Raw genomic sequence first — 42150 nt, forward strand, 5'->3', positions numbered from 1 at the left:
GGTGGCCGCGCGCGGGACCGCCCTGGGCTCGGTGCGCGCGCTCAGCGGCCCGGAGGAGGCGCCGATGCCGTGCGCCCGGCCGGTGGCGGGAGCGGTGGTGATCAGATCCTGCGGCACGATGAGAACGGCACGCACACCGCCGTACGCCGAAGTACGCAGCGACACCTGGAAGTTGTACGCCTGGGCCAGCCGGCCGACGACCGCGAGGCCGAGCCGCGGGGTCTCCCCCAGGTCGTTGACGTCGATGCCCTCCTGGGCCTGCTGGAGCATCCGCTCGGCCCGCTTGCGGGCCTCCTCGCTCATGCTGACGCCGCCGTCCTCGATCTCGACGGCGATGCCGGACTGCACCTCGACCGCGGTGAGGTGGACGCGGGTCTGCGGCGGGGAGTAGCGGGTGGCGTTGTCCAGCAGCTCGGCGAGCGCGTGGATGAGCGGCTCGACGGCCGTGCCGACGACCGCGACCTCCGAGACGGAGTGCAGCTCGACGCGCTGGTAGTCGATGATCCGGGACATCGCGCCGCGCAGCACGCTGAACAGCGGGACGGCGCGGCTCCACTGGCGGCCGGGGCGGGCGCCGCCCAGTACGGCGATGGAGTCGGCGAGGCGGCCGATCAGCGCGGTGCCGTGGTCCAGCCGGAGCAGGTCGCCGAAGACCTCGTGGTTCTGGCCGTGCCGGTCCTCCATGCCGCGCAGTTCCTGCGCCTGCTGGTGGACGATGGCCTGGACGCGGCGGGCGATGTTCACGAACGCGCGCTGGGCGGACTCGCGCAGGTCCTCCTCGGCGACGACCGCCTCCAGGACGGAGCGCAGCACTGCCTGGTGGGCCGCGGCGAACTCGGGGGTCAGGCCGGACTCGCGGGCCTCCTGGGCCAGCCGCTCCGTCATCGAGGCGAGCACGTCCTCGGGGAACTCGTCCTGGCCGAGCCGGGTGACGACCTCGGGCAGCAGCCCTTCGGCGAGCCGTACGGTCGCGGCCTCCTGGCGGGCCAGCACCGCGGCCTGCGCGTCGGAGCTCCGGCGCAGGGCCGTCAGCGCGCGGCCGCGGCGGGCGACCTCGGCGGAGAGGAGCGCCACCGCGACGGTGGCGACGCCGCCCGTCCACAGGACCGGCGTCAGCGCGGCGGAGGGGACCAGTACGGCGGCGACGACGGCGGCGATCACGGTGAGCGCCGCCGGAAGTATCCACGCCAACGCCGAAGCGGGTCGCAGGCCCCCGGGCGACGATCCATCTCGAACCATCAGCACCCTCAACCAATCAAAAAGATACGGGGAAGTCCTCGGGCGCAGCTGCGAGGGCAGCGTCGACACGGAGGTCACCCGTGGTAACTGCCAGTACGCTGAGCCGTCTTCAGCATAACCGGACTTGATCACTCCTTGACGGCGGGTCATGTCGCCGCAGGTGAACGGCTGTCGGCCCGCTGAACGGACATCGCTGTCCGCCTGGCGCACATCTCGCGGGGGCCGCGATGTCACCTTCCGGACGGCGGCCGCGCACGCCAGATCACCGCATGGCCAAGGGAGTTGGCCATGCGGTGCCTCGGTGGAACGTCGGCTCACAGGCGTACGGTCCGCCGCGGCTGCGTCCTGGCGTCCGCCAACAGGCCGTGCATGGTGGCGAATTCCTCGACGCACTTGCCGGTGCCCGCCACGACGCAGTGCAGCGGGTCGTCGGCGACCACGACGGGCACGCCGGTCTCGTCGCGCAGCAGCCGGTCCAGGCCGCGCAGCAGCGCCCCGCCTCCGGTGAGCGCGATGCCGTGCTCAATGACGTCGCCGGACAGCTCGGGCGGGCACGCGTCCAGGGTGCGCCGGACGGCCTGGACGATCGCGTCGACGGGCTCGGCGAGCGCCTGCCGGATCTCCTCGGCGGTGATCTCCTGGGTCCGCGGCAGGCCGTTGACCTGGTCGCGGCCGCGGACGGTGTACGCGTCGATGCGCAGCGGCACGGTGTCCTCCGCGTCCGCGCCGTCGGCGGGCGGCTCCGGCAGATGGACCTCCTCCGGCGTCCACAGCGCCGAGCCGATCGCGATCTTGATGTCCTCGGCGGTGCGCTCCCCGATGGCCAGCGCGTGCTTCTTCTTGACGTACGCCGTGATCGCCGCGTCCATCGCGTCGCCCCCGACCCGCACGGACTGCGCGGTGACGAGGCCGCCCATCGAGACCACGGCGACCTCGGTCGTGCCGCCGCCGATGTCCACCACCATGCAGCCCACCGGCTCGGCGACCGGCAGCCCGGCCCCGATCGCGGCCGCCATCGGCTCCTCGATCAGCTGCACCTCGCGGGCGCCCGCGCGCTTGGCGGAGTCGATGACCGCGCGCCGCTCGACGCCGGTGATGCCCGACGGTACGCAGACCACCACCCGCGGCCGGGACAGCCGGCGGCCCGGCAGCGCCTTCTTCATCAGCCCCCGCAGCATCCGCTCGGCGGCGTCGAAGTCGGCGATCACGCCTTCCTGGAGCGGCCGCATCGCGGTGATGCCGGACGGGGTGCGGCCGATCGTGCGCTTGGCCTCCGTGCCGACCGCGATGACGTCGCCCGCCGCGTTCACCGCGACCACGGACGGCTCGTTGAGCACCACGCCCTTGCCGCGGGCGTAGACCAGGGTGTTGGCCGTCCCGAGGTCGATGCCTATGTCGTACGTACCGCCGGAGGAAGTGCTGGACGCCATGAGGAGTTCGCTCGCTCGCTTTCGGCTCGGACTGCGGACACACCCGCGGCGCGGCGCACGGACCCCCCGACATCGCGCCCCAGACGACAGCAATGACGTCAATAACGGGCAATTACCTACCCTACCGGCATCGCATAGTTGCACGCCGTCCGGCCCGGGCCCGAACGGACCGGCGCTCAGCGCCCGGTGCGGTTCAGCGCCTGCGCGAGGTCGTCCAGCGCGTCCACCAGCAGGCCCGCCGCGCGCAGCGCCACGCCCTGGCCCTCCGTCTCCGCGTCCCAGACGGCCAGCCACCTGTGCAGCCCCGACCAGTCCAGGTCCCCGCCCTCCCTGATGGCCCGGGCCGCGCGCTCGACCGAGGGCTTCAGCTCGGCGGCGAACGCGTCGGCGCCCGGGGACGGTTCCGCGTCCGGGCCCGGCAGGTGAGCCTCCATCAGCATCGTGACGCGGCCCATCGCGTTGAGGGCCGCCTCCGCCGCCTGCGTGGCGCCCTGCGAGAGCCCGCGGTGCCGCACCGGTTCCTGCCCGGCGCGCTCCCCGCTCTTCACCCACGCGACGCGCGCGGCGCGCAGGTCGAGCAGGGCCTCGCGGACCCGGCGCGGCCGGCGCTCGGCGGGTCGCGCGTAGATCTCCAGGACGGCGACGGCGTACCGGCCGCCCGCCTCCAGCCACTCCGCCAGCCGCTCGCGCAGCCGGGACGTCTCCCAGGCCGGGAAGAGCGCGTACGAGAGTGTCGCCAGCACGCCGCCGAGGAGGGTGAGCACCACCCGCTCCTGCACGGTCTGTTCCCAGCCGGCGCCCGCGATGCCGAGCAGGAAGACGACGTACGCGGCGACGCAGGCCGAGGTGACCGCGACGCCGGTGCGCAGCAGCAGGTACATCAGGAAGGCGCACACGATGGCCAGGCCCGCGTCGACGTACTGCCCGGGGTGGAACAGGGCGATCACCCCGCCGCCGACCGCGACGCCGAAGAGGGTGCCGGTGAAGCGGGCGATGCCGCGCTGGTACGTCTGCGCGAAGTCGGGACGCATGATCATCACGGAGGCGAGCGGCGCCCAGTAACCGTGCCCGAAGGGCAGCGCGGTGCCCATGAGGTAGCCGACCGCGGCCACCGCGGCGACCCGCAGCGCGTGCCGCAGGACGAACGAGGACCAGCGCAGCTCCCGACGGACGGCCCGCAGCACGACCGGGACCTGGCGGTGGACGGCGGGCCGCAGCAGGTGCGGCCGGTCGCCGTCGGAGACGGGGCCGGTGGGCTCGACGGGCTCGTCGGCGACCTCCACGGCGTCGGCGAGCAGGCTCAGCAGCCGGGCCGCCGAGCGGCGCGCCGGACCGGTCAGCATGTCGCCGGACTCCGGTACCTCCAGGGTGTCCATGGCGTCGGCGGGCAGCCGGACCGGCCGGGCGTGACGGATAGCGGAGGCCACCGCGTCCAGTACGGTCGCGGCGGCGCCGAGCAGTTCGCGGGCGCGGTCCCGCTCGGGGCCCTCCAGCGGGGCGCCGACGACGGGGTCGGCGAGCGAGGCGAGGGCGGGGCGCACCTGTTCGGCGAGGGTGCGGGGGCCGTGCAGCTGGGCGGGGCGGCGCCGGGCCTGGCGGGGCGTCACCCGGGAGGCGAGCCGCGCGTCCATCAGGGGCTGCGGGTCGAAGGGCGCCACCGGGTCGTGGCGCAGCCGGCGCGCGTAGTCGGCCTCGGCGGCGAGCGCGTCGGCCAGCGCGTCCCGCTGCCGCCCCCACCGGCGGATGGGGAAGAGCACGATGAGCGCGGCCTGTACGCAGCCGCCGACCGCGATCAGCGCGGCGTGCTCCAGCGCGCCCAGTACGGAGGTCGGCAGGGTGACCGTCACCAGCATCACCGCGACCGTCTGCGTGCCGATCAGCCCGGAGACCGGCCCGACGGCCCAGCACAGCCCCGCGAGCAGGGTCCAGGCGCCGAGCAGCAGCACGAACAGCACGGTGTGGGACGCGGCCAGATAGCCGAGGAAGGTGGAGACCGACAGGCCGCCCGCGACGGCCAGCGCCAGCAGCGGGCGCGGCCGCCAGCTGCGCTGGAAGGTGGCGATGGCGGCGGAGAAGGCACCGAAGGCGGCGGAGACGGCGAGCACCGGGGAGCCCAGCCACAGACAGCCCCCGACGACGAGCGCGACGCCCGCGGCGCCGCGTACCGCGATGAGCGGCGTCAGCTTGGCCCGTTCGACGCTCAGCCCGGAGCGGGCGGTCTGCTTCAGCGCGCTCGTCCAGGTCATACCGAGAGAATACGTGCCGGATGCCGTGAAATCGGGCGGCTGCGCACGCGCGGCACCCCCGTACCGGCCGCCCCTCGGATGGCGGCCGGTACGGGAACCGCGGGCGTCAGGGGCGCTCTGGGCTGCAGTCGATCTGGGTGAGCTTGATCGGCTTCTTCGCGTCGAGGTCGACGTACGCGGTGAAGTGCTGGTTCGGGCCGTGCGCCCACTTGGTGGTCACCGTCGCCCAGCCGACGCCCGCGGACTGCGCGGTGGTCACCCACCCGATGGCGATGTCCCGCGGGTTGTTCTGCGCGCACAGCAGGACGTCGTACTTCTTGTTCTTCTCGGCGCGCTTCTTCAGCGCGTCGCCGACCATGTTGTCCCGCTCCCACTGACGGGGGCCGTGATTGCCGTAGAAACCCTGCAGGAAGTGGTGGACCTGCTCGGCGTTGTAGCGGGCCGGGGCCTTCTCGGGGGACGCGGTCACGGCGGGCGCCGATGCGGCGAGGGTCAGTCCACCACCGAGCAGCGCGGCACAGAGGGCGGAGACGGTGACAGCGCGCGAAGCCTTACGGATCATCGGATGTCCTCTTCTTCCGGAATTCATCCGCATTATGCGGACCTCTTACGAGCAGACACGCCGCGCCGCGCGAGGGTTGCACGACCCGCGGCGCATGCACCCGCCCGGCCCAACAGCGAGCCGCCCCGACAGCCGTGGCGCGCGGGCTCCATTAATAGAGTGCGTGCTCTACTATTACGCCGATGCGTACCGTCGACCCCGAACAGCACGCCCGCAAGCGGGCCCGGATCCTCGTCGCCGCCGCCGAGGAGTTCGCCGCCCATGGCGTGGACGGCACCTCGACCGCGGCCATCTGCCGCCGCGCCGGCATCGGCTCGGGCACGCTCTTCCACTACTTCCCGGCCAAGCGCGACATCTTCCACGCGGTGTTCGCCGACGACCTGCCGCGCAACGCCGCGGCCTGCGACCGGGCGCTCGCCGCCGAGCGGCCCGACGACGGCCTCGACGGGCTCATGGACCACCTGCTCGCCGACCTCGCCGACCCGCTCGTCCCGGGCCTCGCCGCCGCGGCCGTCTTCCAGGCCAACCGGGACGAGGAGTTCGCCGGGATGGTCGCCGCCGACGAGGCCCGCATCCGCGCCACCCTCGTCGCCCTGCTGGAACGGCTGGCGGACGCGGGCCGGCCGCTCGCCTTCGCCGCCGAGCGCACCGCCGGATGGATCCAGCGGCTGATCGACTCCGGCTACCTGAGCGCCGGCGAGGACGACTTCGACCCGCGGGCACACGCCGCGGAGCTGCGCCGCATCATCGACTGGCTGGTAGGCCGCGACCCGGCCCCGGCCCGAGAGAAGGGCACGACCGATGCCTGCTGAGAACGCGCTCGCAAAGGACGAGACGAAGGACGAGACGCGGGTGGCGCCGACCACCGGCGCCCGCGCCCTCGTATGGGCCGGCTTCCCGCTCCTCGGCGCGGGCCTCGGATGGCTGCTCGACGCGGTGGCCGACTGGGTCGCGTCACTGCCCTGGGCGCCCCTGCAGGGCCCGTTCGAGCTGGTCGCCTCGCTCCCCGAGCCGCAGGCCACGATCGGCGCGGTCCTCCTCGGCGCCGTCGCCGGACTGGCGCTCGCGCTGCTCGCCGAACACGACTACGTGTACGCCACCGTCGGCCCCGACCGGGCCACCGTCACCCGCGGCGGCCGGCACCGCCCCCTGCGCCGCGCCGACCTCGACGCGCTCTTCGTGGACGGCAAGCAGCTCGTCGCCCTCGGCCACCGCACCGAAGAACTCCTGCGCCTCAAGGGCGACTTCGACGCCGAGCGCTTCGCCGCCGCCTTCCGGGACCACGGGTACCCCTGGCACGCGACCGGCGACCCGCACGCCAAGGCGTACCGCCGCTGGGTGGACGGCCTCCCCGACCTCGAAGCAGGCGCGCACGCCCTCCTCAAGGCCCGCGCACACGCCCTCCAGAAGAGCCGCGCGGCCGACGCGGCCCAACTCCGCGAGGAACTGGCAGCCCTCGGCATCGTCGTCCGGGAGGAGAAGAAACAGCAGTACTGGCGCCGCGCCCCGGACCTCCCGGCCCGCGAGACCTGATCCCGTCCCGCGCCTACGACACCACGTCCTTCGTCCGGAAACCGCGGAAGGCAAGGGCGAAGAGGATCAGCGCGTAGGAGACCGAGACCGCGGCGCCCTGGGCCATTCCGGTCCAGTCCAGCCGTGGCTGGAGGGCGTCGACCCAGGCGAACTGCCAGTGGGCCGGCAGCACGTCGCGCCAGTTGCCGAGCGCGGTGACCTGGTCCAGGACATTGCCGACGATGGTGAGGCCGACCGCGCCGCCGACCGCGCCCAGCGGCGCGTCCGTCACCGTCGACAGCCAGAACGCCAGCGCCGCGGTCACCAGCTGCGAGACGAAGAGGTACGCGACGACCAGCGCCAGCCGCGGCACCGCGTCCCCGGCCGGCAGCACCCCGCCACCGGGCAGCCGCAGCGCGTCCCAGCCGTACGCGTACGTGCCCACGGCCAGCGCCACCAGCGGCAGCAGCACCATCGCCGCCGCGCTGAACACCAGCGCCACGGTCAGCTTGCTCAGCAGCAGCCGGGTGCGCGGCACCGGCGCGGCCAGCAGATACCGCAGCGAGGACCAGCTCGCCTCCGAGGCGACCGTGTCGCCGCAGAACAGCGCGACCGGCACCACCAACAGGAAGCCGGCCGAGACGAACAGCGCGGTGGCCGCGAAGTTCGCGCCGGAGGCGGTCGCGGTGTCCATCAGGGTGATCCGGTTGTTCCGTCCGGCCGGGTCGCCGCCCAGGGCGAAGGCTGCGACCAGTACGAACGGCAGCGCGGCCAGCACCACGCCGACCACCAGCGTGCGGCGCCGCTTCAGCTGGCGCAGCGCCTCGACGCGCAGCGGCAGGGTGTGTCCCGCGCGGTAGCCGGCCGCGGGCCCGGCCGGGCGTGCTGCGGTACTCATCGGTCCCCTCCGATCAGGGTGAGGAAGGCGTCCTCCAGGCGGCGGTGCGGCCCGATGCGCTCCACCGGTACTTCGAGGCGGAGGAGTTCGGCGAGGAGCGTCGGCGTGCCGGTGCTGCCGTCGAGGCGGACCAGCAGCCCGTCGTCGGCGCGGACGGCGGAGACGACGAACGGCAGCGCGGCGACCTCCTCCACCACATCGTCCGGCACCGGCTTCGCCGTGCCGACCAGCAGCGTGTCCCCGGACCCGACGATCTCGGCGACCGGCCCCGCCTGCACCAGCAGGCCGTGGTCCATGACGACCAGATGCGTACAGGTCTGCTCGACCTCGGCCAGCAAGTGGCTGGAGACGATGACGGTCCGCCCCTCGGCCGCGTAACGGATCATCACGTCCCGCATCTCGCGGATCTGCGGCGGGTCCAGGCCGTTGGTCGGCTCGTCCAGAATGAGCAGGTCCGGCAGGCCGAGCATGGCCTGCGCGATGGCGAGGCGCTGCCGCATCCCCTGGGAGTACGTACGGACGGCGCGCTGCAGCGCCTCCCCCAGGCCCGCGATCTCCAGTGCCTCGTCGAGGTGCGCGTCCTCGGCCGGGCGGCCGGTCGCCCGCCAGTACAGGTCCAGGTTCTCCCGGCCCGTCAGGTGCGGCAGGAAGCCCGCGCCCTCGACGAACGCGCCGACCCGCGAGAGCACCGGCGCGCCCGGCCGCACCGCGTGCCCGAAGACCCGGATCTCGCCGTCGTCCGGCGTGATCAGGCCCATCAGCATCCGCAGCGAGGTGGTCTTGCCCGCGCCGTTGGGCCCGAGCAGACCGAGCACCTGTCCGCGGTCGACGCCGAAGGTCAGGTCCCGGACGGCGTACCGGTCCACGGCACCCTTGTACTTCTTCGTCAGGCCGGTGATCCGCAGCGGTACGTCGGCCAGGTCCGGGTCCGGCGCGGGCGGCGTGGTGCGGCGCCGCCCGGTGAGCAGCAGCGCGGCGGCGATCAGCAGGGCGGCGAGCGGCAGACCCCACACCCACCAGGGCAGCGGGGTGGCGGCGGTGTGCACGCCGGGCGCGGTCGGCACGCTCAGCGCGTGCTTCCCGGCGAGCGCGACCTTGTAGACGGCGGGCTGCGCGGGCGAGGCGTACGCCATGTCGGTGGCGGCCACCACCAGCCGCATCCGGTGCCCGGCGGCGAACTCGTGGTCGATGGCCGGCAGCCGGACGGAGAGCGTACGGCCGTCCTTCGCGTCCGCCACCCGCAGCGGCGTCACCAGCTGGTGCGGCAGCAACTGACTGCGCCCGTCCGGCCCGACGTCGTAGACCTTGGCGAACAGCACGGCGTCGGGGCGGTCGCTGCTCACCCGCAGCTTCGCCGTCGGCGAGCCGGTGACCTGTACGGGGCTCTTCAGCGCCGCGGACTCGAACCGGGCGTACTGGCCGGGGAAGTCCAGCGACGGGCCGTTGCCCAGCGCGCTCAGGCCGCCGAGCGCGCTGCCGATGCCGGGCACTGAGGAGATCGCGGGCGGGTCGCCGCCCGCGGGGTTGGCGAGCGTCTGCTCGCGGCCGGCGAGCGGCACGGACCGCGGGTCGCCGCGCAGGCCCGGGTAGCGGTCGCCGCTCGCGCCGCGCAGCCGCGAGGCGCCGTCGGCGGCGTCCACGCCCCCGGTCCGGCTGATCCGGAACGCCGGGCCGGTGTCGGTGCCGCGCTCGCCCTTCAGATAGCGGGCGAACCACGCCTCCGTACGGGCCAGGACGCGGGCCTCCTCGCGGTCGCCGCCGTCGTGGCCGCCCTCGATCCAGTCCACCTTGACCGGCGCGCCGTTCTTCTTCAGCGCCTTCGCCATCGCGTCGGCCTGGCCGAGCGGGAAAAGCGAGTCGGACTGGCCCTGGCTGATCAGGGTGGGGACCTTGATGCGGTCGGCGACGGCCTGGGGACTGCGGCTCTCCAGCATCTTCCGGGCTGCCTCGTCCGGCTTCCCGGAGACCGCCACCCGCTCGTACATCCGGCACAGCGCCGGCTCGAAGCGGTGGCAGGCGACGCCGCGCGCGGGGTTGGGCACGGAGGTGGTGACGGGAGCCGAGCCGGTGGTGAAGAAGTAACCGGCCCACAGTTTCTTGAACACGCCGTCGGGGAACAGCGCGTCGGCGAGGTTCCAGTACGTGATCTGCGGCGCGATGGCGTCCACCCGGCGGTCGTGGCCCGCCGTGAGCAGCGCGATGGCGCCGCCGTACGAGGCGCCCGTCATGCCGACGCGCGGGTCGCCGGGCTTGTCCAACTGCACGTCGGGACGTTTCGCCAGCCAGTCGATGAGGTGGCTGACGTCGGCGACCTCGCCCTTCGGGTCGTTCAGCCCGATCTTGCCGGTGGAGCGCCCGAAACCGCGTGCCGACCAGGTCAGTACGGCGTATCCGGCCCGCGCCAGCTGCTGGGCCTGGTCCTTGGCCGCCGCCTTGCTGGCGCCGAAGCCGTGGCCGAGCAGCACGGCGGGACGGCGGCCGTGCACCGCCGTGCTGGTGAAGTAGGAGGTGTCGATCCGGACGGTGGCCTTGCTGCCGGGCTTCTCGGGCAGCGCCAGGACCTGGTCCTGACGGTGCACGGCGGCGGACGAGCCGTCGGAAGCGGCCACCGCCGCCCACGACCCGCCGCCGAGCAGGACGGCCAGCACGGCCACGAGCGCGACCAGTAGCCGGCCACGCGGCCGGGGAACCTTTACAGCCATGCGATCACCCTACGGGGGTGCCCCGTGAACTCCCGGTCAAGCCCTGAGGCACGGACACCGTCAGGCTGCGGCTCAGCCCTGCGGCGGCGGCCCGAAGCCGCCACCGGGCGGGGTGGGCGGTACCGGGGGTGCGCCGTAGGGCATCGGCGGGGCCTGCGGGGGCATGGCGGGCGGGGCGTATCCGGGCTGGGGCTGCGGCTGTACCGGCGGCGCGTAGCCAGGCTGCGGCTGGTACCCCGGCTGCGGTCCGGCCACCGGGTGGCCCGGCGCTCCGTACGCCGGGGCACCCGGCATCCCGTACGGCTGCGTCCCGGGCATCGGCACCACGCCCAGCTGCGCCGGCGGGTACCACTCCGCCGCGACCGGCGTGCCCCGGCGGCCCATCAGGACCAGCACGGCGATCGAGCCGACGAGCTGGATCAGGAGCTGGCTGTGCGCCAGGTACACCGGGAAGGCGGGCCCCTGCTGCGCGGTGAAGAAGACCCCGTACCTGATCAGGGCGGCGAGCGTCATCAGCGAGAGCGGCAGCAGGACGAGCGCCAGCCCCAGCGCGAAGCCCCGCGCGGACACCGCACGCGCGAGGCAGAGCACCGCGCCGATCGCGGCCAGCAGGAGGCAGACGACGGATTCCCAGCCGGACGCCACGCTCATCAGCGCGGGCAGGTTGCCGTGGCCGAGGTAGATGACCTCCAGCAGGGCGGGCCGGTACTGCGTGAGCGTATAGACGTTCGAGAACGCCTGGCACAGCGCGACAACGCCCAGCACCACGGCGCCGGCCACGGCCGCCGCCTTCGCCGGACGCATCGGCGGATCGCTCGGCCGCCGGGTGGGCCAGCTCCGCATCCCCGCGAGGAGCACCAGGCCGCAGGCGAAGGCGAGCAAGATGATCAATCCGCTCGTCACGAAGACGCCCTCGAAGATGCTGCTCGAGCTGTCGACCTCTCCCAGGAACCAGCGGTTGTCGCTGGTGTGCTGGCCGGTGCTGACGAAGTTCTGCAGCCCGGTGGTGAACGTCAGCGTCGTCGCCACGGCGAGCAGGCCGCCGGCCGCCCGCGCCCCGGTGAACGCCGCCCAGACCGCGGCGATCTGCACGAGTGCGAGCGCGACCGTGAACAGGTCGGTCACCATGCCCCGGCCCCCGACGCCCGACCAGGAGTCCCACAGCGCCCCGAACCCGTGCTCCCCCACGTCGATCGCCATCCACGTGGCGCTGTTCAGCAGGAAGAGCGTGCAGAACACCCCAGCGGTGATCCGCGCCCCTTTGCTGAGGACCGTACTGTTCGGCATGTCGCCCCCGTCTTTCTCTTGTGTGCTGCTGTGCGTACCGCGTTGAACTGCGGCCTCGTGTGCGCGCGACAGCGCCCGCACCGTAACGGATCTGTACACCGCGCGCGCCCCGCAAGTACAACTGAAGGAGGGCCCGGCGCCGCACCCGGGCCGCAGGGGGGGAGGCGGCATGCGTGCCATCGCGATCGTCGGGGCAGGGCAGGCCGGACTGCAGCTGGCCCACGGGCTGCTCGCCGAGGGGTACGACGTCACCGTGGTCTCGGACCGTACGCCGGAGCAGATCCGCGCCGGGCGGGTGATGTCCACCCAGATCATGTTCGGCCCGGCGCTCGGCCTCGAACGCGCGGCGGGCCTGAACGCCTGGGACGGCAAGGCCCCCGGCATCACCGCGCTGCAGGCCACGGTCTGGGACCCGCCGGGCACGCCCACGCTGCGGTTCACCGGCCGCTTCGACGAGGAGGCGCAATCCGTCGACCAGCGGGTGAAGATGGCCGACTGGCTCGACCTGTACGAGGCGCGGGGCGGCCGGGTGGAGTACGGCGCCGCCGACGCCAGACGGCTGGCCGCGCTGGCCGCCTCGCACGACCTGACCCTGGTGGCCGCGGGCCGCGGCGACCTCGCCCGGCTCTTCCCCCGGGACCGCGCGCGCTCCCCGTACGACCGGCCGCAGCGCGCCCTGGCCTGCATCTACCTGCACGGCGTCGGGCACCGCCCGGAGTACCCGGCGCCGCACGCCCGCTCCAACCTCTCGCCCGAGGCCGGGGAGATGTTCGTGATCCCCGCGCTCACCACGGGCGGCCTGTGCGACATCGTGTTCTTCGAAGGGGTGCCGGGCGGCCCGTACGACTGCTGGCAGGACCGGCCGGGACCGGCCGCCTGCCTCGCGCGCACGCTGGAACTGCTGCGGCGGTACGCGCCGGCGGAGTACGAGCTGTGCCGGAGCGCGGAGCCGACGGACGCGCGCTGCACGCTCTACGGCGCGGTCACGCCGACCGTACGGCGCCCGGTGGCCAAGGTATCGACCGGCCGGTACGTCCTGGGCATGGCGGACACCGTCGTCGTCAACGACCCGGTCACCGGCCAGGGTTCGAACAACGCGGCCCGCTGCGCCGCGCGCTATCTCCGCGCCATCAAGGAGCGCGGCACGGCCCCCTTCGACCGGGCCTGGATGGAGCGCACCTTCGACACGTTCTGGGACCACGCGCAGTACGCGACGGAGTTCACCAACGCGATGCTGCAGCCGCCCCCGGAGCACATGCAACGACTGCTGGCAACCGCCGCCCGATGCCCGGCGGTCGCCCACCGCTTCGTCAACGGCTACGCAGACCCGGCCGACTTCCGCCACTGGCTCACCGACCCGGAGGCAGCGGCCGCGTACTTGGCGGAGATCCGCGAGGGGTGACGCCCAGCCACAGCTGAGGGGCTGGGCGTCAGCCCTCCCGGGGCCCTCAGCTGTTGCTCGGGAAGCCCAGGTTGATACCGCCGTCGGAGGGGTCCGGCCAACGGGTGGTGACGACCTTGCCGCGGGTGTAGAAGTGCACGCCGTCGTTGCCGTAGATGTGGTGGTCGCCGAAGAGCGAGTCCTTCCAGCCGCCGAAGGAGTGGTAGCCCACCGGGACCGGGATCGGGACGTTGACGCCGACCATGCCGGCCTCGACCTCCAGCTGGAAGCGGCGGGCCGCGCCGCCGTCGCGGGTGAAGATGGCCGTGCCGTTGCCCCACGGGGAGTTGTTCATCAGGGCGATGGCCTCGTCGTACGTCTCGACGCGGACGACGGAGAGCACCGGGCCGAAGATCTCGTCGCGGTAGCAGTCCATCTCGGGCGTGACGTTGTCCAGCAGCGAGACGCCGATCCAGTGGCCGTCCTCGTGGCCCTCGACCGTGAAGCCGGTGCCGTCGATCGCGACGGTCGCGCCCTGGGCGGCGGCGCCGGTCACGTACGAGGCGACCTTGTCGCGGTGCACCTTGGTGATCAGCGGGCCCATCTCGGAGGCCGGGTCGTCGCCGGGGCCGATGGTGAGCGCGGCGGCCCGCTGCTTGATCTTCTCGATCAGCGGGTCGGCGGTGTCGCCGACGGCGACCACGACGGAGATCGCCATGCAGCGCTCGCCGGCCGAGCCGTACGCCGCGTTGATCGCGGAGTCCGCGGCCAGCTCCAGGTCGGCGTCCGGCAGGACCAGCATGTGGTTCTTCGCGCCGCCGAGCGCCTGCACGCGCTTGCCGTTGGCGGTGCCGGTGGTGTGGATGTACTTGGCGATCGGGGTCGAGCCGACGAAGGAGACCGCGGCGATGTCCGGGTGGGAGAGGATCCGGTCGACGGCGGTCTTGTCGCCGTTGACGACGTTGAGGACGCCGTCGGGGAGGCCCGCCTCGGCGGCCAGCTCGGCCAGCTTGAAGGCGGCCGAGGGCACCTTCTCGCTGGGCTTGAGCACGAAGGTGTTGCCGCAGGCGATGGCGAGGGGGAACATCCACATCGGCACCATGGCCGGGAAGTTGAACGGCGTGATGCCCGCGACCACGCCGAGCGACTGGCGGATGGAGGAGACGTCCACGCGGGTGGAGACCTGGGTGGACAGCTCGCCCTTGAGCTTCTCGGAGATGCCGCAGGCCAGCTCCACGATCTCCAGGCCGCGGGCCACCTCGCCGAGCGCGTCGGAGTGCACCTTGCCGTGCTCGGCGGTGATCAGCCGCGCGATCTCCTCGCGGTGCGCGTCGACCAGCTCGCGGTACTTGAAGAGGACCGCCGTGCGCTTGGCGAGCGAGCTGGTGCCCCAGGTGCGGAACGCCTCCTTGGCGGCGGCGACCGCGGTGTCGACCTCGTCGACGGAGGCGAACGGGACCTGCTTCTCCTGGGCGCCGGTGGCGGGGTTGTAGACCGGACCGAAGTTGCCGGAGGTGCCCTCGACGGGCTTGCCGCCGATCCAGTGGCTGAGGGTCTTCATGTGCGGGGCCTTTCTGGGGACGAAAGCAGGGAGGGTCAGAGGTGGCGGCGGCGTCCGGCCGCCTGGCGGTCGTACTCCTCGCGGGCGAGCAGCGCCGCCTCACGCGTCGCGGTCTCGGCAACGGGAACATCCCACCAGGCTTGGGCCGCGGGCGCGCCCGGCACAGTGTCGGCCGTTTCGGTCTCGACATAGACACATGTGGGGCGGTCCGAGGCGCGGGCCGCGGCGAGCGCGGAGCGCAGCTCGGCGACGGTCGCGGCGCGGATCACGTCCATGCCCAGCGAGGCCGCGTTCGCCGCCAGGTCCACCGGCAGCGGCTCGCCGGTGTACGTGCCGTCCTTGGCGCGGAAGCGGTAGGCCGTGCCGAAGCGCTCGGCGCCGGTCTCCTCGGAGAGGCCGCCGATGGAGGCGTAGCCGTGGTTCTGGATGAGGACCACGTTGATGTTGATGCCTTCCTGGACCGCCGTGACGATCTCGGTGGGCATCATCAGATACGTGCCGTCGCCGACCAACGCCCACACCGGGCGGTCGGGGGCGGCCATCCGGACGCCGATCGCGGCCGGGATCTCGTACCCCATGCAGGAGTAGCCGTACTCCAGGTGGTACTGGCGGCGGGACCGGGCGCGCCACAGTTTGTGCAGGTCACCGGGGAGCGAGCCGGCCGCGTTGATGATCACGTCGTCGTCGCCGACAGTCGCGTCCAGCAGTCCGAGCAGCTGCGTCTGGCTGGGCCGCGCGTCCTCGCCGCCGGTCTCGTACGCGGCGTCGACCAGCCGCTCCCACTCGGCCTTCGCCGCGCCGTACGCCTCTTCGTACGCCGTCGTCACCCGGTGCCCGCCGAGCTCGCGGGTCAGCGCCTCCAGGCCCGCGCGGGCGTCGGCGATCAGGGAGAGCGCGCCGAGCTTGTGGGAGTCGAACGAGGCGATGTTGAGGTTGACGAAGCGCACGCCGGGGCGGGCGAAGAGGGTCGCGGAGGCGGTGGTGAAGTCGGTGTAGCGGGTGCCGACGCCGATGATCAGGTCCGCCTCGCGGGCCAGCGCGTCCGCGGTCGCGGTGCCGGTGTGGCCGATGCCGCCCACGTCGGCGGGGTGGTCGTACCGCAGCGAGCCCTTGCCGGCCTGGGTGGAGGCGACCGGGATGCCGGTGGCCTCGGCGAAGGCGCGCAGCGCCGCCTCGGCCTCGGAGTGGTGGACGCCGCCGCCCGCGACGAGCAGCGGGGTCTCGGCGGAGCGGATGGCGCGCACGGCCTCGGCGAGCGCGCCGGCGTCCGGCTGCGGCCGGGTGACGTGCCAGACCCGGTCGGCGAAGAACTCCTCGGGCCAGTCGAACGCCTCGGCCTGCACGTCCTGCGGCAGCGCGAGGGTGACGGCGCCGGTCTCGACCGGGTCGGCCAGCACCCGCATGGCCTGCAGGGCCGCCGGGATCAGCGCCTCGGGACGGGTGACCCGGTCGAAGTAGCGGGAGACCGGACGCAGCGCGTCGTTGACCGAGACATCGCCCGCGTACGGGACTTCGAGCTGCTGGAGCACCGGCTCGGCCGGGCGGGTGGCGAAGGTGTCGCCGGGCAGCAGCAGGACCGGGAGGCGGTTGACCGTGGCCAGGGCGGCGCCGGTGACGAGGTTGGTGGCGCCGGGGCCGATGGAGGTTGTGACGGCCTGCGCGGAGAGCCGGTCGGACTGGCGGGCGTATCCGACGGCGGCGTGCACCATGGCCTGCTCGTTACGGCCCTGGAGGTAGGGCATCCCCGGCGACTCGGGGGCGGCCCCCCGCTCGTATGCCGCGGGCTGCGACTCCAGCAGCGCCTGGCCGAGCCCCGCGACGTTGCCGTGGCCGAAGATGCCCCAGGTCGCGGCGATGAGACGGTGCCGTACGCCGTCCCGCTCGGTGTACTGGTGCGCGAGGAATTCGACCAGGGCCTGCGCGACCGTCAGGCGGCGCGTCGTGGGGGCGGTCATCGGGCTTCTCCTGCCGGTGCGCTGTAGAGGGGGAGGCGGGGGTCGACGGGCTGCTCCGGCCACGTACCGCGGATCCAGCCGTGGTCCGGGTGGTCGCAGATCAGCCATTCACGGGCCTCGCCGGGGCCCGCCATGACGTTGAGGTAGTACATGTCGTGGCCGGGCGCGGCGATGGACGGGCCGTGCCAGCCGTCGGGGATGAGGACGACGTCGCCGCTGCGGACCTCGGCCAGCACGTCGGTGTTCTGACCGTGGCCGGAGGGGCTCACGCGCTGGTACCCCAGGCCGGGCTTGCCGTTCGCGTCGGCGATCTCGAAGTAGTAGATCTCCTCCAGCTCGGACTCCTCGCCGGGGCGGCACTCGTCGTGCTTGTGCGGCGGATACGAGGACCAGTTGCCGCCCGGGGTGAGCACCTCGACGGCGATGAGCTTGTCGCAGTCGAAGACGCCCGCCGCGCCGAAGTTGTTGACCTGGCGCGAGCAGTTGCCCGTGCCGCGCAGCTCGACGGGGACGGACGAGGCCGGGCCGTAACGGGCGGGGAGGCGCTGCGAACAGCGGGCGCCGGTGAGCGCGAAGCGGCCGCCGGACTCGCTGGCGATGCTCACGTGCGCGTCGCGCGGGACGTACGCGAAGTCCGTGACGCCGCTGAACACGCTGTCCCGGCCGGTCAGTATGAACTCCTCGCCGGAGTCGGCCGCCACCGTGCAACCGCCGTTCAGCGGCAGCACGATCCACTCGCTCTCGCCGGTGGCGAAGGACTGGTGACCGCCGGGCGGCAGCTCCAGGACGCGGAGGGAGGAGTGGCCCCAGCCGGCGTTCTTGGGGTGGATGTCGAGGGCGTACGGGCCGTCGGCGGCGGTGCCGGCCGGGCGGTGGAAGGTGGATTCGGCGTTCATGACGTCAAGTCTCCTACTGATCACTGACAGCGACGGCTGCCTGTGGACAACTTCGGCTACAGAAGGCTGACGGCGGTATCCACAGCCCCCGCCACATCCCCGTCCACGGGGTAGAGCAGCGAGCGCCCGGCGACCAGCCCCTGCACGGTCGGCAGGTGCAGGGCCTTGCGCCACTTCTCGTACGTCGCGTCCTGGTCGGTGGCCGAGATGTCGCCGCCGAGCAGCACCGTCGGCAGCGTGGAGGTCTCGCAGACCTGCGCCATGTCGTCGGGGTCCTCGGTGACCGGCAGCTTGAGCCAGGTGTACGCGGAAGTGCCGCCGAGCCCGGAGGCGATGGCGACGGACTTGGTCACCGCCTCGGCGCTCAGGTCGTTCCGCACCTTGCCGTCGACCCGGCGGGAGATGAACGGCTCGACGAAGAGGGGAAGTTCCCGCTCGGCCATGGCGTCGATGGCGCGCGCCGTGGACTCCATGGTGTCCAGCGACCCGGCGTCGTCGTAGTCGATGCGCAGCAGCAGCTTGCCGCAGTCGAAGCGGAGCCGGGCGATGTCCTGCGGGCGGTGGCCGGTGAAGCGGTCGTCCATCTCGAAGGACGCGCCGGCGATGCCGCCGCGGTTCATCGAACCCATCACGACCTTGTTCTCCAGCGCCCCCATGAGGAGCAGGTCCTCCAGGATGTCGGCGGTGGCGAGCACGCCGTCGACGCCGGGCCGTGACAGCGCGAGCGAGAGCCGTTGCAGCAGGTCGAAGCGGTCCGCCATGGCCAGCTTGTGGTCGCCGACGGCCAGCGCGCCGCGCGCGGGGTGGTCGGCGGCGACGATCATCAGCCGGCCGCTGTCGCCGATGAGGGGGCGGCGGGTGCGGCGGGCCGCGGCTTCCGCGACGGCTTCGGGGTGCCGGGCTCGCAGCCGCACGAGGTCGGAGAGCGGTGTGGTCAAGGCGTAACTCACCTTCTTGAGCGCCCGCGATGTCCACGCGGGCGGTGTGCGGCGGTGGTCTCAGCGCTCCGCGAGGAACGCTCTCAGCGCTCCGTAAGGAACGCTCTCAGCGCTCCGCGAGGAACGCTTCGACCTCGGTGGCGGTCGGCATGGCCGAGGAGCAGGCCAGGCGGCCGGCGACGATGGCGCCGGCCGCGTTGGCGTACCGCATCATCGGCTCCAGCTCCCAGCCGGAGAGCAGGCCGTGCACGAGGGCGCCGCCGAACGAGTCACCCGCACCGAGGCCGTTGACGACCTCGACCGGGGTGGGCGGGACCTCGGCCGTGCGGCCGTCGCGGTGCACGGCGAGCACGCCCTTGGGGCCCTGCTTGATGACGGCCAGCTCGACGCCCCTGTCCAGCAGCGCCTGGGCGCACGCCTTCGGGTCGCGCAGGCCGGTGGCGACCTCGGCCTCGTCGACGTTGCCGACCGCGACGGTGGCGTGCGCCAGCGCCGCTTCGTAGTACGGACGTGCGTTGGCCATCGCCTGCGGGCCGGTCGCGCCGCCGTCCCCGGAGGCGCCGCCCTGGCCGCCCCAGAACATCGGCCGCCAGTCCAGGTCGAAGACGGTGGTGCCGGACTTGCCGCGCGCCTCCAGGGCCGCCAGCGTCGCGGAGCGGCTGGGCTCCTCGCACAGGCCGGTGCCGGTGATCCAGAAGACCTTGGCGGCCCGGATCGCGTCCTGGTCCAGCTCCTCGGGGCGGATGACCAGGTCAGGGGCCTTGGGACGGCGGTAGAAGTACAGCGGGAAGTCGTCCGGCGGGAAGATCTCGCAGAAGGTGACCGGGGTCGGGTACTGCGCGACGGGGGTCACCCAGCGGTCGTCCACGCCGAAGTCGCGGAGCGCGTTGTGGATGTACGTGCCGAAGGGGTCGGCACCGGTGCGGCTGATCACCGCGGTGCGGCGGCCCTGCCGGGCGGCGGCGACCGCCACGTTGGTGGCCGAGCCGCCCAGGAACTTGCCGAACGTCTCCACGTCGGCCAGCGAAACGCCGGTCTGCAGCGGGTAGATGTCCACCCCGATGCGGCCCATGGTGATCAGGTCAAAGCGGCCGGTGTCGATCGGCTCGGTCATGTGCGCCCCTTCGGTTCGGCCGGTGCCGGCGGTGTGGCCCCGGCCAGGTCGGCTACGACCACAGGTCTAACGGGGCGGCTCACACCCTGTCAACAGTTTGTCCTTACATTCTGACGTCGACGATGCGATGATGGCCGAGTCATGGCCGAGTCGCCGCGGGTTACAAAGTCCTTAAGTCCTTATGTCAGGACGAAGTCTTGACAGGCCCGGCAGGCCGATGAAGGCTGAGCGCACCACCACCCCACCCCGTCCCTTCCCGGTCACCGCCGACCGGTGAGAGGAGAGCCGCACCATGCCCGTACCCAGCGCAGACGTGCCCCGTCTGGACCGGCTCCGCGTCGGATCGGCACCCGATTCCTGGGGCGTCTGGTTCCCCGAGGACGACCAGCAGGTCCCTTGGGAACGCTTCCTGGACGAGGTCAGCGAGGCCGGTTACGAGTGGATCGAACTGGGACCTTACGGATACCTCCCCACCGACCCTGCCGTACTGCACGGCGAGATCGCCAAGCGTGACCTGAAGGTGTCGGCCGGCACGATCTTCACCTCGATGCACCGCGGCCCCGAGAACTGGGACGCGACCTGGCAACACGTCAGCGAGGTCGCCACGCTGACCAAGGCGATGGACGCCGGACACCTTGTCGTCATCCCGTCCTTCTGGCGCGACGACAAGACCGCCGAGCTCATCGAGCCGAGCGAGCTGACCACCGAGCAGTGGAAGCACCTCACCGGCGGCATGGAGCGGCTGGCGAAGCAGGTACGCGACGAGTTCGGCCTGGACATCGTCGTGCACCCGCACGCCGACACCCACATCGACACCGAGGAGCACGTCGAGCGCTTCCTCGACGGCACCGACTCCTCGCTGGTCAACCTCTGCCTGGACACCGGCCACTACGCCTACTGCGGCGGCGACAGCGTCAAGCTGATCAAGACCTACGGCGAGCGGATCGGCTACCTCCACCTCAAGCAGGTCGACCCCGACATCCTCGCCGACGTGCAGAGCAACGGCACCCCCTTCGGGCCCGCCGTCAAGCAGGGCGTGATGTGCGAGCCGCCGCTCGGCGTGCCGGCCCTGCCGCCGGTCCTGGAGGCCGCGCAGGCCCTGGACGTGGACCTCTTCGCCATCGTCGAGCAGGACATGTACCCCTGCCCGCCCACCCGGCCGTACCCGATCGCCGAGCGCACCCGCCGCTTCCTGCGCTCCTGCGGCGCGTAACCCCCCACTCCCCCACCCCGTACCGAAACGAGGAGCACGAACCATGACGCAGCACGGAACGCTCGGGGTCGCGGTCATCGGCACCGGCCGGATGGGCTCGGACCACGTACGCCGCCTCGAGCACATCATCAGCGGCGCGCGGGTCGCCGCCGTGGTGGACATCGACGCCGACCGCGTGAAGACCATCGCCGACGGCATCGAAGGCTGTACCCCCTACACCGACCCGGCCGCCGCGATGGACGACCCGGCGGTCGACGCCGTACTGATCGCCTCCCCCGGCCCGGCCCACGAGGCCACGCTGCTCGCCGCCTTCGAGCGGGACCTGCCGGTGCTGTGCGAGAAGCCGCTCACCCCGGACGCGGCCTCCGCGCTGCGCGTCCTGGAAGCCGAGCAGAAGCTGGGCCACCGCCGCGTACAGGTCGGCTTCATGCGCCGCTACGACGCCGACTACATGAAGCTCAAGGCCCAGCTGGACCAGGGCGCCTTCGGCCGTCCCCTGATGCTGCACAACAAGCACCGCAACCCCGCCTGCCCGCCCGGCTTCACCAACGCGATGATGATCAACGACTCGGCCGTGCACGAGATCGACGTCACCCGCTGGCTGCTGGACGAGGAGATCACCTCCGTACGCGTGCTGTTCCCGAACGCCACCGGGAAGGCCCCCGAAGGCCTGAACGACCCGCAGCTGATCCTCTTCGAGACCGCTTCCGGCCAGATCGTGGACACCGAACTGTTCGTCAACTGCGGCTTCGGCTACCAGGTCCAGTGCGAGGCGGTCTGCACCGACGGCACCGCCCGCATCGGGGACGACCGCGGCGTGTTCACCAACACCACGAACGGCTGGGGCGGCGCCATCGACCCCGGCTTCGAGGACCGCTTCGCCGACGCCTACGACCGCCAGGTGCAGCGCTGGGTGGACGCCACCCGCCGCGGCGAGGTCGAGGGCCCGAGCGTCTGGGACGGCTATGCCGCGGCCGCGGTCTGCGAGGCCGGCGTGCGCGCCCAGGAGACCGGCGAGCGGGTCGCGGTCGAGCTGGCCGAGCGCCCCGCCCTGTACCGCTGAGCGCTCCGGGCCCGGACTCTCCCCGGACTCCTCCCTGTACTTCGAAAGGCTCACCCTCCCGTGAAGATCGCCCTTGACCCGTACATGTTCCGGAACGTCCCGCTGCTCGAACTGCCCGCGCTCGTCGCCGAGCTGGGCTTCGAGTGGATCGAGCTGTCGCCGCGCGCGGACTTCAACCCGTTCTTCCTGCACCCGCGCGTGGACGACGGCACCGTGCAGAAGTTCCGCAAGGAGCTGACCGCGGCGGGCGTCGGCATCTCCTCCGTCCTCCCGCTGTACAAGTGGTCCTCGCCGGACGAGGACGAGCGGCAGGCCGCCGTACGGTACTGGAAGCGGGCCATCCAGATCACCGCCGACCTCGGGGTCTCCGCGATGAACTCGGAGTTCAACGGCCGTCCGGAGAAGGCCGACCGCAGCGAGGGACAGTTCTGGCGCTCCCTGGAGGAGCTGCTGCCGGTCTTCGAGCGGGAGGGCATCACGCTCGCGCTGGAGCCGCACCCGGACGACTTCATCGAGGACGGCCACGCCGCCGTCGACATGATCCGCGGCATCAACAACCCGCTGGTGTCCTTCTTGTACTGCGCGCCGCACACCTTCCACCAGGGCAACGACGCGCCGGGCATCCTGAAGCACGCGGGCGACCTGACCACCGCCGTCCATCTGGCCGACTCCTTCGACCACACCGGCTCCTCCGGGCTGCGCTACATCGTCAACCCGCCCGGCTCGGCCGTACGCATCCACCAGCACCTGGACATCGGCCAGGGCGAGGTCGACTTCGACGAGCTCTTCCGGGAGCTGGCCGCGAACGGCTTCGACGGCACGCTGGTCTCCTCGGTCTTCGCCTGGGAGGAGCGGGCGAAGGAGTCCTCCCGCTTCATGCGGGAGACGATCGGCGAGTACGTCACCCGGTACTGGAGCTGACCTCATGGCCACACCGACCAGACCGGGCACCGCCGTGCGCGAGGAGACCCCGCCCGCGGCCGGCAAGAAGGCCCAGCGCTTCATCGTCGGCATCGCTGCCATCGCCGCCATCGGCGGCGCCCTGTTCGGCTACGACACCGGAGTCGTCTCCGGCGCCCTCCCCTTCATGGAGGAGCACTTCGGCCTCACCTCCCTCGGGGAAGGCGTCATCACCAGCGCCCTGCTGATCGGCGCGGCGTTCGGCTCGCTGGCCGGCGGCCGCATGTCGGACCGGCTCGGCCGCCGCAACTCCCTGCTGTGGGCGGGCGCGGTGTTCATCGGGGGCGCGGTCGCCGTCGCGCTCGCGCCCTCGGTCGCCTTCATGGTGGTGGCGCGGTTCGTCCTCGGCCTCGCCGTGGGCAGCGCGTCCGTCATCACCCCGCTGTACCTCTCGGAGATCGCCCCGCCGCACATCCGCGGCCGGCTGGTGTCCTTCAACTCCCTGATGATCGTCAGCGGACAGCTGCTGGCGTACCTCATCAACGCGGTGCTCGCGCACTGGGAGGCGTGGCGCTGGATGCTCGGCCTGGCCGCGCTGCCCGCCGTCGCCCTCTTCATCGGCCTGTTCTTCCTGCCGGACACCCCCCGCTGGTACATGAGCAAGGGGCGTACGGAAGAAGCGGGCGCCGTCCTGCGGCGCACCCTGCCGGCCGGTGAAGTGGACGACGAGCTGGCCCGCATCGAGCAGGCCCGCGCCCTGGAGGCGGACGCCCGGCGCGGCGCCTGGGAGGAGCTGCGTACCCCTTGGGTGCGCCGCCTCCTCCTGATCGGCATCGGCCTGTCGATCGTCCAGCAGATCACCGGCGTCAACGCGGTCATCTACTTCGCGCCGAAGATCCTGCTGACCACGGGGCTGGGCACGAATGCCGCGATCACCGCGACCATCGCGGTCGGCGCGATCTCCGTGCTCGCCACGGCGATCGGCATGTCACTGATCGACAAGGTCGGCCGCCGCCCGATGCTGATCTGGGGCCTCACGGGGATGACCGTCTCCCTGGCCCTGCTCGGCGCGTCCTTCCACCTCCCGCGGTCCGCGGGCGTCAGCTACCTGGTGCTGGGCCTGATGGTGCTCTACATGGCCTTCATGCAGGCGACGCTGAACACCGGCGTGTGGCTGCTGCTCGCCGAGATGTTCCCCCTGAAGGTGCGGGGGCTGGCCATGGGCGCGGCGGTGTTCGTGATGTGGCTGGTCAACTTCGCGGTGGCGCTGCTCTTCCCGGTCCTGCTGGACGCGGCCGGCGCCGCCCTCACGTTCTGGCTCTTCGGCGTCATGTGCGTCCTGTCGCTGCTCTTCTGCAAGCGGTACGCGCCGGAGACCAAGGGCATGGCCCTGGAGGACCTCGAACACGAGCTGCGCAAAGCCGCGGTGCAGGCGTGACCAGGCGTACCGCGGGGTGAGCGGGGCCGGGCGAGGCGATCGCCCGGCCCCGCTGCGTACAAGGTGCGCTCCTTCTCCGTACAAGGTGCACTCCTTCTCCGTACGGAAACGGCCGTCCGGGGCACGTCACCGTCGTCACCGTTACGCGGGTCTTCGGTCACAGGCCCTCAACATCCTGACCCCGCCGCTCAAGGACGTCGTTGCACCGGGCACAGGGTGAGTGATCGCCACGCCGTACGCAGTTCCCCCGCGGGCTCTCTTCGGGCCGCCCTGCGTGCGGCCGAGGGAGGTGCGCAGAACATGACCGACCGGAGGCTCTGGTCGTACAAGGAGATCGCCGCACACATCCGGGTCCAGCCGGACACCGTGCGCTCCTATCGCAAGCACGGACTGCTGCCACCACCCGACCTCGTGGAGGGCGGCAAGCCGTACTGGTTCGCCGACACCGTGCGGGAATGGGTCACCCGCCGCCCGGGCCACCGCGGCCGTCGCGAGCGCGAGGACTGAGCCCCGCCGCCCACGGTCCACCGTCCGCCGTCCGCCCACGGCCCCGCACCGCCCCGGTGCGGGGCCGATCGGTCTTACCAGGGGGCCGCTGCCGTCCCCCGTACCTCCAATGACGGCTCCACGAGTTGGCGTTCGGCCGGGCGGTCCGGGTGGTCCATCCGGTCCAGCAGGCACCGCGCGGCCCGCCGCCCCACTTCGTGACTGGCGTTGTTCACGGTCGTCAGCCACAGGTGCCGGATCCGTGCGAGATAGGTGTTGTCGCAGCCGATGAGGGAGAGGTCGCGGGGCACGTCGAGGCCCAGCTCCTGCGCCGCCGAGAGCACGCCGACGGCCGCGATGTCGTTGAACGCGAAGACGGCGGTGGGGCGTTGCGCACCACCCGCGCGGCGTCCCGTACCGCCGAGCAGCCGCACGGCCGCCCGGTAACCGCCCTCCTCGGTCGCGTCGCTGGGCGCCATCAGCACCCTGTCGTCCAGCCCGTGCGCGCGCATCGCCGCTTCGTAACCGCGCCGGCGCAGCTCGCCGACGCTGCCCTGGCCCATGATGTGGGCGATTCGGCGGTGGCCGAGGCCGATGAGGTGCTCGGTGGCGAGCCGGGCGCCGCGCTCGTCGTCGTTGGCGACGGTGTCCACCCGGGGCAGCCGCGGGTCGTGGGTCCCGGCGACGACGGTGGGCAGCCGCCCGGCGGCCTCCGCGAGGGCGCCGGTGTCCGGCAGCGTGCCCACCGCGACCAGGCCGTCCACCCTCAGCTCGGCGAACGTACGGGTGAAGTCCTCCCCCGTGTGCCGGTTGAGCCGGCCGTCGGCCATCAGCATCCGCAGGCCGTGCGCGTGCAGCACGGAGTTCAGGCCGTCCAGCAGCTCGACGAACCAGGGGTTGCGCATGTCGTTGAGGAGCACGCCGACGGTGTGCGTGCGCCGCGCCACGAGGCTGCGCGCCGCGGCGTTGGGCCGGTAGTCCAGCTCCCGTACCGCTTCCAGCACGGCGGCCCGCTTGGCGTCGCTGACCTGCGGCGAACCCCGTAGCACGAGCGAGACCAGCGACTTGGAGACACCCGCGCGCTCGGCGACGCTGCGGATCGTCGGGGGCCTGGCGTCCGCGCCCTCCGCCCGTGCCGCCGACTCGTTGGACCGTTCCATAACGCGGAATCCTTCCATTCGCCGCACGAACCCGTCAACGCGCGACCACGCTCCTTCTCTCCCAAGGGTTGACACCACTATGTAAGGACATGCAGGGTTCCTGGACAGCGATTGGAGCGTTCCAAACGGCGGCCGCGTCCTCCCGACCGACGGCCGTGCCCACCACAAGGGAGTGGCAGCAATGAAGCTCGGCCTCATCGGCACCGGCCGCATCGGCGCGTTCCACGCCGAGACCCTGAAGAACGTCCCCGGCGTGCACGAGATCGTCGTCGCCGACGCGGACGCCGCCCGCGCCGCCGAACTGGCGGACAAGCTCGGCCTCCAGGCCGCCGCCACCCTCCAGGACATGTACGCGGGCGGCCTGGACGGCGTGGTGATCACCGCCGCCACCAGCGCCCACGCCACCCTCCTCCACCAGGCCCTGGACCACGGGGTCCCGGTCTTCTGCGAGAAGCCGGTGGCACTCGACGTCCCCGGCACCCTCGCCGTCGTCGAGCGCGCCGCGCACAGCCCCGTCCCCGTACAGATCGGCTTCCAGCGCCGCTTCGACGCGGGCTACAACGCCACCCGCGAGGCGCTGCGCTCCGGCGAGTTGGGCTGGCTGCACACCCTCCGCGCCTGCACCTCCGACCAGACGCCGCCGCCCGCCGCGTACATCCCCACCTCCGGCGGCCTCTTCCGCGACTGCTCGATCCACGACTTCGACATCCTGCGCTGGCTGACCGGCCGCGAGGTCGTCTCCGTCTACGCCCAGGGCGCCAACAAGGGCGACTCCTTCTTCGCCGACGGCGACGACGTGGACACCTGCGCCGCGCTGCTCCGCTTCGACGACGACACCCTCGCGACCGTCACCGCCACCCGCTACAACGGCGCGGGCCACGACGTCCGCCTGGAGGTCTGCGGCTCCAAGGGCGCCCGCTTCGTCGGCCTGGACGACCGCGCCCCGATGCCCACCGCCGAGGCCCGGCTCTCCTGGCAGCAGGCCACCCCGTACGCGACCTTCATGGAGCCCTTCCACCACGCGTACGTCACCGAGCTGACCGCCTTCACCGAGGTCGCGGCGGGCCGCGCGGAGAACCCCTGCCCGGCCGCCGACGCCCTCGAAGCGCTCTACGTCGCCGAGGCGTGCGAACGTTCCCGCCGCACCGGCGAGCCGGTCGCGATCGCCGACGTACGCGCCTGAGCCGCATCCCACCGTGCTCGGCCTGGGTCTCCTCCCCCTGCTCACCCTGGCGGTGGCCGCGCTGCTGGCGGGCTTCTCCAAGACCGCCCTCAGCGGCGTGGCCGCCGTCAGCGTGGCCCTGTTCGCCGCCGTACTCCCCGCCAAGGAGTCCACCGGCGCCCTGCTGCCCCTCCTCCTGATCGGCGACGTCATCGCCGTACGGACCTACCGCCGCCACGCCGACCGCCCGACCCTCCGCCGCCTCTTCCCCTCCGTCGCCGCGGGCGTCCTCGTGGGCGTCGCGTTCACCGCCCTCGCCGACGACGCCCTCATACGCCGCACCATCGGCGCCCTGCTGCTGACCATCACGGCCCACCACCTGTGGCAACGCCGCCCCCGAAAGCCCGCGCAGGCCCCCACCCGCCCCCGTACGGACGCGGCCGCCCTTCCCCCGTCCACCGGAACCGCCCGCCCCCGCGCCACCCTCCGTACCCCCTTCTACGGCCTCGTCGCCGGCTTCGCCACGATGGTCGCCAACGCGGGCGGCCCGGCGATGTCCCTCTACCTGCTCGCCTCAGGTCTCGGCATGCTCGGCTTCCTCGGCACGGCGGCGTGGTTCTTCTTCCTGGTGAACGCCTTCAAGCTGCCCTTCAGCGCGGGCCTCGGTCTGCTCACCTCGCACACCCTCCTGCTGGACGCGGCCCTCGTCCCCGCCCTCCTCCTCGGCGCCCACCTCGGCCGCCGCTGCGTCCACCGCCTCGACCAACCGCTCTTCACCCGCCTCACCCTCGCCCTCACCACAGCCGCGGCCCTCAACCTGCTCCGCTGAACGGGCGGCCAGGCGCCGCACCACCAGGTGCTGGACCAGGGCCGTCACGCCGCAGACCACCGCGGAGAGGCCGAGGCTCAGGGCGAGGGCGGGGATCAGGGAGCTGGTGGCCGTGACGCCGAGGTAGCCGATGCCGACCGAGTACGCGGCCCAGAGGGTCTCGGCGATCGCGCACCCGAGGAGGTAACGCCGCACGGGGTACCGGACCACTCCGGTGGCGAGCGCCGCGGCGACCCGCCCCGCCGGGAGGAAGCGGACGCCCGCCACGAAGGGCACGCCGTACCGGTCGATCAACAGGCTCGTACGCTCAAGGAACACCCGGCGCCGCGCGCGGCGGCCCATCCAGCGCCGCGCCGGTCCTCCGAATCTTCGTGCCGCCAAGTGCAGCGCCAGGTCACCCATGACCGCGCTCCCGGCGACGGTCAGGAGGACGAGGGCCAGGTGGAGGGTGCCGTGGGCGGCGAGGACGCCGGCCCAGGCGAGCAGGGCGGCGTTGGGCACCAGGGGTGGCGCGGTGGTCAGTGCCAGCAGTCCGTACATGGCGAGCGCGTTCACGGCGGCCCCGATCCCTCGGCACGGCGTTCCCCGTGCTCTTCCAGGCTGACCCCATACCGGCGACATGGCCAATTCCGTAGGGTTCGGGGGGATTTTTCGGCGCGGCGCGGGATACCCGCGGGATGCCCGTGCATTCATACCCCCTAGGGGTATACAGTGGAACACAGAAACACAGCACACCAACCGTCACCCCGGCACGAGGAGAATCCCATGTCCGCACCGGCCGACCAGCCCGTCACCACCACCTACAAGGTCACCGGCATGACCTGCGGTCACTGTGAGGGCGCCGTGCAGCAGGAGATCACGGAGATCGCCGGCGTCAGCTCGGTCGAGGCGACCGCCGCGACCGGGCTCGTCACCGTCGTCTCGCAGGCCCCGCTCGACGAGGAGGCCGTGCGCGCCGCCGTCGACGAGGCCGGCTACGAGCTCGCGGGTCAGGCCTGACCCCCATGCCGGACACTGACGTGCAGGCGCGGGTCGAGCTCGCCATCGGCGGCATGACCTGCGCCTCGTGCGCCGCGCGCGTGGAGAAGAAGCTCAACCGCATGGAGGGCGTCACCGCCACCGTCAATTACGCGACGGAGAAGGCGCGGGTCGCCTACGCGCCGGGGGTCGAGGTCGCCGACCTCATCGCCACGGTGGAGCGGACCGGGTACACGGCGCACGAGCCGCAGCCCGAGCCGGAGCCGGCCGCCCCCGCGCCGGGCGCGCACGAGGAGAAGGAAGCCGGGACCCAGGAGGGGCCGGACAGCGCCCTGGCGGGTCTGCGGCAGCGGCTGATCGTCTCGGCCGTGCTCGCCGCGCCCGTGATCGCGCTGTCGATGATCCCCGTACTGCAGTTCGACAACTGGCAGTGGCTGTGCCTGACGCTGGCCGCGCCGGTCGTCGTCTGGGGCGCGTACCCCTTCCACCGGGCGGCCTGGACGAACCTGCGGCACGGCGCCGCCACGATGGACACGCTGGTCTCCCTCGGCACGCTGGCCGCGTTCGGCTGGTCGCTGTGGGCGCTGTTCTTCGGGCACGCCGGGATGCCGGGGATGCGGCACGGCTTCGACCTGACGGCCCGGCACGGGGACGGCTCGTCCGCGATCTACCTGGAGGCGGCGGCCGGCGTCACCGCGTTCCTGCTGCTCGGGCGCTATCTGGAGGCCCGTTCCAAGCGGAAGGCGGGCGCGGCGCTGCGGGCGCTGATGGACCTGGGCGCCAAGGATGTGACCGTCCTGCGGGACGGCCGGGAGGTACGGGAGCCGGTGGACCGGCTGACCGTCGGCGACCGGTTCGTCGTACGGCCCGGCGAGAAGATCGCCACCGACGGGACGGTGGTGGACGGCACCTCGGCCGTGGACGCCTCGATGCTCACCGGCGAGTCCGTACCGGTCGACGTGGCACCCGGCGACGCGGTGACCGGCGCGACCGTGAACACCGCGGGGCGGCTCGTCGTGGAGGCCACCCGTATCGGGGCGGACACCCGGCTCGCGCGGATGGCGCAGCTCGTGGAGGACGCGCAGAGCGGCAAGGCCGAGGCACAGCGGCTCGCGGACCGGATCTCGGCCGTCTTCGTGCCGGTGGTGCTGGTGATCGCCCTCGCCACGCTCGTCGTCCGGCTGCTGGTGACCGGCGACGCCACCGCCGCGTTCACCGCCGCGGTCGCCGTCCTGATCATCGCCTGCCCGTGCGCGCTGGGGCTGGCCACGCCGACCGCGCTGATGGTCGGTACGGGCCGGGGCGCCCAGCTCGGCATCCTGATCAAGGGCCCCGAGGTACTGGAGTCCACGCGCCGGGTCGACACGGTCGTCCTGGACAAGACCGGCACGGTCACCACCGGGCGGATGAGCCTGTACGAGGCGGTCCCGGCGGCCGACACGGACGAGAAGACCCTGCTGCGCCTCGCCGGCGCCCTGGAGCACGCCTCGGAGCACCCGGTGGCCCGGGCGATCGCGGAGGGCGCGCAGGAGCGCGTGGGAGAGCTTCCCGCGGTCGCACGCTTCGAGAGCGTGGCGGGCCTGGGCGTACGCGGCACGGTGGACGGCCACGAGGTCGTCGTGGGCCGCGAACGCCTGCTGTCCGCCGCGGCCACTCCGGCCAGCTCAGTCGCCGAGGACGGCGCCGCGCTCCCCGCCGAGCTCGCCGCCGCCCGGGAGCACGCCGAGGCCGCGGGCCGTACGGCCGTCCTGGTCGCCTGGGACGGGCGGGTGCGCGGCGTGCTGTCCGTCGCCGACACCGTGAAGGACGGCAGTACGGAGGCGGTCGCGCGGCTGCGGTCGCTCGGGCTGACCCCCGTACTGCTCACCGGCGACAACAAGGCCGTCGCGGCGAGCGTCGCCCGCGAGGTCGGCATCGACCCCGACCAGGTCTTCGCCGAGGTCATGCCGGAGGACAAGGTCGCGGTGGTACAGCGGCTGCAGGAGCGGGGCCGGACGGTCGCGATGGTAGGGGACGGCGTGAACGACGCCGCCGCGCTCGCCAGGGCCGACCTGGGCCTGGCCATCGGTACCGGTACGGATGCGGCCATCGAGGCCGCCGACCTCACCCTCGTACGGGGGGACCTCCGGGTCGCGGCGGACGCCATCCGGCTCTCCCGGCGCACCCTCGGAACGATCAAGGGCAATCTGTTCTGGGCGTTCGGCTACAACGTCGCGGCGATCCCGCTCGCGGTGGCCGGGCTGCTCGACCCGATGATCGCGGGGGCGGCGATGGCGTTCTCGTCGGTCTTCGTGGTGACGAACAGCCTGCGGCTGCGGTCCTTCACGTAGGAGACTTCGTGGGGTAGCACGCAGGAGACTTCGTGGGGCAGGCGGCCGTGTCGCGGAAGGGAGCTCCCGGAAAGCGCGCAGGGTCCCGGGAGTTCCCGTTCTTCGCACAGTAACTGGGTGGGGTTCTTCACCTGATTGGGGACCTTCACACAGTTCTCACAACCCGCACCGTACCCATACACTGGGGCCCCGATCTCCTGATCGGGGCTCTTGACCGTATTCGCCCGATATGGCAAGAGACCCAGATCACAGAGGTTCGGACGTAACCATTCGAGGGGGTCGTGAGTCTAACCGTGCAGTACAAGCACCCCGGCGGGGCTTGTACCGACAACCGGACCGGTCTTGGGGGACTTCGTCCGGTTATGCGTGGCCGGGGCGACGTGCCCGGGGAGCTTTGAGCGGCCCTCCCGTACGTGCGCGTCCCGGCAGCTCGCGCAGCAGTAGAGCAGGGTGCCCTCAATGGACGCCCGGACGGATCCCGTGGGGGGAATCCGACCCGGGAAAGGGAAGCGCCCCCCGCTCCGGACCCGTGGGGGGATCTGGAGCGAGGGGCGCTTTTCGCTTTCCGCCGGCCCGCATCGCGGGCCGGCGGACGGCAAGCCTGGTGTCAGCGCTGCTCGACCGGCACGAAGTCGCGCTCGACCACGCCGGTGTAGATCTGGCGCGGACGGCCGATGCGGGAGCCGGGCTCCTTGATCATCTCGTGCCACTGGGCGATCCAGCCGGGCAGCCGGCCGAGCGCGAAGAGCACGGTGAACATCTCGGACGGGAAGCCCATGGCCCGGTAGATCAGGCCGGTGTAGAAGTCGACGTTCGGGTAGAGCTTGCGCTCGACGAAGTAGTCGTCGGAGAGCGCGTGCTCCTCCAGCTTCAGGGCGATGTCCAGCAGCTCGTCGGACTTGCCGAGCGCGGAGAGGACGTCGTGCGCCGCCGCCTTGATGATCTTCGCCCGGGGGTCGAAGTTCTTGTAGACGCGGTGCCCGAAGCCCATGAGCTTCACGCCGTCTTCCTTGTTCTTCACCTTGCGGATGAAGGTGTCGACGTCGCCGCCGTCGCGCTGGATGCCTTCCAGCATCTCCAGCACGGACTGGTTCGCACCGCCGTGCAGGGGGCCCCACAGCGCGTTGATGCCGGCCGAGATCGAGGCGAAGAGGTTCGCCTGCGAGGAGCCGACCAGGCGCACGGTCGAGGTCGAGCAGTTCTGCTCGTGGTCGGCGTGCAGGATCAGCAGCTTGTCCAGGGCGCTGGTGACGACCGGGTCCAGGTCGTACTCGGCGGCGGGCACCGAGAAGGTCATGCGCAGGAAGTTCTCGACGTAGCCGAGGTCGTTGCGCGGGTAGACGACCGGGTGGCCGACCGACTTCTTGTACGCGTACGCCGCGATCGTCGGCAGCTTGGCCAGCAGCCGGATGCTGGAGAGGTAGCGCTGCTGCTCGTCGAACGGGTTGTGGCTGTCCTGGTAGAACGTGGACAGCGCGCTGACGACCGAGGACAGCATCGCCATCGGGTGGGCGTCCCGCGGGAAGCCGTCGTAGAAGCGCTTGACGTCCTCGTGGAGCAGCGTGTGGTAGGTGATGTCCTCCTTGAAGGAGGACAGCTCGTCGACGGTCGGGAGCTCGCCGTTGATGAGCAGGTACGCGGTCTCAAGGAACGTGCTGCGCTCTGCGAGCTGCTCGATCGGGTAGCCGCGGTACCGGAGAATGCCCGCTTCACCGTCGAGATAGGTGACCGCGGATTTATACGCAGCGGTGTTGCCGTAACCGGAATCCAGGGTCACCAGACCGGTCTGTGCGCGCAGCTTCGAGATGTCGAAGCCCTTGTCGCCGACGCTGCTGTCGACGACCGGGTAGCTGTATTCGCCGTCCCCGTAACGCAGTACTACAGAGTTGTCGCTCACGTCATCCCTCACCGACGTTGTGCCTCTTCTTCGAGGTGCCCTGACTGCCTATACCTTCCCCCATTTGGACCTTGCCTGTGCACTCGGGGTCGGCCATAGGGCCCTAAGACGGCACTCAGTGCCGCCCAGCTGCCCATCTTGCGCCCCTTCGCCCCAATGGGGAAAGGGGTGACACCTCACATCGTGCCGCCAAGCCGGTGATCCAGCGCGGTATGCCTGCGACCCGCCGATATCGTCCGCACCGCCTGGCCCAGCGCCTTGCGCGACCCCACCAGCACCACCAATCGCTTCGCCCGGGTAACCGCCGTATAGAGAAGATTGCGCTGCAGCATCATCCACGCTCCTGTCGTGACGGGAATCACCACTGCCGGATACTCACTTCCCTGCGAACGGTGGATCGTCACGGCATACGCGTGCGCCAGCTCGTCCAGCTCGTCGAAGTCGTACGGCACCTCCTCGTCCTCGTCGGTCAGCACGGTCAGCCGCTGCTCCTCGATGTTCAGATTCGTGACCACCCCCACCGTGCCGTTGAAGACGCCGTTGCGGCCCTTCTCGTAGTTGTTCCGGATCTGGGTGACCTTGTCGCCGACGCGGAAAACCCGGCCGCCGAAGCGGCGCTCGGGGAGGTCGGGGCGGGCCGGGGTGACCGCCTGCTGGAGCAGGCCGTTCAGCGCGCCGGCGCCGGCCGGGCCGCGGTGCATCGGCGCCAGCACCTGCACGTCCCGCCGCGGGTCGAGGCCGAACTTCGCCGGGATCCGACGGGCCGCCACATCGACCGTCAGCCGCCCCGCCTCCTCGGTGTCCTCCTGCGGGAAGAGGAAGAAGTCGGGCATCCCGGTCGTGATCGGCAGCGTGCCGGCGTTGATCCGATGTGCGTTGGTCACCACTCCCGAATGCTGCGCCTGCCGGAAGATCCGGGTCAGCCGTACGGCCGGCACCGGGCTGCCGTCCGCGAGCAGGTCGCGCAGCACCTCCCCCGCCCCCACGGAGGGCAGCTGGTCCACATCGCCCACGAGGAGCAGGTGCGCGCCCGGCGGCACGGCCTTGATGAGCTTGTTGGCGAGCAGCAGGTCCAGCATCGACGCCTCGTCGACCACCACCAGGTCGGCGTCCAGCGGACGGTCCTGGTCGTACGCGGCGTCCCCGCCGGGCTTCAGCTCCAGCAGCCGGTGCACCGTGGCGGCCTCCGCGCCGGTCAGCTCGGCCAGCCGCTTGGCGGCCCGCCCGGTCGGCGCCGCCAGCAGCACCTGCGCCTTCTTGGCGCGCGCCAGCTCCACCACCGAGCGGACCGTGAAGGACTTGCCGCAGCCGGGGCCGCCGGTGAGCACCGCGACCTTCTCGGTCAGCGCCAGCTTCACCGCCGCCTCCTGCTCGGGCGCCAGCTTCGCTCCCGTACGGTCGGCGAGCCACGCCAGCGCCTTGTCCCAGGGCACGTCGTGGAAGGCCGGCATCCGGTCCTCCCCGGCCCGCAGCAGCCGCCGCAGCCGCCCGGCCAGGGACAGCTCGGCGCGGTGGAACGGGACCAGGTACACGGCCCTTATGGGCTCACCGCCCTCAGGGGCGGGGACGGTCTCCCGTACGACGCCCTCCGGGTCCTCGGCCAGCTCCGCCAGGCAGTCGATGACCAGCCCCGTGTCCACCTGGAGCAGCTTCACCGAGTCGGTGATCAGCTGCTCCTCGGGCAGAAAGCAGTGTCCCTGGTCGGTGGACTGGGACAGCGCGTACTGCAAACCGGCCTTCACCCGGTCCGGGCTGTCGTGCGGGATGCCCACCGACTGGGCGATGCGGTCCGCGGTCAGGAAGCCGATGCCCCAGACGTCGGCGGCGAGGCGGTAGGGCTGGTTCCGTACGACGGAGATGGACGCGTCGCCGTACTTCTTGTAGATCCGCACCGCGATGGAGGTGGACACTCCGACGCCCTGCAGGAAGACCATGACCTCCTTGATGGCCTTCTGCTCCTCCCAGGCCGCGCCGATCATCTTCGTCCGCTTCGGCCCGAGCCCCGGCACCTCGATGAGGCGCTTGGGGTCCTGCTCGATGACGTCGAGGGTGTCCGTGCCGAAGTGCTCGGTGATCCGGTCGGCGATCCGCGGGCCGATGCCCTTGATCAGGCCGGAGCCGAGATAGCGGCGGATGCCCTGCACCGTGGCGGGCAGCACCGTCCGGTAGTTCTCGACGGTGAACTGGCGGCCGTACTGGGGGTGAGAGCCCCAGCGGCCCTCCATGCGCAGCGACTCGCCCGGCTGGGCGCCGAGCAGCGCCCCGACGACCGTGAGCAGGTCATTGCCGCCGCGGCCGGTGTCGACGCGCGCGACGGTGTAGCCGTTGTCCTCGTTGGCGTAGGTGATCCGCTCCAGGACGCCTTCGACGACGGCCTGGCCGGGTGGGTTGTTCGGGCCTCCCCCGCGCGTTCGCTGCATGGAACCGAAGGTACCGCCGGGATCGGACATCGCCGGGGGCCTGTGGACAACCCGGCGGCGGGGCCTGTGGATTGTCCGTTGCGGGCCTGTGGGATGCCCGGCTGCGGGCCTGTGGGCTCTCCGGCGGCCGGACGTTTCGAGGGGCCCGGCGTGCTGCCGGGCCCCTCGGTTCCCCCGTGGTCCCCCCTCTTCATCGCCGCCTGACCATCCCCCCGGATTCCCCCCTCAGGCACCGACTGTCCAGTACGACCTCCAAGTGGCCGGAACGGTTGCGCGGTTCCGCCCCTCTTTCGGCGCAGTTCGTCTCGCGGCCCGCGCCCGTACGCACGGCGCGCACGGCGCGTTCAGCCGGGCCCCCGAGCTCTCTTGCGCGCGCCCGCCTCACTCTGCGCGCAGCACGTGCTCCCGGTAACGGGCGATCACCTCGGCCAGTACCTCGGCCCCGTCCCGCTCCCACAGGCCCGGGTTGAAGATCTCGACCTCGATGGGCCCGTCGTGCCCCGCCGCCTCGGTCCGTTCGCGGAACCACCGCAGGTCCACCGCCCCGTCCCCGAGCTGTCCGCGACCGAGCAGCACCCCTTCGGGCAGCGGGGTCACCCAGTCGGCGAGCTGGAACGCCGCGAGGCGCCCGCCGCGCCCCGCCCGCTCGATCCCCTCCCCGACCGTGTCGTCCCACCACAGGTGGTACGTGTCCACGACCACCCCCACCTGCTCCACGGGGAACCGCTCGGCGAGGTCCAGCGCCTGGGCGAGCGTGGAGACGACGCAGCGGTCCGACGCGTACATCGGATGCAGCGGCTCGATCGCCAGCCGTACGCCCCGCTCGGCGGCGTAGGACCCCAGCTCGGCCAGCGCCTCGGCCACCCGCTCCCGCGCGCCGTGCAGGTCCCGGCTACCGGGCGGCAGGCCGCCGGACACCAGGACGAGCGTGTCCGTACCGAGGGTCGCGGCCTCGTCGAGCGCCGCCCGGTTGTCGTCCAGCGCGGCGGCGCGCGCCTGAGGATCGGTGGCGGTGAAGAAGCCGCCCCGGCACAGGCTGGTGACGGTCAGCCCCGCCTCCCGCATGAGCTTGGCGGCCGCGTCGACGCCGTACTTCTGTACCGGCTCGCGCCACAGGCCCACGTGGCGCAGCCCGGCCGCCGCGCAGCCGTCCGCCAACTCGGGCAGCGACCACTGCTTGACCGTCTCCTGGTTGAGGCTGAGGCGCGCGAGGTCGCCGTTCGTGCCGCGGCCGGTCATGCGTCTCCTCCGAGTACGGCGGTCAGCTTCGCCATCCGGTGCCGGGCCAGCTCAGGATCCGGGAACAGGCCGAGCCCGCCCGCCAGTTCGTACGCGCGGCGCAGATGCCGCAGCGAGCGGGCCGACTGCAGGCCGCCGGCCATCGTGAAGTGCGCCTGGTGGCCCGAGAGCCAGGCCAGGAAGACGACGCCGGTCTTGTAATAGCGGGTCGGCGCTTCGAAGAGGTGCTGGGCCAGCTCCACGGTGGGGTCCAGGACCTTGTGGAACGCGGCGGTGTCCCCGGTGTCCAGCAGGCGCACGGCCTCGGCGGCCAGCGGCGCGAGCGGATCGAAGACGCCCAGCAGGGCGTGGCTGAAACCGCGTTGGTCACCGGCGATCAGTTCGGGGTAGTGGAAGTCGTCGCCCGTGTAGCAGCGCACGCCGTTCGGCAGCCGGCGGCGCAGCGCCACCTCCCGGTCCGCGTCGAGCAGTGAGACCTTCACGCCGTCGACCTTGTCCGGGTGCTCGGCGATGATCTGCAGGAACGTCTCGGTGGCCGCGTCGAGACCGTCGCTGCCCCAGTAGCCCTCCAGCGCCGGGTCGAACATCGGGCCGAGCCAGTGCAGGATGACCGGCTCGCTGCTCTGCCGAAGCAGGTGCCCGTACAGCTCCGCGTACGCATCGGGACCGGCCGCGACCGCCGCCAGCTGCCGCGACGCCATCAGGATCGGCTGCCCGCCGGACTCCTCCACGAGGGCGAGCTGCTCCTCGTAGGCGGCGCGCACGTCCGAGAGCCCCGCCTTCCCGGGCGGGAGCTGGTCGGTGCCCACTCCGCAGGCGATCCGGCCGCCCACCGCCCTGGCCTCGGCGGCCGACCGCCGGATCAGCTCGGCGGCGGTCGCCCAGTCCAGTCCCATGCCGCGCTGCGCGGTGTCCATGGCCTCGGCGACGCCCAGGCCGTGCGCCCACAGGTGGCGCCGGAAGGCGAGCGTGGCGTCCCAGTCCAGCACGGCGGGACCGTCGGGGGTGGTGTCGGCGTCCGGATCGGCGACAACGTGCGCGGCGGCGAAGACGGTACGGGAGGTGAAGGGGACCGCTGTGCCTACGGGCGCGGCGCTCGCAGGCGTGGCTTCGGATGCAGCGCTCAGGGGCGTGGTTTCAGACGCGGCGCTCACAGGCTCAGCTCCGGTACGTCCAGGCGGCGTCCTTCTTGTGCCGAGCGGATGCCCAGTTCGGCGAGGTGCACGCCGCGCGCGCCCGCCATGAGGTCCCACCGCCACGGCTCGTCGAGCACCACGTGGCGCAGGAAGAGTGACCACTGCTCCTTGAAGCCGTTGTCGAACGTCTCGTTGTCGGGCACCTCTTGCCACTGCGCCCTGAAGTCCTCCGTGGCCGGCAGGTCCGGGTTCCAGACCGGCTTGGGGGTGGCGGAACGGTGCTGGACCCGGCAGCGGCGCAGGCCCGCGACGGCCGACCCCTCCGTGCCGTCCACCTGGAACTCCACCAGCTCGTCCCGGTTGACGCGCACCGCCCAGGAGGAGTTGATCTGCGCGACAGCGCCGCTCGCCAGCTCGAAGATCCCGTACGCGGCGTCGTCGGCGGTCGCCTCGTACGGCTTCCCGGCCTCGTCCCAGCGGCGCGGGATGTGGGTCGCCAGCTGGGCCTGGACGGTGCGTACCGGCCCGAACAGCTCGTGCAGCACGTACTCCCAGTGCGGGAACATGTCCGTCGCGATGCCGCCGCCGTCCTCGGCCCGGTAGTTCCACGACGGGCGCTGCGCCTCCTGCCAGTCACCCTCGAAGACCCAGTAGCCGAACTCGCCCCGTATGGACAGAATGCGCCCGAAGAAGCCGCCGTCGATGAGCCGCTTCAGCTTCAGCAGGCCCGGCAGGAAGATCTTGTCCTGGACGACGCCGTGCTTGATGCCGGCATCGCGGGCCAGCCGCGCCAGTTCGAGCGCACCGGTGAGTCCGGTGGCGGTGGGCTTCTCCACGTAGAGATGCTTGCCCGCGGCGATCGCCTTCTTGACGGCCTCCTCGCGGGCGGCGGTGACCTGCGCGTCGAAGTAGATGTCGATGCTGTCGTCGGCCAGCACCGCGTCCAGATCGGTGGACCACTCCGTGAGGCCGTGCCGGTCGGCCATGGCCGCGAGCTTGTGCTCCGCGCGGCCGACCAGGACCGGTTCGGGCCAGATCACCGTGCCCCCGCCCACGTCCAGGCCGCCCTGCTCGCGCAGGGCGAGGATCGAGCGGAGCAGGTGCTGGCGGTAGCCCATGCGCCCGGTCACGCCGTTCATGGCGATCCGTACGGTCTTGCGTGTCACAACCCGACCCCTCACATCAACCGGTGGTACCGGTCGCGGCCCACGTGGTCCGCGAACGGACAAGCACACGGAAAGCGCCGGCGAAGGGCGCGCGGCGCCCAGTGCCCGGAGTTGCTCACTCGGTCACGCATAGAAAGCGCTTTCCATCGCGAGAGAAGCTAGCCTGCGACGCGAGGCGCCACAAGAGGGGCGACGCCGTGCGTGGCGCCGCAGGAAGGGGGACGGGGAGCGATATGACCGTGACACTGGCGGACGTCGCCGCGCGGGCGGGAGTCTCGGCGGCGACCGTCTCACGCGTGCTGAACAGCAACTATCCGGTGGCCGAGGCCACCCGCGACCGAGTACTGCGAGCGGTCGCGGAACTGGAGTACGTCGCGAACGGACCGGCCAGCGCGCTCGCCGCCGCCACCTCCGATCTGGTCGGCATCCTCGTCAACGACGTCGCCGACCCGTTCTTCGGAGTACTCGCGAGCGCGGTGCAGTCGGAGATGAGCGGCGACGGCACCTCCGGCGGCGAGAAGCTCGCCGTGGTGTGCAACACCGGCGGCTCACCGGAGCGCGAACTGACCTACCTCACGCTGCTGCACCGCCAGCGGGCCGGCGCCGTGGTGCTGACCGGCGGCGCGACCGAGGACCCCGCGCATACGGCGGCGTTGGCGGCCCGGGTGGCGCGGCTGTCCGCGGCGGGGACCCAGGTCGTACTGTGCGGCCGTCCTCCGCTGCCGTCGTGGACACCGGCGGGCGACGGGCGCGCGGCGGAGGGGACGGCGGCGGCTTCCTCAGCTGCGGGTTCCTCGGCTTCCGCTGCCGGCGCGGGGCCTGCTCCGCTGACCGTCGCGTTCGACAACCGGGGCGGCGCGCGGTCGCTGACCGAGCACCTGGTCGCCCTCGGCCACCGCCGCATCGGATGCGTGGCGGGTCCTGAGGGGCTCACCACCACCCGGCACCGACTGGAGGGGCACCGCGCCGCCCTCGCGGCGCACGACATCGCGGACGCGCCCGGCCGCACGGTCCACGGCGCCTACGACCGGGCCTCCGGCTATGCGGCGGCCCACGAGCTCCTCCGGCGGGACGAGGATCTGACCGCCGTCGTCGCGGCCAACGACACGGTCGCGCTCGGCGTCTGCGCCGCGCTGCGCGAGCACGGGCTGCGGGTCCCTGAGGACGTCTCGGTCGCCGGCTTCGACGACCTGCCCTTCAGCATGGACGCGGTGCCCGCGCTGACGACCGTCCGGCTGCCGCTGACCGAGGCCGGAGCGCGGGCCGGGCGGCTGGCGATGGGCCGGGAGCCGGCGCCGGCGGACGGCGTGGCGCTGCTTTCATCCGAATTGGTGATACGCAAGTCGACGGCTGCGCCCTATTCTTGACTCAGTCAAGGTTTTTGGGGGATGCCATGACCGTCCAGGAATTCCGCCGCTTCAACCGCTTCTACACCAATCTCATCGGCGCGCTCGACTACGGCCGCCACCTCTACAGTCCGTACACGCTCACCGAGGCCCGCCTGCTGTACGAGCTCGCCAACAGCACTGGTCAGGTGGACGCCGCGGACCTGCGCGTCACGCTCTCGCTCGACGCGGGGTACCTCAGCCGTCTGCTCGGGAAGTTCGAGGAGCGCGAGCTGATCACCACGGGCCGTTCGGAGCAGGACTCGCGGCGCCGGCGCATCACGCTCACCCCGCACGGCCGGGAGGCGGCGTCGACCCTGGAGGAGCGGTCGCAGGACAGCGCCGGCCGACTCCTGGAGCAGCTGCCCGGACCGGACCGCGCCCGGCTGGCGGAGTCGATGGCGACGATCCGCGAACTGCTCGGCGACCCCGGCCCACCGGGCGCCGACGCGCCGGGCGCTGGTCCGGCGCCTCCTTCCGACACCCCTCCCGGGTCGGCGTCGGACCTGGTGACACTGCGGACCACGCGCCCCGGCGACCTCGGCTGGATGGTGCAGCGCAACGCCGAGCTCTACGCCCGCGAGTACGGCTTCGACCTCTCCTACGAAGCGCTGGTGGCCCGCATCGTCGCCGAGTTCGCCGAGCACTTCGACCCGCACTGGGACCGCGCCTGGATCGCCGAGCTGAACGGCAAACCTGCGGGCCAGGTGATATGCGTGCGGGGCCGGACGGAGGGGGATGCGCAGGCCGATGGCGCGGAGGAGGGCGCGGGCAGGGGCGGGGACGCGGGCAAGGTCAGGGGCGCGGACAGGGGCGGGGACGGAGCCGAGGCGGAAGACGGAGGCGGGGTCGAGAGTGGAGACGGGGACAGGAGTGGACGCGGCGGTCATCGCGAGCGGATACGCACGGCTCGGCTGCGGTTGCTGCTCGTGGAGCCGGAGGCGCGCGGTCATGGCATCGGCGGGCGGCTGGTGGCGGCCTGCACGGACTTCGCCCGGGACGCCGGGTACGAGGAGCTGGTGCTGTGGACCAACAGCGTCCTGACGTCCGCCCGGCGGATCTACGAGCGGGCCGGGTTCGAGCTGGTCGCCGAGCGGCCGCACCACAGTTTCGGACAGGACCTGGTCGGGCAGGACTGGCGACTGCGGCTATGAGCCGTCGGCCGAGGCGGTGAACCGCCGGCTGGGGCTGTGAGCCGTTGGCTGCCGGTGTGGTGGGGACGGTACGAGGATCTTTGTGAAGGGCTGCGAAAGGTAGGGCTGTAGGGCTATGCGATTCGCCTTCTCGACGCTGGGCGTGCCCGGTATGCCGGTACGAGACGTGGCCAGGCTCGCCGCCGGTGCCGGGTATCACGGGGTGGAGCTGCGCGCCCATCCGGAGGAACCGGTGCACACGGGCCTCGGTCCCGGCGAACGTGCCGATGTCGCCCGGGAGTTCGCGGACGCCGGGGTGGAGATCCTCACCGTCGCCGGGTACGCGAAGGTCGCCGAGGCTCAGGACGCGGCGGGCGAGGCGGCACTCGCGGACGAGCTGGCGGGGCTGGTCGGCCTCGCGGCGGACGTGGGCGCCTCGTACGTACGGGTGTTCCCCGGTGCGGGCGACCGGCCGGCCGCGGAGGCCGACGCCG

33 protein-coding genes and 1 pseudogene are annotated in these 42150 nt (G+C 72.3%); 15 read left to right on the forward strand and 19 right to left on the reverse strand.

What is annotated here, in order from left to right; translation table 11 throughout:
* The 4 genes from ABT381_RS17310 to ABT381_RS17325 form a co-directional block, all read right to left on the reverse strand.
* Window positions 1-1239: sensor histidine kinase (locus ABT381_RS17310; RefSeq protein ID WP_351594382.1), on the reverse strand; the 1239-nt coding region annotated here is incomplete at its 3' end.
* A gap of 314 nt (window positions 1240-1553) precedes the next feature.
* A complete protein-coding gene (locus ABT381_RS17315) occupies window positions 1554-2669 on the reverse strand; it encodes a rod shape-determining protein (protein WP_351594385.1) in 1116 nt (371 codons plus the stop codon).
* Between the two features lie 176 nt (window positions 2670-2845).
* Window positions 2846-4915 (reverse strand): FUSC family protein, encoded by a 2070-nt coding sequence (locus ABT381_RS17320; RefSeq protein WP_351594388.1) that lies wholly within the window; start codon window positions 4913-4915, stop codon window positions 2846-2848.
* Window positions 4916-5021: 106 nt separating this feature from the next.
* Complete coding sequence (locus ABT381_RS17325; protein WP_351594391.1) at window positions 5022-5477, reverse strand: hypothetical protein; 456 nt, start codon at window positions 5475-5477, stop codon at window positions 5022-5024.
* Window positions 5478-5659: 182 nt separating this feature from the next.
* Here ABT381_RS17325 and ABT381_RS17330 point away from each other — a divergent pair, with 182 nt between their 5' ends.
* On the forward strand, window positions 5660-6289 hold the full coding sequence (locus ABT381_RS17330; protein ID WP_351594394.1) for a TetR/AcrR family transcriptional regulator: 630 nt from the start codon (window positions 5660-5662) through the stop codon (window positions 6287-6289).
* Entirely contained in the window at window positions 6279-7010 is a 732-nt protein-coding gene (locus ABT381_RS17335; RefSeq protein ID WP_351594397.1) for a YqeB family protein, read from the forward strand. Before ABT381_RS17330 ends, ABT381_RS17335 begins: the two co-directional genes overlap by 11 nt.
* Window positions 7011-7023: 13 nt before the next feature.
* Here the strand turns inward: ABT381_RS17335 and ABT381_RS17340 are convergent, their stop codons facing one another.
* The 3 genes from ABT381_RS17340 to ABT381_RS17350 form a co-directional block, all read right to left on the reverse strand.
* Complete coding sequence (locus ABT381_RS17340) at window positions 7024-7887, reverse strand: ABC transporter permease (RefSeq protein WP_351594400.1); 864 nt, start codon at window positions 7885-7887, stop codon at window positions 7024-7026.
* Window positions 7884-10589, reverse strand: a complete 2706-nt coding sequence (locus ABT381_RS17345; RefSeq protein WP_351594403.1) for an alpha/beta fold hydrolase — start codon at window positions 10587-10589, stop codon at window positions 7884-7886. Before ABT381_RS17345 ends, ABT381_RS17340 begins: the two co-directional genes overlap by 4 nt.
* A gap of 72 nt (window positions 10590-10661) precedes the next feature.
* Window positions 10662-11876, reverse strand: coding sequence for a hypothetical protein (locus ABT381_RS17350; protein ID WP_351594406.1), 1215 nt, complete (start codon window positions 11874-11876; stop codon window positions 10662-10664).
* Window positions 11877-12045: 169 nt separating this feature from the next.
* On the opposite strand from ABT381_RS17350, the gene ABT381_RS17355 reads away from it, so the two are divergent.
* The gene (locus ABT381_RS17355) at window positions 12046-13278 is read left to right on the forward strand and encodes a styrene monooxygenase/indole monooxygenase family protein (protein ID WP_351594409.1); all 1233 of its coding nucleotides are present in this window, start codon (window positions 12046-12048) and stop codon (window positions 13276-13278) included.
* Window positions 13279-13324: 46 nt separating this feature from the next.
* Here the strand turns inward: ABT381_RS17355 and ABT381_RS17360 are convergent, their stop codons facing one another.
* The 5 genes from ABT381_RS17360 to iolC form a co-directional block, all read right to left on the reverse strand.
* Window positions 13325-14818 carry a CoA-acylating methylmalonate-semialdehyde dehydrogenase gene (locus tag ABT381_RS17360; protein ID WP_351594412.1) on the reverse strand — a complete coding sequence of 498 codons (1494 nt, stop codon included), beginning with the start codon at window positions 14816-14818 and terminating at the stop codon, window positions 13325-13327.
* Between the two features lie 35 nt (window positions 14819-14853).
* Window positions 14854-16773, reverse strand: coding sequence for a 3D-(3,5/4)-trihydroxycyclohexane-1,2-dione acylhydrolase (decyclizing) (gene iolD / locus ABT381_RS17365; RefSeq protein ID WP_351594415.1), 1920 nt, complete (start codon window positions 16771-16773; stop codon window positions 14854-14856).
* The gene (gene iolB, locus ABT381_RS17370; protein WP_351594418.1) at window positions 16770-17669 is read right to left on the reverse strand and encodes a 5-deoxy-glucuronate isomerase; all 900 of its coding nucleotides are present in this window, start codon (window positions 17667-17669) and stop codon (window positions 16770-16772) included. Before iolB ends, iolD begins: the two co-directional genes overlap by 4 nt.
* Window positions 17670-17725: 56 nt before the next feature.
* On the reverse strand, window positions 17726-18607 hold the full coding sequence (locus ABT381_RS17375) for a Cgl0159 family (beta/alpha)8-fold protein (protein WP_351594421.1): 882 nt from the start codon (window positions 18605-18607) through the stop codon (window positions 17726-17728).
* A gap of 106 nt (window positions 18608-18713) precedes the next feature.
* A complete protein-coding gene (gene iolC, locus ABT381_RS17380) occupies window positions 18714-19721 on the reverse strand; it encodes a 5-dehydro-2-deoxygluconokinase (RefSeq protein WP_351594424.1) in 1008 nt (335 codons plus the stop codon).
* Window positions 19722-20013: 292 nt separating this feature from the next.
* On the opposite strand from iolC, the gene ABT381_RS17385 reads away from it, so the two are divergent.
* From ABT381_RS17385 to ABT381_RS17405, 5 genes are all read left to right on the forward strand, one after another.
* Window positions 20014-20934, forward strand: a complete 921-nt coding sequence (locus ABT381_RS17385) for a sugar phosphate isomerase/epimerase family protein (protein ID WP_351594427.1) — start codon at window positions 20014-20016, stop codon at window positions 20932-20934.
* Between the two features lie 43 nt (window positions 20935-20977).
* Window positions 20978-21997: a Gfo/Idh/MocA family protein gene (locus tag ABT381_RS17390; RefSeq protein WP_351594430.1), complete on the forward strand. Its 1020-nt coding sequence runs from the start codon at window positions 20978-20980 to the stop codon at window positions 21995-21997.
* A 60-nt stretch (window positions 21998-22057) separates the two neighbouring features.
* Window positions 22058-22918, forward strand: a complete 861-nt coding sequence (locus tag ABT381_RS17395; protein WP_351594433.1) for a sugar phosphate isomerase/epimerase family protein — start codon at window positions 22058-22060, stop codon at window positions 22916-22918.
* A 4-nt stretch (window positions 22919-22922) separates the two neighbouring features.
* Complete coding sequence (locus ABT381_RS17400) at window positions 22923-24335, forward strand: sugar porter family MFS transporter (protein WP_351594436.1); 1413 nt, start codon at window positions 22923-22925, stop codon at window positions 24333-24335.
* A gap of 300 nt (window positions 24336-24635) precedes the next feature.
* Window positions 24636-24842, forward strand: coding sequence for a helix-turn-helix transcriptional regulator (locus ABT381_RS17405; protein WP_351594439.1), 207 nt, complete (start codon window positions 24636-24638; stop codon window positions 24840-24842).
* Between the two features lie 74 nt (window positions 24843-24916).
* Here ABT381_RS17405 and ABT381_RS17410 read toward each other — a convergent pair whose 3' ends face one another.
* A complete protein-coding gene (locus ABT381_RS17410; RefSeq protein WP_351594442.1) occupies window positions 24917-25981 on the reverse strand; it encodes a LacI family DNA-binding transcriptional regulator in 1065 nt (354 codons plus the stop codon).
* A 181-nt stretch (window positions 25982-26162) separates the two neighbouring features.
* Between ABT381_RS17410 and ABT381_RS17415 the strand changes: the two genes are divergently transcribed.
* Window positions 26163-27164, forward strand: coding sequence for a Gfo/Idh/MocA family protein (locus ABT381_RS17415; RefSeq protein WP_351594445.1), 1002 nt, complete (start codon window positions 26163-26165; stop codon window positions 27162-27164).
* A 13-nt stretch (window positions 27165-27177) separates the two neighbouring features.
* Complete coding sequence (locus ABT381_RS17420; RefSeq protein WP_351594448.1) at window positions 27178-27972, forward strand: sulfite exporter TauE/SafE family protein; 795 nt, start codon at window positions 27178-27180, stop codon at window positions 27970-27972.
* Window positions 27973-28107: 135 nt separating this feature from the next.
* Here ABT381_RS17420 and ABT381_RS17425 read toward each other — a convergent pair.
* Window positions 28108-28665: pseudogene (locus tag ABT381_RS17425) on the reverse strand (DedA family protein); the annotation flags it as partial.
* Window positions 28666-28737: 72 nt separating this feature from the next.
* Here ABT381_RS17425 and ABT381_RS17430 point away from each other — a divergent pair.
* Window positions 28738-28971 (forward strand): heavy-metal-associated domain-containing protein, encoded by a 234-nt coding sequence (locus tag ABT381_RS17430; protein ID WP_351594451.1) that lies wholly within the window; start codon window positions 28738-28740, stop codon window positions 28969-28971.
* Between the two features lie 5 nt (window positions 28972-28976).
* Window positions 28977-31280: a heavy metal translocating P-type ATPase gene (locus tag ABT381_RS17435; RefSeq protein ID WP_351594454.1), complete on the forward strand. Its 2304-nt coding sequence runs from the start codon at window positions 28977-28979 to the stop codon at window positions 31278-31280.
* A gap of 607 nt (window positions 31281-31887) precedes the next feature.
* On the opposite strand, the gene ABT381_RS17440 is transcribed toward ABT381_RS17435, so the two are convergent.
* From ABT381_RS17440 to ABT381_RS17460, 5 genes are all read right to left on the reverse strand, one after another.
* Entirely contained in the window at window positions 31888-33177 is a 1290-nt protein-coding gene (locus tag ABT381_RS17440) for a citrate synthase (RefSeq protein WP_351594457.1), read from the reverse strand.
* 176 nt (window positions 33178-33353) lie between these two features.
* Window positions 33354-35597, reverse strand: coding sequence for an SF1B family DNA helicase RecD2 (gene recD2, locus ABT381_RS17445; protein ID WP_351594460.1), 2244 nt, complete (start codon window positions 35595-35597; stop codon window positions 33354-33356).
* A gap of 381 nt (window positions 35598-35978) precedes the next feature.
* Window positions 35979-36836, reverse strand: a complete 858-nt coding sequence (locus ABT381_RS17450) for a sugar phosphate isomerase/epimerase family protein (protein ID WP_351594462.1) — start codon at window positions 36834-36836, stop codon at window positions 35979-35981.
* Window positions 36833-37963, reverse strand: a complete 1131-nt coding sequence (locus tag ABT381_RS17455) for a dihydrodipicolinate synthase family protein (protein ID WP_351594476.1) — start codon at window positions 37961-37963, stop codon at window positions 36833-36835. Before ABT381_RS17455 ends, ABT381_RS17450 begins: the two co-directional genes overlap by 4 nt.
* 23 nt (window positions 37964-37986) lie before the next feature.
* Window positions 37987-39138, reverse strand: a complete 1152-nt coding sequence (locus tag ABT381_RS17460; protein WP_351594464.1) for a Gfo/Idh/MocA family protein — start codon at window positions 39136-39138, stop codon at window positions 37987-37989.
* 233 nt (window positions 39139-39371) lie between these two features.
* On the opposite strand from ABT381_RS17460, the gene ABT381_RS17465 reads away from it, so the two are divergent.
* From ABT381_RS17465 to ABT381_RS17475, 3 genes are all read left to right on the forward strand, one after another.
* Window positions 39372-40505 (forward strand): LacI family DNA-binding transcriptional regulator, encoded by a 1134-nt coding sequence (locus ABT381_RS17465; RefSeq protein ID WP_351594467.1) that lies wholly within the window; start codon window positions 39372-39374, stop codon window positions 40503-40505.
* 26 nt (window positions 40506-40531) lie between these two features.
* Window positions 40532-41677, forward strand: coding sequence for a GNAT family N-acetyltransferase (locus tag ABT381_RS17470; protein WP_351594470.1), 1146 nt, complete (start codon window positions 40532-40534; stop codon window positions 41675-41677).
* 115 nt (window positions 41678-41792) lie between these two features.
* A partial coding sequence (locus ABT381_RS17475) for a sugar phosphate isomerase/epimerase family protein (RefSeq protein WP_351594473.1) occupies window positions 41793-42150 on the forward strand: 358 nt, incomplete at its 3' end.

The organism is Streptomyces sp. NPDC000151 (assembly GCF_040301705.1).
In the GTDB taxonomy this organism is placed as follows: Bacteria; Actinomycetota; Actinomycetes; order Streptomycetales; family Streptomycetaceae; genus Streptomyces.

Coding starts and splice junctions, on each gene's coding strand:
- ABT381_RS17315 (WP_351594385.1), bottom strand. CDS start 2,669: ATGGCGTCCAGCACTTCCTCCGGCGGTACGTACGACATAGGCATCGAC.
- ABT381_RS17320 (WP_351594388.1), bottom strand. CDS start 4,915: ATGACCTGGACGAGCGCGCTGAAGCAGACCGCCCGCTCCGGGCTGAGC.
- ABT381_RS17325 (WP_351594391.1), bottom strand. CDS start 5,477: ATGATCCGTAAGGCTTCGCGCGCTGTCACCGTCTCCGCCCTCTGTGCC.
- ABT381_RS17330 (WP_351594394.1), top strand. CDS start 5,660: ATGCGTACCGTCGACCCCGAACAGCACGCCCGCAAGCGGGCCCGGATC.
- ABT381_RS17335 (WP_351594397.1), top strand. CDS start 6,279: ATGCCTGCTGAGAACGCGCTCGCAAAGGACGAGACGAAGGACGAGACG.
- ABT381_RS17340 (WP_351594400.1), bottom strand. CDS start 7,887: ATGAGTACCGCAGCACGCCCGGCCGGGCCCGCGGCCGGCTACCGCGCG.
- ABT381_RS17345 (WP_351594403.1), bottom strand. CDS start 10,589: ATGGCTGTAAAGGTTCCCCGGCCGCGTGGCCGGCTACTGGTCGCGCTC.
- ABT381_RS17350 (WP_351594406.1), bottom strand. CDS start 11,876: ATGCCGAACAGTACGGTCCTCAGCAAAGGGGCGCGGATCACCGCTGGG.
- ABT381_RS17355 (WP_351594409.1), top strand. CDS start 12,046: ATGCGTGCCATCGCGATCGTCGGGGCAGGGCAGGCCGGACTGCAGCTG.
- ABT381_RS17360 (WP_351594412.1), bottom strand. CDS start 14,818: ATGAAGACCCTCAGCCACTGGATCGGCGGCAAGCCCGTCGAGGGCACC.
- iolD (WP_351594415.1), bottom strand. CDS start 16,773: ATGACCGCCCCCACGACGCGCCGCCTGACGGTCGCGCAGGCCCTGGTC.
- iolB (WP_351594418.1), bottom strand. CDS start 17,669: ATGAACGCCGAATCCACCTTCCACCGCCCGGCCGGCACCGCCGCCGAC.
- iolC (WP_351594424.1), bottom strand. CDS start 19,721: ATGACCGAGCCGATCGACACCGGCCGCTTTGACCTGATCACCATGGGC.
- ABT381_RS17385 (WP_351594427.1), top strand. CDS start 20,014: ATGCCCGTACCCAGCGCAGACGTGCCCCGTCTGGACCGGCTCCGCGTC.
- ABT381_RS17390 (WP_351594430.1), top strand. CDS start 20,978: ATGACGCAGCACGGAACGCTCGGGGTCGCGGTCATCGGCACCGGCCGG.
- ABT381_RS17400 (WP_351594436.1), top strand. CDS start 22,923: ATGGCCACACCGACCAGACCGGGCACCGCCGTGCGCGAGGAGACCCCG.
- ABT381_RS17405 (WP_351594439.1), top strand. CDS start 24,636: ATGACCGACCGGAGGCTCTGGTCGTACAAGGAGATCGCCGCACACATC.
- ABT381_RS17410 (WP_351594442.1), bottom strand. CDS start 25,981: ATGGAACGGTCCAACGAGTCGGCGGCACGGGCGGAGGGCGCGGACGCC.
- ABT381_RS17415 (WP_351594445.1), top strand. CDS start 26,163: ATGAAGCTCGGCCTCATCGGCACCGGCCGCATCGGCGCGTTCCACGCC.
- ABT381_RS17430 (WP_351594451.1), top strand. CDS start 28,738: ATGTCCGCACCGGCCGACCAGCCCGTCACCACCACCTACAAGGTCACC.
- ABT381_RS17435 (WP_351594454.1), top strand. CDS start 28,977: ATGCCGGACACTGACGTGCAGGCGCGGGTCGAGCTCGCCATCGGCGGC.
- recD2 (WP_351594460.1), bottom strand. CDS start 35,597: ATGCAGCGAACGCGCGGGGGAGGCCCGAACAACCCACCCGGCCAGGCC.
- ABT381_RS17450 (WP_351594462.1), bottom strand. CDS start 36,836: ATGACCGGCCGCGGCACGAACGGCGACCTCGCGCGCCTCAGCCTCAAC.
- ABT381_RS17465 (WP_351594467.1), top strand. CDS start 39,372: ATGACCGTGACACTGGCGGACGTCGCCGCGCGGGCGGGAGTCTCGGCG.
- ABT381_RS17470 (WP_351594470.1), top strand. CDS start 40,532: ATGACCGTCCAGGAATTCCGCCGCTTCAACCGCTTCTACACCAATCTC.